48 protein-coding genes and 2 pseudogenes (1 of these 50 running past the window's edge) are annotated in these 56,509 nt (G+C 73.3%); 31 read left to right on the top strand and 19 right to left on the bottom strand.

The genetic code is table 11. The features are described from left to right. The first annotated feature begins 23 nt into the window (after positions 1–23). The 3 genes from ABZ464_RS25850 to ABZ464_RS25840 all read left to right on the top strand — a co-directional run bounded on the left by ABZ464_RS25850 (position 24) and on the right by ABZ464_RS25840 (position 2,857). Positions 24–1,409 (top strand): AlkA N-terminal domain-containing protein, encoded by a 1,386-nt coding sequence (locus tag ABZ464_RS25850; RefSeq protein ID WP_359280174.1) that lies wholly within the window; start codon positions 24–26, stop codon positions 1,407–1,409. Then, complete coding sequence (locus tag ABZ464_RS25845; protein ID WP_359280172.1) at positions 1,406–1,906, top strand: methylated-DNA--[protein]-cysteine S-methyltransferase; 501 nt, start codon at positions 1,406–1,408, stop codon at positions 1,904–1,906. Before ABZ464_RS25850 ends, ABZ464_RS25845 begins: the two co-directional genes overlap by 4 nt. Positions 1,907–2,125: 219 nt before the next feature. Further along, on the top strand, positions 2,126–2,857 hold the full coding sequence (locus tag ABZ464_RS25840) for a class I SAM-dependent methyltransferase (RefSeq protein WP_359280170.1): 732 nt from the start codon (positions 2,126–2,128) through the stop codon (positions 2,855–2,857). A 12-nt stretch (positions 2,858–2,869) separates the two neighbouring features. Here ABZ464_RS25840 and ABZ464_RS25835 read toward each other — a convergent pair whose 3' ends face one another. Both ABZ464_RS25835 and ABZ464_RS25830 read right to left on the bottom strand, forming a co-directional pair. Continuing rightward, complete coding sequence (locus tag ABZ464_RS25835; protein WP_359280168.1) at positions 2,870–3,352, bottom strand: DUF456 domain-containing protein; 483 nt, start codon at positions 3,350–3,352, stop codon at positions 2,870–2,872. Between the two features lie 57 nt (positions 3,353–3,409). Further along, on the bottom strand, positions 3,410–4,393 hold the full coding sequence (locus ABZ464_RS25830) for a helix-turn-helix domain-containing protein (protein ID WP_359280166.1): 984 nt from the start codon (positions 4,391–4,393) through the stop codon (positions 3,410–3,412). A gap of 390 nt (positions 4,394–4,783) precedes the next feature. Here ABZ464_RS25830 and ABZ464_RS25825 point away from each other — a divergent pair, with 390 nt between their 5' ends. Both ABZ464_RS25825 and ABZ464_RS25820 read left to right on the top strand, forming a co-directional pair. Then, positions 4,784–6,643 carry a protein phosphatase 2C domain-containing protein gene (locus ABZ464_RS25825; RefSeq protein ID WP_359280164.1) on the top strand — a complete coding sequence of 620 codons (1,860 nt, stop codon included), beginning with the start codon at positions 4,784–4,786 and terminating at the stop codon, positions 6,641–6,643. A 62-nt stretch (positions 6,644–6,705) separates the two neighbouring features. Then, positions 6,706–8,448 carry a pyruvate dehydrogenase gene (locus ABZ464_RS25820; protein ID WP_359280162.1) on the top strand — a complete coding sequence of 581 codons (1,743 nt, stop codon included), beginning with the start codon at positions 6,706–6,708 and terminating at the stop codon, positions 8,446–8,448. Positions 8,449–8,468: 20 nt separating this feature from the next. On the opposite strand, the pseudogene ABZ464_RS25815 reads toward ABZ464_RS25820, so the two are convergent. Further along, positions 8,469–8,777 (bottom strand): annotated as a pseudogene (locus tag ABZ464_RS25815) (hypothetical protein); the annotation flags it as partial. Between the two features lie 360 nt (positions 8,778–9,137). Here ABZ464_RS25815 and ABZ464_RS25810 point away from each other — a divergent pair. Next, positions 9,138–9,617, top strand: a complete 480-nt coding sequence (locus tag ABZ464_RS25810; RefSeq protein WP_359280160.1) for an ATP-binding protein — start codon at positions 9,138–9,140, stop codon at positions 9,615–9,617. Positions 9,618–9,740: 123 nt separating this feature from the next. Here ABZ464_RS25810 and ABZ464_RS25805 read toward each other — a convergent pair whose 3' ends face one another. Both ABZ464_RS25805 and ABZ464_RS25800 read right to left on the bottom strand, forming a co-directional pair. Beyond that, positions 9,741–10,823, bottom strand: a complete 1,083-nt coding sequence (locus ABZ464_RS25805) for a DUF2637 domain-containing protein (RefSeq protein WP_359280159.1) — start codon at positions 10,821–10,823, stop codon at positions 9,741–9,743. 313 nt (positions 10,824–11,136) lie between these two features. Next, positions 11,137–11,985: a (2Fe-2S)-binding protein gene (locus tag ABZ464_RS25800; RefSeq protein WP_359280158.1), complete on the bottom strand. Its 849-nt coding sequence runs from the start codon at positions 11,983–11,985 to the stop codon at positions 11,137–11,139. A 180-nt stretch (positions 11,986–12,165) separates the two neighbouring features. Between ABZ464_RS25800 and ABZ464_RS25795 the strand changes: the two genes are divergently transcribed. Beyond that, positions 12,166–12,975: a GntR family transcriptional regulator gene (locus ABZ464_RS25795; RefSeq protein ID WP_359280157.1), complete on the top strand. Its 810-nt coding sequence runs from the start codon at positions 12,166–12,168 to the stop codon at positions 12,973–12,975. 119 nt (positions 12,976–13,094) lie between these two features. On the opposite strand, the gene ABZ464_RS25790 is transcribed toward ABZ464_RS25795, so the two are convergent. Both ABZ464_RS25790 and ABZ464_RS25785 read right to left on the bottom strand, forming a co-directional pair. Further along, complete coding sequence (locus tag ABZ464_RS25790; protein ID WP_359280155.1) at positions 13,095–13,856, bottom strand: hypothetical protein; 762 nt, start codon at positions 13,854–13,856, stop codon at positions 13,095–13,097. Positions 13,857–13,978: 122 nt separating this feature from the next. Continuing rightward, positions 13,979–15,664 (bottom strand): PucR family transcriptional regulator ligand-binding domain-containing protein, encoded by a 1,686-nt coding sequence (locus ABZ464_RS25785; RefSeq protein ID WP_359280154.1) that lies wholly within the window; start codon positions 15,662–15,664, stop codon positions 13,979–13,981. 324 nt (positions 15,665–15,988) lie between these two features. Between ABZ464_RS25785 and ABZ464_RS25780 the strand changes: the two genes are divergently transcribed. The 5 genes from ABZ464_RS25780 to ABZ464_RS25760 all read left to right on the top strand — a co-directional run bounded on the left by ABZ464_RS25780 (position 15,989) and on the right by ABZ464_RS25760 (position 22,590). Beyond that, on the top strand, positions 15,989–16,879 hold the full coding sequence (locus ABZ464_RS25780; RefSeq protein WP_359280152.1) for an FAD binding domain-containing protein: 891 nt from the start codon (positions 15,989–15,991) through the stop codon (positions 16,877–16,879). Further along, on the top strand, positions 16,879–17,415 hold the full coding sequence (locus ABZ464_RS25775) for a (2Fe-2S)-binding protein (RefSeq protein ID WP_359280150.1): 537 nt from the start codon (positions 16,879–16,881) through the stop codon (positions 17,413–17,415). The genes ABZ464_RS25780 and ABZ464_RS25775 overlap by 1 nt, the downstream gene beginning before the upstream one ends. Positions 17,416–17,420: 5 nt before the next feature. Continuing rightward, complete coding sequence (locus ABZ464_RS25770) at positions 17,421–19,805, top strand: molybdopterin cofactor-binding domain-containing protein (RefSeq protein ID WP_359280149.1); 2,385 nt, start codon at positions 17,421–17,423, stop codon at positions 19,803–19,805. 79 nt (positions 19,806–19,884) lie between these two features. Continuing rightward, positions 19,885–21,342, top strand: coding sequence for an NCS2 family permease (locus ABZ464_RS25765; protein ID WP_359280147.1), 1,458 nt, complete (start codon positions 19,885–19,887; stop codon positions 21,340–21,342). A 48-nt stretch (positions 21,343–21,390) separates the two neighbouring features. Then, positions 21,391–22,590 (top strand): XdhC/CoxI family protein, encoded by a 1,200-nt coding sequence (locus tag ABZ464_RS25760; protein ID WP_359280146.1) that lies wholly within the window; start codon positions 21,391–21,393, stop codon positions 22,588–22,590. Positions 22,591–22,615: 25 nt separating this feature from the next. Here the strand turns inward: ABZ464_RS25760 and ABZ464_RS25755 are convergent, their stop codons facing one another. Beyond that, a complete protein-coding gene (locus tag ABZ464_RS25755) occupies positions 22,616–23,056 on the bottom strand; it encodes an SRPBCC family protein (protein ID WP_359280145.1) in 441 nt (146 codons plus the stop codon). Between the two features lie 163 nt (positions 23,057–23,219). Here ABZ464_RS25755 and ABZ464_RS25750 point away from each other — a divergent pair, with 163 nt between their 5' ends. After that, positions 23,220–24,437 (top strand): cytochrome P450, encoded by a 1,218-nt coding sequence (locus ABZ464_RS25750; protein WP_359280144.1) that lies wholly within the window; start codon positions 23,220–23,222, stop codon positions 24,435–24,437. Between the two features lies 1 nt (position 24,438). On the opposite strand, the gene ABZ464_RS25745 is transcribed toward ABZ464_RS25750, so the two are convergent. The 3 genes from ABZ464_RS25745 to ABZ464_RS25735 all read right to left on the bottom strand — a co-directional run bounded on the left by ABZ464_RS25745 (position 24,439) and on the right by ABZ464_RS25735 (position 28,321). Beyond that, positions 24,439–25,230, bottom strand: coding sequence for a polysaccharide deacetylase family protein (locus ABZ464_RS25745; RefSeq protein ID WP_359280143.1), 792 nt, complete (start codon positions 25,228–25,230; stop codon positions 24,439–24,441). Positions 25,231–25,316: 86 nt separating this feature from the next. Next, complete coding sequence (locus tag ABZ464_RS25740; RefSeq protein ID WP_359280142.1) at positions 25,317–26,765, bottom strand: family 43 glycosylhydrolase; 1,449 nt, start codon at positions 26,763–26,765, stop codon at positions 25,317–25,319. 44 nt (positions 26,766–26,809) lie between these two features. Further along, the gene (locus ABZ464_RS25735; protein ID WP_359280273.1) at positions 26,810–28,321 is read right to left on the bottom strand and encodes a family 43 glycosylhydrolase; all 1,512 of its coding nucleotides are present in this window, start codon (positions 28,319–28,321) and stop codon (positions 26,810–26,812) included. A 353-nt stretch (positions 28,322–28,674) separates the two neighbouring features. On the opposite strand from ABZ464_RS25735, the gene ABZ464_RS25730 reads away from it, so the two are divergent. From ABZ464_RS25730 to ABZ464_RS25715, 4 genes are all read left to right on the top strand, one after another. Continuing rightward, complete coding sequence (locus tag ABZ464_RS25730; protein ID WP_359280141.1) at positions 28,675–29,001, top strand: DUF5132 domain-containing protein; 327 nt, start codon at positions 28,675–28,677, stop codon at positions 28,999–29,001. A gap of 386 nt (positions 29,002–29,387) precedes the next feature. After that, entirely contained in the window at positions 29,388–30,158 is a 771-nt protein-coding gene (locus ABZ464_RS25725; RefSeq protein ID WP_359280140.1) for a thioesterase domain-containing protein, read from the top strand. A 56-nt stretch (positions 30,159–30,214) separates the two neighbouring features. Beyond that, a complete protein-coding gene (locus ABZ464_RS25720; protein ID WP_359280138.1) occupies positions 30,215–30,418 on the top strand; it encodes a hypothetical protein in 204 nt (67 codons plus the stop codon). Between the two features lie 62 nt (positions 30,419–30,480). Continuing rightward, the gene (locus tag ABZ464_RS25715; RefSeq protein ID WP_359280136.1) at positions 30,481–32,304 is read left to right on the top strand and encodes an HEXXH motif-containing putative peptide modification protein; all 1,824 of its coding nucleotides are present in this window, start codon (positions 30,481–30,483) and stop codon (positions 32,302–32,304) included. Here the strand turns inward: ABZ464_RS25715 and ABZ464_RS25710 are convergent. After that, a complete protein-coding gene (locus tag ABZ464_RS25710) occupies positions 32,264–32,437 on the bottom strand; it encodes a tetratricopeptide repeat protein (RefSeq protein WP_359280134.1) in 174 nt (57 codons plus the stop codon). The two genes, ABZ464_RS25715 and ABZ464_RS25710, sit on opposite strands and share 41 nt — an antisense overlap. Next, complete coding sequence (locus tag ABZ464_RS25705; RefSeq protein ID WP_359280133.1) at positions 32,431–33,453, bottom strand: tetratricopeptide repeat protein; 1,023 nt, start codon at positions 33,451–33,453, stop codon at positions 32,431–32,433. Before ABZ464_RS25705 ends, ABZ464_RS25710 begins: the two co-directional genes overlap by 7 nt. Before the next feature lie 626 nt (positions 33,454–34,079). Here ABZ464_RS25705 and ABZ464_RS25700 point away from each other — a divergent pair. Continuing rightward, positions 34,080–36,155: a molybdopterin cofactor-binding domain-containing protein gene (locus ABZ464_RS25700; protein ID WP_359280272.1), complete on the top strand. Its 2,076-nt coding sequence runs from the start codon at positions 34,080–34,082 to the stop codon at positions 36,153–36,155. A gap of 41 nt (positions 36,156–36,196) precedes the next feature. Further along, the gene (locus ABZ464_RS25695) at positions 36,197–36,652 is read left to right on the top strand and encodes a (2Fe-2S)-binding protein (protein WP_359280131.1); all 456 of its coding nucleotides are present in this window, start codon (positions 36,197–36,199) and stop codon (positions 36,650–36,652) included. Between the two features lie 53 nt (positions 36,653–36,705). Here ABZ464_RS25695 and ABZ464_RS25690 read toward each other — a convergent pair whose 3' ends face one another. Then, complete coding sequence (locus tag ABZ464_RS25690) at positions 36,706–39,312, bottom strand: serine/threonine-protein kinase (protein WP_359280130.1); 2,607 nt, start codon at positions 39,310–39,312, stop codon at positions 36,706–36,708. A gap of 309 nt (positions 39,313–39,621) precedes the next feature. On the opposite strand from ABZ464_RS25690, the gene ABZ464_RS25685 reads away from it, so the two are divergent. The 3 genes from ABZ464_RS25685 (at position 39,622) to ABZ464_RS25675 (ending at position 42,067) form a co-directional block, all read left to right on the top strand. Then, positions 39,622–40,212 (top strand): hypothetical protein, encoded by a 591-nt coding sequence (locus tag ABZ464_RS25685; protein ID WP_359280128.1) that lies wholly within the window; start codon positions 39,622–39,624, stop codon positions 40,210–40,212. A 49-nt stretch (positions 40,213–40,261) separates the two neighbouring features. Beyond that, entirely contained in the window at positions 40,262–41,038 is a 777-nt protein-coding gene (locus tag ABZ464_RS25680) for a YcnI family protein (RefSeq protein WP_359280127.1), read from the top strand. Between the two features lie 276 nt (positions 41,039–41,314). Then, positions 41,315–42,067, top strand: a complete 753-nt coding sequence (locus tag ABZ464_RS25675) for a cobalt-precorrin-6A reductase (RefSeq protein ID WP_359280125.1) — start codon at positions 41,315–41,317, stop codon at positions 42,065–42,067. A gap of 39 nt (positions 42,068–42,106) precedes the next feature. Here ABZ464_RS25675 and ABZ464_RS25670 read toward each other — a convergent pair whose 3' ends face one another. Continuing rightward, a complete protein-coding gene (locus ABZ464_RS25670; RefSeq protein ID WP_359280123.1) occupies positions 42,107–42,751 on the bottom strand; it encodes a precorrin-8X methylmutase in 645 nt (214 codons plus the stop codon). A gap of 120 nt (positions 42,752–42,871) precedes the next feature. Here ABZ464_RS25670 and ABZ464_RS25665 point away from each other — a divergent pair, with 120 nt between their 5' ends. Beyond that, on the top strand, positions 42,872–43,672 hold the full coding sequence (locus tag ABZ464_RS25665; RefSeq protein ID WP_359280122.1) for a VOC family protein: 801 nt from the start codon (positions 42,872–42,874) through the stop codon (positions 43,670–43,672). A gap of 17 nt (positions 43,673–43,689) precedes the next feature. Here the strand turns inward: ABZ464_RS25665 and ABZ464_RS25660 are convergent, their stop codons facing one another. Further along, entirely contained in the window at positions 43,690–44,976 is a 1,287-nt protein-coding gene (locus ABZ464_RS25660) for a cytochrome P450 (RefSeq protein WP_359280120.1), read from the bottom strand. Positions 44,977–44,992: 16 nt separating this feature from the next. Further along, positions 44,993–46,588, bottom strand: coding sequence for a glutamine synthetase family protein (locus ABZ464_RS25655; protein WP_359280118.1), 1,596 nt, complete (start codon positions 46,586–46,588; stop codon positions 44,993–44,995). 187 nt (positions 46,589–46,775) lie between these two features. On the opposite strand from ABZ464_RS25655, the gene ABZ464_RS25650 reads away from it, so the two are divergent. The 6 genes from ABZ464_RS25650 (at position 46,776) to ABZ464_RS25625 (ending at position 52,385) form a co-directional block, all read left to right on the top strand. Next, positions 46,776–46,964 (top strand): ferredoxin, encoded by a 189-nt coding sequence (locus ABZ464_RS25650; protein WP_359280117.1) that lies wholly within the window; start codon positions 46,776–46,778, stop codon positions 46,962–46,964. A 5-nt stretch (positions 46,965–46,969) separates the two neighbouring features. Then, entirely contained in the window at positions 46,970–48,190 is a 1,221-nt protein-coding gene (locus ABZ464_RS25645; RefSeq protein ID WP_359280115.1) for an NAD(P)/FAD-dependent oxidoreductase, read from the top strand. Positions 48,191–48,201: 11 nt separating this feature from the next. After that, positions 48,202–49,020 (top strand): acetoacetate decarboxylase family protein, encoded by an 819-nt coding sequence (locus tag ABZ464_RS25640; RefSeq protein WP_359280114.1) that lies wholly within the window; start codon positions 48,202–48,204, stop codon positions 49,018–49,020. A 120-nt stretch (positions 49,021–49,140) separates the two neighbouring features. Beyond that, a complete protein-coding gene (locus tag ABZ464_RS25635) occupies positions 49,141–50,601 on the top strand; it encodes an aldehyde dehydrogenase (protein ID WP_359280113.1) in 1,461 nt (486 codons plus the stop codon). After that, positions 50,594–51,529: a 3,4-dihydroxyphenylacetate 2,3-dioxygenase gene (locus ABZ464_RS25630; RefSeq protein ID WP_359280112.1), complete on the top strand. Its 936-nt coding sequence runs from the start codon at positions 50,594–50,596 to the stop codon at positions 51,527–51,529. Before ABZ464_RS25635 ends, ABZ464_RS25630 begins: the two co-directional genes overlap by 8 nt. Positions 51,530–51,539: 10 nt before the next feature. Next, positions 51,540–52,385 carry a fumarylacetoacetate hydrolase family protein gene (locus tag ABZ464_RS25625; protein ID WP_359280111.1) on the top strand — a complete coding sequence of 282 codons (846 nt, stop codon included), beginning with the start codon at positions 51,540–51,542 and terminating at the stop codon, positions 52,383–52,385. A 70-nt stretch (positions 52,386–52,455) separates the two neighbouring features. On the opposite strand, the gene ABZ464_RS25620 is transcribed toward ABZ464_RS25625, so the two are convergent. Next, positions 52,456–53,028 carry a MarR family transcriptional regulator gene (locus ABZ464_RS25620; RefSeq protein WP_359280109.1) on the bottom strand — a complete coding sequence of 191 codons (573 nt, stop codon included), beginning with the start codon at positions 53,026–53,028 and terminating at the stop codon, positions 52,456–52,458. 1,018 nt (positions 53,029–54,046) lie between these two features. Between ABZ464_RS25620 and ABZ464_RS25615 the strand changes: the two genes are divergently transcribed. Beyond that, positions 54,047–54,841: a DUF1775 domain-containing protein gene (locus tag ABZ464_RS25615; RefSeq protein ID WP_359280107.1), complete on the top strand. Its 795-nt coding sequence runs from the start codon at positions 54,047–54,049 to the stop codon at positions 54,839–54,841. Between the two features lie 88 nt (positions 54,842–54,929). On the opposite strand, the pseudogene ABZ464_RS25610 reads toward ABZ464_RS25615, so the two are convergent. After that, positions 54,930–55,031, bottom strand: a pseudogene (locus ABZ464_RS25610) (cysteine hydrolase); the annotation flags it as partial. Positions 55,032–55,318: 287 nt separating this feature from the next. On the opposite strand from ABZ464_RS25610, the gene ABZ464_RS25605 reads away from it, so the two are divergent. Then, a protein-coding gene (locus ABZ464_RS25605; RefSeq protein WP_359280270.1) for a ubiquinol-cytochrome c reductase cytochrome b subunit crosses the window boundary here: on the top strand, positions 55,319–56,509 show its 5' portion. Its footprint extends 270 nt past the window's final position; the window shows 1,191 of its 1,461 coding nt (coding positions 1–1,191); the start codon lies at positions 55,319–55,321; its stop codon lies off the right edge, out of view.

The following is a 56,509-nucleotide window of genomic DNA, read 5'->3' as shown; positions in this document are numbered from 1 at the left end:
GTCCCGAACGAAGACTGGAGGGCATGACAGGCCAGGACACCACGTACGACACCCGGTACGAGGCGGTGCGCAGCCGGGACGCGCGGTTCGACGGGGAGTTCTTCTTCGCCGTCGAGACGACCGGCATCTACTGCCGGCCCAGCTGCCCCGCCGTCACCCCGAAGCGGCACAATGTGCGCTTCTTCACGACGGCCGCCGCCGCGCAGGGCTCCGGTTTCCGGGCCTGCCGGCGGTGCCGGCCGGACGCCGTGCCGGGCTCCGCCGACTGGAACGTGCGCGCCGACGTCGTGGGCCGGGCGATGCGGCTGATCGGCGACGGGGTCGTGGACCGGGAGGGCGTCGCCGGGCTCGCCGTACGGCTCGGCTACAGCGCCCGCCAGGTGCAGCGGCAGCTCACCGCCGAGGTCGGCGCGGGCCCCGTCGCCCTCGCCCGCGCCCAGCGCGCGCACACCGCGCGCACGCTGCTCCAGACCACCGCTCTGCCGGTCACGGAGATCGCCTTCGCGTCCGGGTTCGCGAGCGTGCGCCAGTTCAACGACACGATCCGCGCCGTGTACGCGGCGACCCCGACCGAGCTGCGGGCCGCCGCCGGCACCGCGCGCCGTACCGGCACCCCCGCCGCCGGGATCCCGCTGCGGCTCGCCCACCGGGGCCCGTACCGGGCGGGCCCGGTCTTCGATCTGCTGGAACGGGAGGCCGTGGCCGGGGTGGAGGAGGTCGGCGGACCGGCCGGCCGGCGGACGTACCGCCGTACGCTCCGCCTCCCGCACGGCACCGGGATCGTCGCCGTCGACGAGCGGCCGGGCCACCCGGGCCGGGCGAGCGCCCTCCACCCCGGCGGCTGGCTGGACGCCCGGCTGCACCTCACCGACCCGCGCGACCTCACCACCGCCGTCCAGCGGCTGCGCCGGCTGTTCGACCTCGACGCCGACCCGTACGCCGTCGACGAGCGCCTCGGCGCCGACCCCCGGCTCGCCCCGCTGGTCGCCGCCCGGCCCGGGCTGCGCGCCCCCGGCGCCGCCGACCCCGAGGAGTACGCCGTACGGGCCCTGGTCGGCCGTACGACGGCCGAACGGCTGGTCCGCGCCCACGGCAAGGCCCTCGACGCGCCCTGCGGCACCCTCACCCACCTCTTCCCGGAACCGGCCGCCCTGGCGGAGGCCGTCGGACCGCTCGCCGTCGCCCTCGCCGACGGCCGGGTAGGCCTCGACGCGGGCGCCGACCGGGACGACGCCGAGGCCGCCCTGCTCGCCGTACCCGGGCTGGACGCCCGTACCGTGGCGACGATCAGGGCCCGCGCCCTCGGCGACCCCGATGTCGCGCCGCCCGGCGCCGACGTCCCCGACACCTGGCGTCCCTGGCGGACGTACGCCCATCACCACCTGCGCGCAGCGGAGGAGACCCCATGACGACCGGCATCGCGCCCGTGTACTGGACCAGCGTCGGCGGCCCGCTCGGCCCCCTGCTGCTGACCGCCGACCCCGACGGCGCCCTGACCTCGCTCTCCGTCGAGGGGCAGAAGGGCGGACGGACCGTCCGGGACGGCTGGCGGCACGACCCCGGCCCGTTCCGCGCCGCCGAGGAGCAGCTCGCCGCCTACTTCGCCGGAGAGCTGAAGGAGTTCCGGCTGGAGCTGCGCGCCGAGGGCTCCGAGTTCCGTGAGCGCGTGTGGGCCGCCCTCGACACCGTCCCCTACGGGGCGACCACGACGTACGGGGAGATCGCCGCCCGGATCGGGGCCTCCCGTATGGCCGTGCGGGCCGTCGGCGGGGCGATCGGCGCGAACCCCCTGCTGATCCTGCGCCCCTGCCACCGGGTGATCGGCACGGACGGCTCCCTCACGGGGTACGCGGGCGGCCTGGAGCGCAAGATCCGACTGCTGGAACTGGAAGGTGCCCGGCTCTGAAAAAACAGGGCCCGGCTCCGCCCCGGACGGCCCCCCGACGGCCGTCCAGGGGGTGCCCGGGCGCCTGCCGGGGCACGGCGCAGGAGCCGTCCGTCGCCCGGCTCGCGCGCCCGTCACGCGGCGGCCCGCGCCCGCTCCCCATACCGTCTGAGCTGGCCTTTCGTGCCCTCAACCCCTATGTTCCCCCTGTCGGCAACAAGACCCGGGGGAAGGAAACCGATGGACCGTCACATCCGCACGGTGGACGATGTGCTGAAGCTTCTGGACGGCCTGTTCGCGCCCGAGGCCGACCGGTGGACGGCCGACGGGGCCTCCTGGTGGGACGGCTTCTACACCGACCGCTCCCGCCCGGTGCCGTTCTTCGCCGCGAAGCCGGACGAGACCCTCGTCTCGTACCTCGACCGCGGGCTGATCGCCCCGGGCCGCGCCCTCGACCTGGGCTGCGGGCCGGGCCGCAACGCCCTGCACCTCGCCGCCCGGGGCTTCGAGGTCGACGCCGTCGACCTCTCCCCGACGGCCGTCGCCTGGGCCGAGGAGCGGGCCCGGGCGGCGGGGGCCGACATCCGGTTCCACTGCGGCGACGCCTTCGCCCCCGGCGCCACCGTCCTCGACGGCCCGTACGACCTCGTCCACGACTCCGGCTGCTTCCACCACCTGCCCCCGCACCGCCGCGTCAGTCATCTCGCCCTCCTCGACCGCGTCCTGGCCCCCGGCGGGCACCTCTCCCTCACCTGCTTCGCCGCCGGGCGGATGGGCTCGGAACTCCCCGACGAGGCCTTCTACCACCGCTCCCGTCTGGAGGGCGGCCTCGCCTACACCCCCGAGTCCCTGCGCGGGATCTTCCGCGACCTGACCGAGGTCGAGCAGCGGGGCATGCGCGAGCAGGGGCCCGGGTCGCCCCTCTTCGGCGAGTCCTTCCTCTGGACGGCACTGTTCCGGCGTGACGGGTAGGCGTCACCGGTGTCACCCCCACAGCACCGCCCCCAGCCACGCCCCCGTGATCAGCAGGCAGGTGAACAGTTCGGCGAGCACGCTGGAGCCGCCCGAGCGCATGGCCGTGCGCAGGGCGGCGCGGGCCTCGCCGGCCCGGCCCAGGCGGAGCCGTTCACAGAGGTAGACGCCGCCCATGAAACCGGGGATCGCGCCCAGCACGGGCAGCAGGAAGAACCCGAGCAACGCGCCGACCCCGGCGTACACCGCCATCCGGGGGGTCGCGCCGCTCTCCCGCAGCCGGCGCGGCGGCAGCGCCCAGCGCACCACCTGGCTCAGGAACAGCGCGACGGTGGCGCCCACGAGCACCCACCAGGCGACCGGCTGCGGATCCTTCAGCGCCCACCACAGGACCGCGGACCACACCAGCCACGAGCCCGGCACCCCCGGCACCAGCACCCCGCACAGGCCGAGCAGGATCACCAGACCGACCAGCAGGAGTTCCCACGCTCCCATCTGCCCAGAGTGCCGGAATCGCGGGGAACCCGCAGGTCAAGAGGTACGGCCCAGGAGTCACCGGCCGCGGGTCACCCAGCCGCGCTCATGGGCGACCCAGCCCAGCTGCAGCCGGGTCGACACCCCCGTCAGCTCCATCAGCCCCTTCACCCGGCGCTGTACGGTCCGCAGGCCCAGATCGAGCTGCTTGGCCACGCTCGCGTCCGTCAGCCCCGCCAGCAGCAGGGAGAGGATCTCCAGGTCGGTGGCGTCGGGGCCGGCCGGGGCCTGTTCGACCACGCCGTTCGCGGCGAGCCGTAGCGGCAGGGCGTTCTGCCACACCGACTCGAACAGACCCGCGAGGAGTTCGAGGAGTCCGCCGGCGTGCACCACCAGCGCGGCGGGCTCCGCCGAGCGGCCGGTGAGGGGGACCAGCGCGAGCGAGCGGTCGGCCACGACCAGTTTCGTCGGCACCCGGTCCACCACCCGCACCTGCTCCTCGCGGCCGAGTGCGGCGGTCAGCTCCGTCATGCCGTTCGGCTGGCGGAGGACCTCCCGCTCCAGGACGACGCGGTAGCGCACGCCGCGTGCGGCCGCGCGCTCCTCGGCGTCGTTCTCCACCCCGGTCACGGCCACCGGGGTGCCGGTGACCAGGGCGCACACCTCGTCGCTCGCGCCCAGCTGGAGCTGCAGGAAGCGCTGCGACACCGCCGCCGCGCCCGTCACCACCTCGACCAGGTCGTGCACGGACGGCTCGGCGGCCCCCGCGCGGTACTCCTCGGCGAGCAGCGCGGCCGCCAGCTCCGCCCGCTCCAGCTCGTGCCGGTGCCGGGTGAGCAGCGCACCCAGCGCGACACCGGGCGGCGCGGCGACCCAGCGGCCGGGGCGGCCCGAGGACTGCGCCGCGAGTCCGTGGCGCTCCAGCCGGCGCAGGGCGCGCTCGGTGTCGTACTCGCCGAGGGCCAGCCGGCGCGCCAGATCGGGGACGTCGGCGGCGCCCACCGACACCAGTGCCCGGTACGCAGACTCGTGCGTCTCGTCGAGCCCAATCGCTCCCAGCATCAGGTGCGCTCCCTCCTCACTCGTCCGGGGGGTGGCGGGAAGCGGTCACGGCGTAAACCCGCCGCCGCGCATCGTCGCCGTGCCGCAGGTCACTCTGCCAAGGTGTGGCCACGGCGGGAAGACATTGATCATCCACAGCGCAGGTCAAGGTGCGCGGTGCACACTTCGGCACCGAGAACCAGCGAGAACGTGGTGGTCCGGGCTCATGAGGCGCAGGGGCGCACAGGGGATCTGAGCCGGGGCCATCCGCAAGGTCGCCGGGCGGTTCTCCCGTGGGGGGTGGGACCGCCCGGCGATCGTCGTCTCCGGGTGCCCGTACGGACATTCGACGGTGACGCATTTTCCGGATGCCCCGTTTTCATCCGGCCCGTGCGGTGGACAATTGGGGGCATGAGCCAGCAGGGGGGAAGGCCCACCGGTCCCGAGGACGACTGGTGGGGGCAGCTGTACGACGACTTCACCGCGGACACGGGCCCCGCGCCCACCGCCGACTCCCTGGACGACCGCTTCGCCTCGGCGGCGGGAGCGGTGCGCTCCGGGGGGCCGACGGACACGGTCCCCGCGCAGCGCACGGACGGGGACCGGGCGGTGGCGGACGCCCAGACCGACTGGTGGCTGGCCCCGGACGCGGCCACGGCCCCCACCTCGTCCGGCCCCCCACTCCCGCCGCCCCGCCCCGAAACCGACCCACCCCCGCCCCCGCGCCCCGCACCACGATCCGGCGGATCCGTGCCGCCCCGGTCCGGCGAAGTCGTGCCACCGCCGTCTGCCGGGTCCGTGCCACCGCTGTCTGCCGGGTCCGTGCCGCTGCCGTCCGGTGGATCCGCGGCGCCGCTGTCCGGCGGACCCGAGCCCGGTCCCGTCACGGACGCCGCGCCGACGTCCACCCCGGACGCCACGCCGAATACCCGTCCCACACCGCCCCCGCCGGACACACCTCCCGTCCCCACGACCCTCCCGTCCGGCCTGCCTCGCGGCTTCACTCCCCCCGCACCCGCCGACCGCCCCACGCCTGCCACCCCGTCGGCCGGTACGCCAGGCGCCCCTCCCGTCCGCCCGCCCGTACCGCCACAAGTTCCCGTGCCACCGCAGGCGCCGCCACCGCAGATGACGCCACCCGCGCCGCCACCCGTCCCCCCGTCCGCGCCCCTGCCCGTCGGCACCCCCACCCCCTCCCTCACCCCCACCACCTCCACCAGCGGTCTCGCCGCCGCCCCCCTCGGCTCCGCCCCGCCGGACGGGGACCGGACGCCCACCGCCCTCGATGTGCCCCTGCCGGGTGACGAGCAGAAGGTGTACGTCGGGTCGCGGCCGCCCACCTACGATGCCGAGCCCACCGCGCTGCCCACCGCCGATCCGGATGCGCTGGACGATCTGGTGGCCGACACCGTGCTGGAGGGGGCCTTCTACGGCAGCTGTGCGCTGCGGGCCGTGTCGGTGCGCGGGGACTCCGCGCGGTACCGGGGCGAGCCGCGCCGGGACTCGCTGCTCGTCGCCCGGTTCGGCACCGGCGAGCACGCGCTGGTGCTGGTCGCGATGGCGACCGGCGCGCGGGCCACGCCGGGCGCGCACCGGGCGGCCGCCGAGGCCTGCCGGTGGATCGGCCGGGCCGTGGGCCGCAGCCATGTCCGGCTGGCGCAGGACATAAGAGCCGCCCGGCGCGGCGACCTGAAGTCCGGCCTGCACCGCCTCACCGACCGCAGCCTCGGCCGGCTCCGGGCCGGCGCCGCCGAACAGGGCCTGGAGCCCGACGAGTACACGGCCACCCTGCGCTGTCTGCTGCTGCCCGCCGACCCCGAGTGCCGTACCCGGGTCTTCTTCGGCGTCGGCGACGGCGGCCTGTTCCGGCTGCGCGGCGGCGAGTGGCAGGACCTGGAGCCGAGAGTCGGCGAGGTCGCCGGGGAGCCCGTCGTCGGGTTCGGCGCGCTGCCCGCGGAGACGCCCGAGGGCGACCGGCTCACCATGGACCTCGGCATCCCGACCCCGCCGAGCCCCTACGACCCGCCCCCCGAGCCGCCCCGCGACCCCTTCCGCTTCCGGGCCTCCGTAGCCCGACCGGGTGACACCCTGCTGATGTGCACGAGCGGCCTCGCCGACCCCCTGCGCGGCGAGCCCGCACTCCCCGCCCACCTCACGGAACGCTGGTCGGACCGGCCCCCGCCCGGCCTCGCCGCGTTCCTCGCCGACACCCAGGTCCGGGTCAAGGGCTACGCGGACGACCGTACGGCGGCGGCCGTCTGGGAGGCGTGAGCGCGGCGGCGCCGCCACTGTGGAGGGAGGTACCCGAGGTCCGAGAAGGGGTGCGTCCGGCCATGGCCAAGCAGAACGTCGCCGAGCAGTTCGTGGACATCCTCGCCCGCGCCGGGGTCAGACGCCTGTACGGGGTGGTCGGGGACAGCCTCAACCCGGTGGTGGACGCGGTGCGCCGCAACTCCGCCGTCGACTGGGTCCAGGTGCGCCACGAGGAGACCGCCGCCTTCGCCGCGGGGGCCGAGGCGCAGATCACCGGCCGGCTGGCGGCCTGCGCGGGCTCCTGCGGCCCCGGCAACCTGCATCTCGTCAACGGCCTCTACGACGCCCACCGCTCGATGGCCCCGGTCCTCGCCCTCGCCTCGCACATCCCCTCCGCCGAGATCGGCCTCGGCTACTTCCAGGAGACCCACCCCGACCAGCTGTTCCGCGAGTGCAGCCACTACAGCGAACTGATCTCCAGCCCGAAACAGATGCCCCGGCTGCTGCACACCGCCATCCAGAACGCGGTCGGCCGCGGCGGGGTCAGCGTGGTCGCCCTGCCCGGGGACGTCGCCTCCGAGCCCGCCCCCGAGAAGGCCGCCGCGACCGCCCTCGTCACCAGCCGGCCCACGGTCCGCCCGGGCGACGCCGAGATCGACGCCCTGGTCCGGATGATCGACGAGGCCGGCCGGGTCACCCTGTTCTGCGGCAGCGGCACGGCCGGCGCGCACGCCGAGGTCATGGAACTCGCCGGAAAGATCAAGTCCCCGGTGGGACACGCCCTGCGCGGCAAGGAGTTCATCCAGTACGACAATGAGTTCGACGTCGGGATGAGCGGTCTCCTCGGCTACGGCGCCGCCTACGAGGCGACCCACGAGTGCGAGCTGCTGATCCTCCTCGGCACCGACTTCCCGTACAACGCCTTCCTCCCCGACGACGTCCGGATCGCCCAGGTCGACGTCCGCCCCGAGCACCTCGGCCGCCGCTCCCGGCTGGACCTCGCCGTGTGGGGCGACGTACGGGAGACGCTGCGCTGTCTGATCCCGCGCCTGCGGCCCAAGGACGACCGGCGCTTCCTCGACCGCATGCTCAGGAAGCACGCGGATGCCCTGGAGGGGGTGGTCAAGGCGTACACCCGGAAGGTGGAGAAGCACGTTCCGCTGCATCCCGAGTACGTCGCCTCCGTCCTCGACGAACTCGCCGACGACGACGCCGTGTTCACCGTCGACACCGGTATGTGCAATGTGTGGGCCGCCCGCTATCTCACCCCCAACGGCCGCCGCCGGGTGATCGGTTCCTTCTCCCACGGCTCGATGGCGAACGCGCTGCCCATGGCGATCGGCGCCCAGTTCACCGACCGCCGCCGACAGGTCGTCTCGATGTCCGGCGACGGCGGATTCACCATGCTGATGGGCGACTTCCTGACCCTCGTGCAGTACGACCTCCCGGTGAAGGTCGTGCTGTTCAACAACTCCTCGCTGAGCATGGTCGAGCTGGAGATGCTGGTCGCCGGACTCCCTTCGTACGGCACCACCAACAAGAACCCCGACTTCGCCGAGGTCGCCCGCGCCTGCGGCGCCCACGGCGTCCGCGTGGAGAAGCCCAAACAGCTCGCCGGTGCCCTCCGGGACGCCTTCCGGCACAAGGGGCCGGCCCTCGTCGACGTCGTCACCGACCCCAACGCGCTGTCCATCCCGCCGAGGATCAGCGCCGAGATGGTGACGGGGTTCGCGCTGTCCGCCTCCAAGATCGTCCTGGACGGCGGGGTCGGCCGGATGCTCCAGATGGCCCGCTCCAACCTCCGCAACCTGCCCCGCCCTTGAGACGCCCTCCCACGGTCAGGGCCGGTACGGCACCGGGAGGACCAGTCGAGTTCGAGGTACCGGTCACAGGCGCAGGACCGGGTGCGGGCCATGACCAGCAGCACCTGCGGGTTTTCGGCGGACACCCGGCAGGGGAGCCGGACCGCGAAGGAGCGCCTGCCGAGCGCGCCGCCGCAGCCCTGGTCCATCGCGCACACCGTCCCCGGCACGGGCGCGGCGCGGCCGGCGACGCGCACGCGCAGCGCCGTCAGTACGACGGCCGTGGAGCTGCGGCCCTGCACCGCGATCTCCACGTCGGTCTCCACGTCGGTCTCCCGCCCGTGCACGGCGTGCGGAGGCGATGTATTCCGGCCAACTTCGGCGGGGGAGGGCACGCGAGGCCGTGGGGGGACGGTCCGCAGGCCGCGCGGGCGTACGCCCTTCGGAGGTACGCCCATGCCGTCGTACCGCGTCCCCACCGCACGCAAACCGGGTCCGTACGGTAGCGAAACCGGCCTCGTCCCCGGTGATCCGGCCGGACCGCGCACCGGGGGGCGCGGTCCGGCCGTCCGCTTGTGCGCCCCCTCGAACATGGCCGAACACCCGGGCGTGGACGATTCGACATGACTGGCGCCGTGCCGACCGGGCATGGATCCCCGTGAACGTGTTCGAGCAGGAGGGGAACCGACATCGGCACGCGGGCGGGGGTCATGAAGAGGCAGGCACGGGGCAGCGGTCGGACGGCGATCGCCGGCACCTCGGCGGCAGAGCGGGACACGGAGATCGCGGAGGGGGACGACACCGTAGACACGCAGCTCAATCGCAGACTCGGGCGGGCGGACCTGAGGGCGGTGCCCGAGGCGCGCCGAGCGCTGCGCGAGCTGCTGCAGGGCTGGGGGAAGCCGGGCCGCTCGGAGACGGCGGAACTGCTGACCAGCGAGCTCGTGACCAACGCACTGGTGCACACCGACGACGAGGCGGTCCTGACGGCCACCGTGTCACCGGCCGGCCTGCGGGTGGAGGTGCGGGACTCCGTGCCGGGCCGCCCCCGGCCGTCCGTGCCGAACGCCGACGACGGCACGCACGGCCGGGGCCTGGTCCTGGTGCAGTCCCTCGCGGACTCCTGGGGGGTCCGGGCGCAGGGCGCCGGGAAGGTCGTCTGGTTCGAACTGGCCGCCGGGGCGGCCTGAGAGCCCGAGACCCGCACAGGGCACGGGACAAGACCCGGACAGGCCACGGGAAGGGGGCGCGACCGTGGTGGTCGCGCCCCCTTCCCGTGGTGTCACCGGCCGGCCGTCAGCCGGACCGGGAGGTCAGCCGAACTGCTGCTCCAGGTCCTTGAGCTTGCGCTCCAGGGAGTCCAGGCGCGGCAGGGCCATGGTGTCGTCCTCCGCCGTGAGGTCGACGGAGTACCCCTCGGAGGACTGGCGCACGGGCTGCAGCGAGGGCCGCTGGCGGACGGGCAGCTGCTCCGGCGCGCCGGCTATGCCACTCTCCGCGGAGACCCGTTCGGCCGAGGCCGCGGCGGTCGCGGGCTCCAGGGCCGCGGCCTGACCGGGCTCGAGCTGACGGCCACCGCCGCCACCGCCGCCACCGCGACCGGGCCAGCGGCCGTGACCGCGGCTGATCGCCTTCAGCTGGGCCCGCTCCAGGCGCTGCTCCTCGCGGCGGCGCAGCTTGGTCTCCTCCTTGCGGATCTTGTCGTCCCGGACCTCCTCGACGGCCTCGTCCAGGCTGCGCACGTTCTCGAGGAGCATGAGCGACCAGGCCTTGTAGGTCTCACGGGGGGCCCGCAGCCAGCGCACCACACGGATCTGCGGCAGCGGACGGGGCACCAGGCCCTGCTCGCGCAGCGCGGCGCGGCGGGTCTGCTTCAGCGCCCGGTCGAACAGCACGGCCGCCGAGAGGGACATGCCGGCGAAGAAGTGCGGGGCGCCCGCGTGGCCCAGACCGCGGGGCGCGTGGACCCAGTTGAACCAGGCGGCGGCGCCGGCGAACGTCCACACGAGTATCCGGGAGCCGAGCGCCGCGTCACCGTGGGAGGCCTCGCGGACCGCGAGGACGGAGCAGAACATCGCCGCGCCGTCCAGGCCGAACGGCACCAGGTACTCCCAGCCGCCGGACAGCCCGAGGTTCTGCTCGCCGAAGCCGACCAGGCCGTGGAACGAGAGCGCGGCGGCGACGGCCGCACAGCAGAACAGAAGGACGTAGGAGGCGGTGCCGTATATGGCCTCCTTGCGCCTGCGGCGCTCCTCGCTGCGCTCCCACGAGTCGTCGGTCTTGGCGTGCTCCCCGGACCGCTTGCTCCGCGCGAGCACCGCCACCGCCGCCAGCATGCCCAGGAGCAGTACGGCGCCCGGAAGCAGCCAGTTCAGCGATATGTCGGTCAGTCTCATCTGGGGTCCCTTGCATTGGGATAGGGCGTAACGCCCGCCATAGTGGCCCAATCCCGCCGTCCCTCAGGGGGTTTCGGGGCAAGAGGCCGCCAAGGAGGTGCAAGGGGATGCCCAGGGCGACGTTCTAGCTCGAACTGCCGCTTGAGGGGCGGGAGTTGAGTTCGAACAAGACTACCCGTACGGGTGGTTCCACGGAAAGTTCCCGTGGCAGGTGAGGAAATTGTGAATCAGCTGTAACCGTAAGAGAGTCTCGTCCGGGTGATCTTACGTCAACCCCCTGGCGGCCGTTCCCCCGGGGGTGCCTGAGGATGCCTCAGCCCGCGGCGGCCGCGGTGAGCCTGCCGATCCGGTCCGCGTCGCAGGTGCGCGGGCAGGTGGCGCAGGTGTCCTCGGGGCGCACGGTGTAGAACATGCAGCAGCTCGCCCGGTCCCGGGTGGGCAGCGACTCGCCGTCCGGACCGGTCAGTTCACGGAACGCGGCCGAGCCGACGTACGGCTTCGTGGCGCCCGGCAGCAGCAGCTCCAGCTCGTGCCGCGCCCGCTGCTGCTCGCCGTCGCCGAACAGATGGGCGACGTACCACAGGCCCTCGACGATCTCGTCCGTCACCATGCCCCACAGCGCACGCCCGCGCCGCCGGGTCCGCGGCCCGAACCCGGCGAGCACCGGCTCGTGGTGCTCGGCCACCGCCGCCCGCACCTCGGCCCGCAGCGCCTCCTCGTCCGGCACCACCCGCGCGCCGGGCAGGACCGCCGCCGGGTCCCCCGGCAGACAGGCGAACGAGGACGGCGGGCGTACGGCCATCCGCATGCCGTCGCCGGTGCGGTCGTACGAGACGTGCGTCACGGGGTGGCGCGGCACCCGGCGGTGCAGGAACCAGGGCACGGTGATCAGCAGACAGGCCGGCCAGGCGTACCGGTGCAGCCCGAAGCTCGCCGTCACGTCCGGGCGGGCCCGCTGCCCGTAGTCCCGTACGACCTGGGCGTCGTCCCAGGCCAGGAAGGCGTCCAGGGCGGCGCCGCCCGCGGCGAGGTCCGCCGCGGCGACCCAGCCGCCGCCCCGGGGCGCCGGTGCGCCGGGGCCCAGCTCGGTGACGGTCAGGCCCGGGTAGGCCTCGGTGAGGCGGGCGTAGGACTCCGCTGTGACCGACGGGGCTGAGGGCATGCCGGGGACCACCGTTCCAGGATGGGGGAAGGGCAAAAGCAAGGGCTTTTGAAGGTAAGCCTAACCTTACCCATCCTCTTCGGGATTTGAACTGACGGCCAGTACGCCTAAGGTGCTTGACGGGCGAGTAACAACCCGCCGTAATGACCCCAAGTACCGACACGTCCGCCAGGAGGACCCGTGAAGCAGGGCACGCAGGGCTCCGCCGGGACGGGGATCGGGCAGGACGACCCGGCCCGGGCCCGGGTGCCGGCCCAGCAGCGGGCGGCCTCCTCCCAGGAACTGGACGGGGAGCGGTGCGGGCCGCGGGGCGCCGCGCGCGGGGAGCACACGCACAGCGAGCCGCCGATCCCGCACCCCCGGCCGGTCGTCCAGCGGGCCTCCGTCCGCGGGCAGATCCTGGACGCGCTGCGCACCGCGCTGGTCTCCGGGGAACTCCGGCCGGGCGAGGTGTACTCGGCGCCGGTCCTCGGCGAGCGCTTCGGCGTCTCGGCGACCCCGGTGCGCGAGGCGATGCAGCAGCTCGCGATGGAGGGCGCCGTCGAGGTCGTGCCCAACCGGGGGTTCCGGGTCGTCGAGCGCGGCGCGCGGGAACTCGCCGAACTGGCCGAAGTGCGGGCGCTGATCGAGGTGCCGGTGATGCAGCGGCTGGCCCGCACGGTGCCGGCCGAGCGCTGGGCGGAGCTGCGGCCCCTCGCCGACGCGACGGTCCGCGCGGCGAACTCCGGCTGCCGGGTGACGTACGCCGAGGCGGACCGCGTCTTCCACCGGGCGCTGCTCGCCCTCGCGGGCAACGAACAGCTGGTCGCCATCGCCGAGGATCTCCACCGCCGGGCCCAGTGGCCCCTGGTCGGCGCTCCCGCCCCGCGCGGCCGCGCCGATCTTCTCGCCGACGCGGCGGAACATCTCGCGCTGCTGGACGCGTTGTGCGCCGGGGAGCCGGAGGCCGTCCAGGTGCTGGTACGTAACCATTTCGCGGGCGTCGGCTGAGGGGACCGTCCGCTTGGGCCGTGGGTCGCTGCCGGTTCGTTGTGGCCGGTCGCGCCCACGCGGCGGAGCCGCACATTGACACAGCCTCGCGCCCCTTCGGGCGCCCTCGAGGCCGGGGGTTACGCCGTCGCCGCCGGTGGTGGTGCCAGCTGGGTCGCCAGCCAGGTCGGTACGCCGCCCAGCAGGCGGAACAGGCGGCGGGCCTCCTCCCTGAGGTGGGAGGCCTCCGGCTCGGGCTCGGTGTCCGCGAGGGAGACGAGGGCCGGCGCGGTCCCCACCAGGTACCCCAACTCCTCCCGGATCCGCAGCGATTCGGCGAAGCCGTGCCGCGCCTCCGCCAGCTCCCCGTCCCGCAGGGCCAGTCCGGCCAGATGCCGCCAGGTGAACGACAGCAGCAGCTCGTCGGAGTGGGCGGCCGCCGCCGTGTGGGCGCGCCGGTACGCGGCCCGCGCGGCCTGCGGGGACCGTGAGATGTTCTCCGCGAGCAGCCCGCGCCGGAAGTCCAGCAGCGCCCGCCCCACCGCGTCCGGCGGGATCAGCGCCGCCGCCCGGCCCAGCGCGGCCCGCGCCTCGTCCACCCGGTCGCGCACCGCGTGCAGGGTGGCGGCGTAGGCGAGATAGCCCCGCTCGCAGGCGGCAGCGCCCCGCTCCTCGTCATCGTGCGCCAGCGCCTCCGCCGTGCGCAGCGCGTCCTCGGCGTCCTGCCAGCCCTGTTCGGTGTACAGGCACCGCTCGACGAGCAGCGCGGCCCGCTGGATCGCGCCCGGCGCGGTGTCCGCCGGCAGCAGGGCCGCGGCGTCGACCCAGCAGGCGCGCGAGCGCAGCCGCCACACGGCGATCTGGACAGGATCGTCATCTGCGGTCGTTCCGGTACCAGACATGGCGGAGTACGCCACGTTGCCCTCCCCGAGCGCGCCGTCGAGCCTTGAGTGAGTGTCGGCATCTCAGCACGAATCCCGGCACCGGGCCAAGGGGGCGGGTGAAGGATTTCACAAAGTCGGTCTCAGCTCATGCGCAGCGCCAGGAAGAAATCCAGCTTGTCCTCCAGCCGCGACAGATCACGGCTCGTCAGCTGCTCGATCCGGCCGACCCGGTAGCGCAGCGTGTTGACGTGCAGATGCAGCCGGGACGCGCAGCGCGTCCAGGAACCGTCGCACTCCAGGAACGCCTCCAGGGTGGGGATCAGCTCGGCGCGATGGCGGCGGTCGTACTCGCGCAGCGGGTCCAGCAGCCGGGCCGTGAACGCCCGGCGCACGTCGTCCGGGACGAACGGCAGCAGCAGGACGTGCGAGGCGAGCTCCTGGTGCCCGGCCGCGCAGACCCGGCCGGGCCGGGCCGCCGCCACCCGCCGCGCGTGCCGCGCCTCCTCCAGCGCCCCGCGCAGCCCCTCCGCCGAGTGCACGGCCGCGCTCACCCCGAGGGTGAGACGCCCGTCGCCGTCCAGCCCCGCCGACAGCGGCTCCCGTACGGCGGCCAGCAGCACGTCGGCGAGGACGCCCGCCTCGGAGCCGTCGTGCTCGCCGGCGACCGCCGGCAGCGGCACCAGGGCGACCGCCTCCTCACCGGTGTGGGCGACGGCGATCCGGTCGGACGGCTCGGTCCCGGTCGCCAGCGGGTCCACCAGGATCTCCTCCAGCAGCGCCTGGGTCACCGGACCCGTCTGCGGGCCCTCGCCCTCGGGGCGGTCCCATTCCACCCGCGCCACGACCACCTGCCACTGCGGGGCGGCCCCGAGACCCGGCAGCAGCACCGGCGCGGCCACCCGCAGCCGCGCCGCGATCTCCGCCGGGGCCGCGCCGGTCTGCACCAGCTCCAGCACCTCCTGCGCGAGCCTTCGGCGCACCGTGCGCGCCGCGTCCCGCCGGTCGCGCTCGACCGCGATCAGCTGGGTGACGCCGTACAGCAGGTCCAGCCGCTCCTCCGGCCATTCCCCGGCGTCCGCCTCCACGGCCAGCAGCCAGTCCGACAGCACGCTCTCGCGCACGTCCCGCCCGCCCTGCGCGCCGCGGCCACCGCCGCCGCGGATCGGGAACAGCGAGTACGTCGTGGTGCCCACCAGCGTCCGGTGCGGTCCGCGCCGGCCGCCGCGGACGGCCGCCAGCTGCTCCCCGGCCAGCCGTGCGCACACCTCGGCGGGCAGCGCAGGGCCCGCCGTCCTCGGGCCCGCGATCAGCCGCCCGGTGGGGGACAGCACCCATGCCCGCAGGTCCAGATCGGAGCCGAGCAGGTCCAGCACCACGTCCGGGCCGCCGCCCGCCGGACCCGAGGTCATCATCCGCCGGTGCCGGTCCACCACCGCCGCGAGGTCCCCGGCGCGCTCCCCGCTGACCTGCCGTACGACATGCTCGGTGATCGTCGCGAAGGCCACCGACTCGTCCACCGCGAACAGCGGCAGCCGGTGCCGGGCGCAGGCCACCACCAGATCGTCCGGCACATTCGCCAGCTCGGCCTCGCCGGCCGCCAGCGCGGCCACCCCGGACTGCACCAGGATCCGTACGAACGGCTCGGAGTCGGCGGGGCCCCGGCGCCAGGCCAGACCCGTCAGCACCAGCTCGCCGCCGGAGAGATAGCGGCTCGGGTCGCGCAGATCGGTGGTCATCACCCCGCGCACCGCGCGGTCGAGCTCGTCCTCGCCGCCGAGCAGCCGCAGCCCCAGCGCATCGGTGTCCAGAAGTGCGCGCAGCCGCATCTCGTCGCCGCCGTTCCTTGTCTTGAAGACTGTCTCGAAAACTACGATGAAAAGTGAAGGGATCCGTGGGGCGGGGGCCCGGCGGTGTGTCCAGGGGAAAACCCAGGGGATACGTAGAGGTTTCCGATGGCCTCCGTTCATACGAATCTACAAGATGCCTGTCGCGACCAGCCAACTCCTTCATGGTTTCCGTGACTGACACGGTCGGAGTACGGCGCTGTGTACTGAGCCCACTACGCGTGAACAGCACATGAACGAGCCGGGCCCGCCGCACACGATCTGGCTCGATCCGTACGACCCACGAGACGAAGAAGAGAGCCGGTCATGGACTTCCTTCGCCCCGCCAGCTGGGAGGAGGCGCTCGCCGCGAAGGCCGAGCACCCCAGCGCGGTGCCGATCGCCGGGGGCACCGACGTGATGGTCGAGATCAACTTCGACCACCGGCGGCCCGAGTACCTCCTCGACCTCACCCGCGTCGCCGACCTCTACGAATGGGAGGTCGGCGCGGACGCCGTGCGGCTGGGCGCCTCCGTTCCCTATACGAAGATCATGGAGAATCTGCGGTCCGAGCTGCCGGGCCTGGCCCTCGCCTCGCACACCGTGGCCTCCCCGCAGATCCGCAACCGCGGCGGCGTCGGCGGCAACCTCGGCACCGCCTCCCCGGCCGGCGACGCCCACCCCGCCCTGCTGGCGGCCGGCGCCGAGGTCGAGGCCGAGTCGGTGCGCGGCAGCCGCCGTATCCCCATCGACGACTTCTACACCGGCGTCAAGCGCAACGCGCTCGCCCCGGACGAGCTGATCCGCGCCGTCCACGTCAAGAAGGCCGACGGCCCCCAGCAGTTCTCCAAGGTCGGCACCCGCAACGCCATGGTCATCGCCGTCTGCGCCTTCGGCCTCGCCCTGCACCCCGAGACCCGCACGGTCCGCACCGGCATCGGCTCCGCCGCGCCCACCCCCGTCCGGGCGAAGGTCGCCGAGGACTTCCTCAACGCGGCGCTGGAGGAGGGCGGCTTCTGGGACAACGGGAAGATCGTCACCCCGTCGGTCGCCAAGGAGTTCGCCGGCCTGTGCGCCGCCGCCTGCAACCCCATCGACGACGTCCGCGGCACCGCGAGCTACCGCCGGCACGCGGTCGGCGTGATGGCCCGCCGCACCCTGACCTGGACCTGGGAGTCGTACCGCGGCGCCCGCCGCACCTCGGAAGGAGCCGCGTGATGCGCGTCAACCTCACCGTCAACGGACGTCCCCAGGAGGCCGACGACGTCTGGGAGGGCGAGAGCCTGCTCTACGTCCTGCGCGAGCGCCTCGGCCTGCCCGGCTCCAAGAACGCCTGCGAACAGGGCGAGTGCGGCTCCTGCACGGTCCGCCTGGACGGCGTGCCGGTCTGCGCCTGCCTGGTCGCCGCCGGCCAGGCCGAGGGCCGCGAGGTCGTCACCGTCGAGGGCCTCGCCGAGTACGCCCAGCGGCGCTCCGGCGGTACGGCCCCCGAGGCCGCCACCGACTCCCAGGCCGGCGGGGGCGGCGAACTCTCCCCGATCCAGCAGGCGTTCATCGACGCCGGCGCCGTGCAGTGCGGCTTCTGCACGCCCGGTCTGCTGGTCGCCGCCGACGAGATGCTGGAGCGCCACCCCGACCCGAGCGACGCGGACATCCGCGAGGCGCTCTCGGGCAACCTGTGCCGCTGCACCGGCTACGAGAAGATCATGGACGCGGTCCGCCTCGCGGCCGCCCGGCAGCAAGAGGCGGTCTGAGCCCCATGCCGACCAACGGCGCTCCCACGAAGATCACCCAGGGCTCGCAGACCAAGGGCGGCATCGGCGAGTCCACCCTCCGCCCCGACGGCACCCTCAAGGTCACCGGCGAGTTCGCGTACTCCTCCGACCTGTGGCACGAGGACATGCTCTGGGGCCAGATCCTGCGCTCCACCGTCGCCCACGCCGAGATCGTCTCCCTCGACACGAGCGAGGCCCTCGCCACCCCCGGCGTGTACGCCGTCCTGACGTACGACGACCTGCCCACCGAGGTGAAGCACTACGGCCTGGAGATCCAGGACACCCCCGTCCTGGCCCACGGCAAGGTACGCCACCACGGCGAACCCGTCGCGATCGTCGCCGCCGACCACCCGGAGACCGCCCGCCGCGCCGCCGCCAAGATCGAGGTCGAGTACCGCGAGCTGCCCGTCATCACCGACGAGGCCTCCGCCACCGCCCCCGACGCGGTCCTCGTCCACGAGCACCGCACCGACCACCACATCGGCCATGTGGCGCACCCCAACATCGTGCACCGCCAGCCGATCGTGCGCGGCGACGCGGCGGCGGCCGCCGCGCGGGCCGATGTGATCGTCCGCGGCGAGTACACCTTCGGCATGCAGGACCAGGCCTTCCTCGGCCCCGAGTCCGGCCTCGCCGTCCCCGAGGAGGACGGCGGCGTCCACCTCTACATCGCCACCCAGTGGCTCCACTCCGACCTGCGCCAGATCGCCCCCGTCCTCGGCCTCCCGCCGGAGAAGGTACGGATGACGCTGGCCGGCGTCGGCGGCGCCTTCGGCGGCCGCGAGGACCTGTCGATGCAGATCCACGCCTGTCTGCTGGCCCTGCGCACCGGCAAACCCGTCAAGATCGTCTACAACCGTTTCGAGTCCTTCTTCGGCCACGTCCACCGCCACCCGGCCAAACTGACCTACGAGCACGGCGCGACCCGCGACGGCAAGCTCACCCACGTCAAGTGCCGGATCGTCCTGGACGGCGGGGCGTACGCCTCCGCGAGCCCGGCCGTGGTCGGCAACGCCTCCTCCCTCGGCATCGGACCGTACGTCGTCGACGACGTCGACATCGAGGCCATCGCCCTCTACACCAACAACCCGCCCTGCGGCGCGATGCGCGGCTTCGGCGCGGTCCAGGCGTGCTTCGCCTACGAGGCGCAGATGGACAAGATGGCCAAGGAACTGGGCCTGGACCCGGTGGAGTTCCGCCGCCGCAACGCCATGGAACAGGGCACGCTCCTGCCCACGGGCCAGCCCGTCGACTCCCCGGCGCCGGTCGCCGAACTCCTGCGCCGCGTCAAGGCGATGCCGATGCCGCCGGAGCGCCAGTGGGAGTCCAGCGAGGGCGCGGACGTACGGCAGCTGCCCGGCGGCCTGTCCAACACCACCCACGGCGAGGGCGTCGTCCGCGGGGTCGGCTACGCCGTCGGCATCAAGAACGTCGGCTTCTCCGAGGGCTTCGACGACTACTCCACCGCCCGCGTCCGGCTGGAGGCCATGGCCGGCGAGCCCGTCGTCACCGTGCACACGGCGATGGCGGAGGTCGGCCAGGGCGGGGTCACCGTCCACGCCCAGATCGCCCGCACCGAGCTCGGCGTCGCCCAGGTCACCATCCACCCCGCCGACACGGAGGTGGGCAGCGCCGGTTCCACCTCGGCCTCCCGGCAGACGTACGTCACCGGCGGCGCCGTGAAGAACGCCTGCGAACTGGTCCGCGAGCGGGTCCTGGAGCTCGGGCGCCGCAAGTTCGGCACCCACCACCCGGCCTGGGCCACCGCCGAACTGCTCCTGGAGGGCGGCAAGGTCGTCACCGACGGCGGCGAGGTCCTCGCCGACCTGGTGGACGTCCTCGGCGAGGAGGCCGTGGAGGTCGAGGAGGAGTGGCGGCACCGGCCGACCGAACCCTTCGACCTGCGCACCGGACAGGGCAACGGCCATGTCCAGTACAGCTTCGCCGCGCACCGGGCGGTCGTCGAGGTCGACACCGAGCTCGGCCTGGTCAAGGTGATCGAGCTGGCCTGCGCCCAGGACGTCGGCAAGGCGCTCAACCCGCTGTCCGTGCTCGGCCAGATCCAGGGCGGCACCACCCAGGGCCTGGGCGTCGCCGTCATGGAGGAGATCATCGTCGACCCGAAGACGGCGAAGGTGAAGAACCCCTCCTTCACGGACTACCTCATCCCCACCATCCTCGACACGCCGACCATCCCCGTCGACGTTCTCGAACTCGCCGACGACCACGCCCCGTACGGACTGCGCGGCATCGGCGAGGCCCCCACCCTGTCCTCCACCCCGGCGGTCCTCGCGGCCATCCGCGACGCGACCGGCCTGGAGCTGAACAGGACGCCGGTCCGCCCGGAACACCTCACCGGCACGGCATAAGCACGTACCCCCATCCGCCTCGGGCCGTCCCCCGGGTCGCAACCGTCCCAACCCCCTCTGAAACTTGGGAGACGGCACCATGGCCCAGCAGTCCCTGCAGCCCAGGACCACCGCCGACGACGCGGGTGACGGCCCCCGCGTCCCGGCCGGCCGGTCCCGGCTCGACCGCTACTTCCACATATCCCACCGGGGATCCACCCTCGCGCGCGAGATCCGCGGCGGCGTCACCACCTTCATGGCGATGGCGTACATCCTGCTGCTCAACCCGGTGATCCTGTCCGGCAAGGACGCGGCCGGGGACACCCTCGCCCGCCCCGCGCTGATCACCGCGACCGCGTTCGCCGCGGCCCTCACCACCCTGCTGATGGGACTCGTCGGCAAGGTGCCCCTCGCGCTCGCCGCCGGACTGTCGGTCTCCGGCGTCCTGTCCTCCCAGGTCGCCCCGGAGATGACCTGGCCGCAGGCGATGGGCATGTGCGTGCTGTACGGCGTGGTCATCATGCTGCTCGTCGTCACCGGTCTGCGCGAGCGGGTCATGAACGCGATCCCGCTCGCCCTCAAACACGCCATCACCATGGGCATCGGCCTGTTCATCGCCCTCATCGGCTTCGCCAAGTCGGGCTTCGTGCACCAGGGCGGGGCGACCCCGCTCACCCTCGGCCCGGCGGGCGAACTGACCGGCTGGCCCGTGCTGCTGTTCGCCGGCACCCTGCTGCTGATCTTCATGCTCCAGGCCCGGAACGTCCCCGGCGCCATCCTCATCGGCATCGTCGGCGGCACGGCCTGCGCCGCGCTCCTGAACGCCACCGGGGTCGTCGACCCGAAGCAGTGGGCGGCAGGCGCCCCCGCACTGCACGGCAGCGCCGTGTCCCTGCCCGACTTCTCGCTCTTCGGGCAGGTCGAGTTCGGCGGCTGGGGCGAGGTCGGCGCGCTGACCGTGGGCATGATCGTGTTCACGCTGGTCCTCGCGGGCTTCTTCGACGCGATGGCCACCATCATCGGCGTCGGCACCGAGGCCGGACTGGCCGACGCCGAGGGCCGGATGCCGGGCCTGTCGAAGGCGCTGCTCATCGACGGCGCCGGCGGTGCCGTCGGCGGCGTGGCGGGCGGCTCCGGCCAGACCGTGTTCATCGAGTCGGCGACCGGTGTCGGGGAGGGCGCCCGCACGGGCCTCGCCTCGGTCGTCACCGGCCTGTTCTTCGCGGCCTGCCTCTTCTTCACCCCCCTGACGGCGATCGTCCCGCAGGAGGTGGCCTCCGCCGCGCTGGTCGTCATCGGCGCGATGATGCTGATGAACGCCCGCCATGTCGACTGGGCCGACCGGGCCACCGCGATCCCGGTGTTCCTCACCGTCGTCGTGATGCCGTTCACGTACTCGATCACCGCGGGTGTGGCCGCCGGCGTCCTCTCCCACGTGGCCGTCACCGCAGCTCAGGGCAGGGCGCGGGAAATCGGTGCCTTCATGTGGGGCCTGGCAGGCATCTTCCTGCTCTATTTCGCCCTCCATCCCTTTGAGGACTGGCTGGGCGTGCACTAGCCGGCCGTCGCCGCACCCGCCCCACCCCGACCGTCAAGGAGACAGGACATGCTGGACATCGCCGAGGAACTCAACCGGTGGGTCGAGCAGGGACGCGACTTCGCCGTCGCCACCGTGGTGGCCGTCGGCGGCAGCGCGCCCCGCCGGCCCGGCGCCGCCCTCGCGGTGGACGCCGACGGCACGGCGATCGGCTCGGTCTCCGGCGGCTGTGTGGAGGGCGCGGTGTACGACCTGTGCCGCGCGGCCCTGGCCGACGGCGGGACGGTCCTCGAACGCTTCGGCTACAGCGACGACGACGCCTTCGCCGTGGGCCTCACCTGCGGCGGTGTCATCGACGTCCTCGTCACCCCGGTGCGGGCCGGGGACCAGGTCCGCGCGGTGGCCGGGGCCGCGCTCGCCATCGCCGCGACCGGCGGGACGGCGGCGCTGGCCCGGATCGTCCGCGGCCCGGCGGACCTCGTCGGCCGCGCGCTCCTCGTCCGCCCGGACGGCAGCCACGAGGGCGGCCACGACGGCGGCTACGACGTCGGCCACGACGTCAGCCACGAGGGCGGCCTCGGCGACCGTCCCGAACTGGACCGCACGGTCGCCGCCGAGGCCCGCGCCCTTCTCGACGCCGGCCGCACCGGCACCCTGGAGATCGGCGCGGAGGGCTCCCGCTGCGGAGCCCCCCTCACCGTCCTCGTGGAGTCCTCGGTCCCGCCGCCCCGGATGATCGTGTTCGGCGCGATCGACTTCGCCTCGGCGCTGGTGCGGGTCGGCAAGTTCCTCGGCCACCATGTGACGGTGTGCGACGCCCGTCCCGTCTTCGCGACCCGGGCCCGCTTCCCCGAGGCCGACGAGATCGTCGTCGACTGGCCGCACCGCTATCTGGAGCGCACGGAGGTGGACGCCAGGACCGTCCTGTGCGTGCTGACCCACGACGCCAAGTTCGACGTCCCCCTGCTCCGGCTGGCGCTGCGGCTGCCCGTGGCCTACGTCGGCGCGATGGGCTCCCGCCGCACCCACCTCGACCGCAACGAACGCCTGCGCGAAGTGGGCGTGACCGAGCTGGAGCTGGCCCGGCTGCGCTCACCCATCGGCCTCGACCTGGGCGCCCGCACCCCCGAGGAGACGGCCCTGTCGATCGCCGCCGAGATCGTCGCCGCCCGCCGAGGCGGCAGCGGTGTCTCCCTCACCGGCGCCCACACCCCGATCCACCACGACCTGCCCGCCCGCCCGCCGGCCAGGATCGGCTCGGTGGCCTGAGCGCCTGTGCCGCATCCCCGGTGCCTCACGGCTTGCGCAGCAGCTTGTTCACCGCCCGGCCGAACACCTGGCGGGCCGTGGCCCGCAGCAGCGGATCGAAGGGGAACGGGAGGAATCGGACGCCGAGTTCCTCGCGCCAGACGACCCGGGTCCGGCCGCCCGGCCCCGGCCACACCTCGATCTCCGCCCAGCCCCGGACGACCCGGCCGCGTTTCTCGAGCCGGCACCGGCCGGGCTCGTCGGCGCCCGGCGGATGCCACACGGCGACCTCCATCCGGTCGTCGAAGGAGAGGGGGCCCAGACCCGAGCGGGCCACGACGACCGTGCCCTCGCCGGTCGGTGGGGGAGTGACCACGGTGACGCGGGTGAGCGGGACCACCTCGCCGTGCCGCGGCCACTCGGTGAGCCGGCGCCAGGCCTCCTCGAGGGGGAGCGGCACCGTGCGTTCGAGCTGGAAGAGGACCACGCGATGATCGTAGGGAGTCCGGACGGCCCGCAGGCACGTTACGCCACGGCTCACAGGATCGGCACAGCCCGTGCGCCGACTCTGTCGGCTCGTACGCCCGTACGGCACGATGAGGGCCGACCTCGCACGACCCCGCACCACCACCGGCACGGGAGGACGTCACGTGGACCGCACAGGGCTCGGCGGACTGGACGACTTGCAGCGGGATCCCTATCCGCTCTACGGACGGGCACGTGCGGCCGAGGGGTTGCTCCACGTCCCCGAGCTGGACGCCTGGCTGGTCGCCCGCGACGGCGACGTACGCGAAGTGCTGCGCAGGCCCGAGGACTTCTCGTCGGCGGGGGCGCTGCGCCCCGACGTGATGCCCTCGCCGGCCGCGCTCGCGGTGCTCGCCACCGGGTTCGGCGGACGGCCGGTGGTCGTCGGCACCGACGGCGAGGAGCACCAGCGGCTGCGCGCCCCCCTCGTACGCGGTCTCTCCCCCGCGAGGGTCGCCGCCGTCCTGCCGTACGCCGCGGAGCGCGCCGCCGCCCTGGTCGAGGAGTTCGCCGGGGACGGCCGGGTGGAGCTGATGGCGGCGTACGCGCGCCGGCTGCCCGGCGAGGTCGTCGGGCGGATCGTCGGGCTCGACCCGGCCGATGTGCCGGCCGTCGTGCACGGCGGCCACCGGGCGGAGGAATTACTGTTCCGTCCCCTGCCGGAGAAGGAACAGATCGCCGCCGCCGAGGACACGGTCGCCGGGCAGCACATCCTGGACCGGTACGCCCGGGAACGGCACGCCGACCCCCGCCCGGACCTGTGCTCGGAGATCGTCGCCTCCGTCGCCGCCTCACCCGGCGAACTCACCCCGGACGAACGGCACGAGGTGGTCTCCCACCTCCAGAACCTGGTGATCGCGGGCCACTTGACCACCACCGCGCTGATCGGGACCAGCGTGCTGCACCTGCTGCGGCATCCGGCCCAGTGGGACCTGCTGTGCGCGGAGCCGGAGCGGATCCCCGCGGCCGTCGAGGAGGCCGCGCGCTACGACACGGCGCTGCAGGGCTTCCGCCGGGTCACCACCCGGCCGCTCACCCTCGCCGGCACCGAACTCCACGCCGGGGCCTCCCTGTTCGTCGCCTTCGGCGCCACCGGCCGGGACGGGGCCCGGCATCCGCGGCCGGACGAGTTCGACATCACCCGCCCGCCCGGCCGCCACCTCGCCTTCGGCCACGGCCCGCACGCCTGCCCGGGCGCCCAGCTGGCCCGCGAACAACTCCGCCTGACGCTCACCGAGCTGACCCGCCGCCTGCCTGGCCTGCGGCTGTCCGAGGACCGTCCCGTCGTGATGCGCCCCACGATGATCCACCGCTCCCCGCAGGAGCTGCACCTGACCTGGTGAGTCAGCGATAGACCTTCCCGGGCTCCGCCTTGCCCGGCGCCAGCAGCTGGGGCACGGTGACGAACACGAAACCGCGTTCCTTCAGGGCGTCGATGATGCCGGGCACGGCCGGGACGGTCCCGTCGTAGAGGTCGTGCAGCAGGATGATGCCGTCCCGGTCGGCCTGGGCGAGGACGCGTTTCGTGATGAGCGCCGGGTCCGTCGTCCGGTAGTCCTTCGCGGTCACTGTCCAGAGCACCTCCGCGAGGCCCTCCTCACGGCAGATCTCGTGCACGGTCTCGTTCGTGCGGCCCTGCGGCGGGCGCATCAGGGTGGGGCGGCGGCCGGTGAGGCGCTCTATCTCGTCATCGGGGCGCCGGAGTTCCTCACGTATCTCGTCCGGCTCGATCCGCGTCAGGATCTTGTGGTCCCAGGTGTGGCTGGCCACCTCGTGCCCCTCGGCGGCCATGCGCCGGACGAGCTCCGGGTACTTCTCGATGTGCCGCTTCCCCAGCAGGAAGAAGGTCGCGTGGACCTGCTTCTCCTCGAGGATGTCCAGCAGCCGGGCCGAGTGCTCGCTGGGGCCCGCGTCGAAGGTGAGCGCGATGCACTTCACCTCGCGGCAGTCGACGGCGCCGAGGCGGGCGGCGGCCTGGACGGTGGCCGCCGGACGGGCGCGGGCGGCGCTGGGGGCGGTGGTGTCGAGACCGCCGCAGCCGGTGAGCGTGACCGCCAGGCAGGCGGCCGCCGCCGAGACGGCGACGGCACGCAACCCGGCCCCCGTTTTCTTCATCTTCCTGGTCGGAGAAGGCATGCCGAGACTATACATAGAGCGTATACACCCTATGTATAGTCTCGGTGTCATGCGATCACGGGGCCGGACGGGCCCTCAGGACCGCCTCACTGGGCGTAGAAGGTGGCGTCCCCCTTGTCCGTCGTGGTGCTCGGGGTCTGCACGTACAGCAGGTAGTTGTAGTGCCGGATGTAGCGGCCCGCGTAGTTGTAGGACTCGTACGAGATCCCCGCCGAGTCGGCGAGCCCGGACCGCTGGTAGAAGCTGGCGTCGGAGGCGAAGGCCGAGGTGCCGTCGTTCTTCTCCACCCACACCTCGAAGTTCTTGTGCCGCAGGTAGTAGCCGGGGAAGTTGGTCGACTCCAGCGACACCGTGCCGGTGCCGGCCAGCCCCGTCACGACCCGGAACTGCGAGTCCGCGAGCGGGCTGACGTTCGCCTCGATCTTCCCCCGGTACTCCCAGTGCCGGATGAACCGGTCCGGGTAGTTGAAGGAGGAGAACCGCTGCGGGGTGACCCCGTCGGCCACCGGGATCCCGAAGTCCGGCGTGCCGTCGGCCTTCCAGTACACCTTCTGCACCCGGGTCCGTCGGTTGGGGTCGTTCAGCGGGTCGCCGGTGATGTCCTTGTAGCTGCGGTCGTGGTAGACGAGGATGTCCGACTTGCCGTCCTCGGACACGGTGAACGAGTTGTGGCCCGGCCCGTACTGCGAGGTCGCGTCGCTCGTCTTGAACACCGGCGACGCACCCTTCGTCCAGGACGCCGCGTTCGTCAGGTCCGCCGTCGCGGACGCGGTCAGCATCCCCAGGCAGTAGTTGGCGTCCGTGGCGCTCGCCGAGTAGGTGAGGAACACCTTGTCGCCGTGCTGGATGAGGGCCGGCCCCTCGTTGACCTTGTAGCCCACCGTCTCCCAGGACAGCGTCGGCTGCGAGATCTCCGTCGGAGTCCCCGACACCGTCCAGGGGTTGGACATCTTCGCGATGAACAGGCTCGTGTTGTTGTCCTCGGACGGGTTGCGCTGCGCCCAGGCGAGATAGCGGACACCGTTCACGACGAAGGTGGTGGCGTCCAGGGAGAAGCTCTCCCAGGTGGTCTTGATCTGGCCCTTCTCGGTCCAGGTCGCGGTCAGCGGGTTGGCGCCGGTGCCTTCGAGGACGTACATCCGGATCGCCCACACGTCGGAGGTCGACCCGGCCGCGAAGTACACGTACCACTTGCCGTCGATGAAGTGGATCTCCGGCGCCCAGATGTGCGCGCCCATGATCCCGCTGGAGTGCTTGGTCCAGATGGTGACCTCGGAGGCCGTGGCGAGGCCCTGGATGGTCGTCGCCCGGCGCAGCACGATCCGGTCGTACTCCGGGACGGTGGCGGTGAAGTAGTAGTAGCCGTCGGTGTGCTTGAAGATGTGCGGGTCGGCCCGCTTCTCGGCGATCGGGTTGGTGTAGGTCACGGCGGGGGATTCCGGTACGGCGGCCTGGGCGGGGGAGCCCACGCCGGTGAGGACGGCCGCGAGGGCGACGAGGACGGCCAGGAGCAGCCGAACGGCGTTGCGTCTCAAGAGAGTTCTCCAGAGAGAGGGGGCGAAGGGGGTGGGGGCGGGGGTCAGGTGGTGGGCATGAGGCGCCACTGCTGGCAGGTGTTGTCCAGCCAGGTCCACTGCCGTACGTCGGTGCCGTTCGCGGTACCGCAGTTCGCGACGTCGGCGACCTTGCCGGTGGACTCGTTGACGATCCGGACGTAGTCGCCGGTGGCGGTGAACACCAGCCGGAACCGCTGGCACTTGTTGTTCAGCCACGACCACTGCCGGATGTCGGTGCCGTCGGCGCTCGCGCAGTCGGCGATGTCGGCGACCTTGCCGGTGGCCACGTTGACCAGCCGGTTGGTGTCGTCGCCGAGGTCCTCGATCTTCCACTTCTGGTTGGTCCCGCCGTTGCAGGTCCACTGGAAGATGTTCGTGCCGTCGGCCGTGCCACCGCCGTCGACGTCCAGGCACTTGCCGCTGTTGCGGTTGACGAGGGTGTACGACGTCGGGGTCGTCGCCGTCTCGCCGGACGGGCCGGGCAGCGAGGTGCCGAGGGCGACCGGGGTGCCGAAGTTCGGGGTGCCGTCGGCGTTCCAGGTGAACTTCTGCGCCCGGGTCGTGCGTCCGTTGCCGCAGCCGCCGCTGCTGGAGGAGTTGGCGTGGTAGACGATCCAGTTCTCGGTGCCGTCCGGCGAGCTGAAGAAGCCGTTGTGGCCGGGCCCGTAGACCCCGTTGGCGTCACTGCGCTGGAAGACCGGCGACTGCGTCTTCGTCCACGAGGACGCGCTGAGCGGATCGGAGCCGGTCAGCTCCAGCAGCCCCAACTTGTAGTCGGCCGTGGTGCAGTAGCTCGCCGAGAACGTCAGGAACGTACGCCCGCCGTGATAGAGCGGCTCGGGGCCCTCGTTCACCGCCGCACCCGAGGTCTCCCAGCTCAGCGTGGGGCTGGAGATGATGGTGAAGGTGTCGCTGGAGAGCGTGTACGGGTTGCTCATCGGCGCGATGACCAGGCTCTGCTTGCTGCCGTTGATGGACCCGCTGCCGACGAGGTACAGCTTGTTGTTCGCCTGGAGCACGGTCGCGTCGATCAGCCAGCCGCCCGGCGTGAGGTTGGAGCCGGTGAGCGAGCCCTTGTAGGTGTAGGGGCCCAGCGGGTCCGTGCCGGCGCTCTCCAGGACATGGGTGCGCTGGGAGTCGCAGCAGGAGACCCCGCTCTGCCCGGCCGAGTAGTACAGGTACCAGTGGCCGTTGAACTGGTGGAGCTCCGGCGCCCAGATGTTGGTGTTGCGGGTGGACGTGGTGTCCGACCACACCTGCACATTGGGCGCGGTGGCCAGGCCCGCCAGCGTCGGCGACTTGCGCATGCCGAGGATGCCGGTGAACGTCGTGGTGATCAGGTAGTAGTTGCCGTCGTAGTACTCCAGCCAGGGGTCGGCCCCCTTGGACGACTTCAGCGGGTTGGTGTACGGGCGGCCGTCCGCCGCGGACACCGGCTGAGTCGCGGCGACCAGGGCCACCAGGAGCGTCAGCACGCAGACGAGCAGGGATCTGCGGCGGCGCGTGGCGGTCGAGCCGGGGCGCCGACGAAACATCCGAGGCATACAGGACCGTCCCTTGTCCGTAATTTCGAACGTAGTTCGTAACTTCGGCCCAGAACATAAGGGGGCCGCATGTCCGCGTCAATGCTGTCGGCGAGTCGTGGTGGAGTCCGCTCGTTCGAAGGGTGCTTTTTTCGGGTCGCTTGTATGGTGCACGCTCTGTGAAATGCCTGGGGAAAGGTGGGTACCCGTACGGGTGACAGGCCAGGTATCGGCTTGGTTGTGGACCTGTCGGCTCGGATAGCCTGAGGCGGTTCGCGCGTTCCGGAGAGAAAGGCCCCGGCGGCCGGCTCCGGGAATATGAGACGCGAACAAGTGAAAAGGAAAGAACAGAAAGGGTGCGCGTCATGCCGCCTGTGGTTCCCCCGTTCCTGATCGGTCTCATCGCGGCGCCTCTCGCCAAAAGGATCGTCAAACCCGTCATGCGCGGTCTGGTGAAGACCTCCGTCGGACTCGTCCTCGAAGTCAGGCGCGCCGCCCACGAGGCCGGAGAGGGACTCCATGACCTCGCCGCCGAGGTCACCGCCGAGGTCGTGGCCGCGCAGCAGGCGGGCGGTGACGGTGCCCGCGGGGCGGAGCCGGCCGCCGCGCCCGCGAAGACCGCCTCGCCCGAAGGCCACCACAAGGCCCCGGCCAAGCGCCCGCCCGCGGTCGCCACCGGCAAGGCGCACTGAACACCCGTGCCGCACCTCCCCCGCACGACGCCGGACGAATCCCGAAAGGGACGAGGAAGAGTCTCCCGGGGGCTTATTCGCCGAAGCGCCGGAAGAAATTCCGGCGTCAAAAGGATGCGCGTCGGAGAAGTCGCCGAAGACGTCAGGGGCCCTCGTCGAACCGCCCACGGAACCGCCGAGATCTGCCCGCTCTCCGGGAATTCCCCCACGGTCGTTCTCCGCTGCGTCCGCCCCCGATCCACCGGGAAATCGGCACCGGCGACCCGGACGGCGGAATCGGCCGGACCGCCGGCCGGTTCAGCGCGTTCCGTCAGTTCGCCACTCCGCCACTCCGCCAGCCCGCTACTCCGCCAGTACGCCAGACCTCTAGTCCTTCAGGAGGCCGCGTGGCCGTCGTCCCCCTCCCCGCACCCCCGCCGCACACCGCGGACCGCTGGCTGCGGGTCCACCCCTGCCGTGCACCCCGGCCCGCCCGCCGCCTGGTGTGCTTCCCGCACGCCGGCGGCACCGCCCACCTCTTCCACACCTGGCCCGGCCGGCTGCCCGACGACACCGAACTCCTCGCCGTGCGCTACCCGGGCCGCCAGGACCGGCTGGCCGAGCCGTGCGCCGAGGACATGGACCACCTCGCCGACGCCGTCACCGACGCCCTCGCCCCCTTCACCGGCCTGCCCCTCACCCTGTTCGGGCACAGCATGGGCTCCGCCGTCGCCTACGAGGTCGCCCTGCGTCTGGAGTCCCACGGCGTCCGCCCCGCCCACCTGCTGGTCTCCGGCCGGGCCGCCCCGCACCGCGCCCGCCCGACCGGGGTGTCCGACGGCGACGACGAGGCGCTGCTCGCCGTCGTCCGCGGTCTCGGCGACCACCAGTCGGAGGCGTACGACATCCCGGAACTCAGAGAACTGCTGCTGCCCGCGCTGCGCGCCGACTACCGCCTCATCGAGGCCTACCGCCCCGCCCGCCCCCTGCCGCTGCGCGCCCCCGTGACCGCCTACACGGGCCGCGACGACCTCACCTGCCCGCCCGACGCCGTCCGCGCCTGGGGCGAACTGACCGCGCCCGGCCTCTTCACGCTGCGCGCGTTCCCGGGCGACCACTTCTACCTCGTCCCGCACGAGGCCGACCTGGTCGCCGACATCGTCACCCGGATGGTCTGAACCGGCCCTCGACAGTGCGTCTTCCCCAGCGGGCCCGCTTCGGTCACCATAGGGACATGGCGCACACGGAGGGCACCACACAGGGGATACGTTCAGGGCTCATCGATCTGTCGGGCGTCCCCCTCGACGAAGTCGGAGAGGTCAGCGGTCTCGCGGACGCTCTGGCGCAGCTGCAGGGCCGACTGGCCCACACCTCGGCTCCGTTGTGCGAGGGCAGCATGGCGGCGTCCCTGTGCAACGGCACGGTCCGGAAGGTCTGAGCACCGGTCGTCCCTGACCGTTGATCACACCTGAGCCCTACCACGTCGGCCCGAGGACGCTCGTGGGGATCGCCGTCGGCGACGTACGCCCCGCGGACGTCGCCCTGCTCGACTCGGCGGAACGCAGCAGACTGGTCCTCGCGCTCAAGGCGATCCTCGAGCTGTCCCCGCACCCGGACGAACGTCCGCCCGGCGGTGCGCCCCCCACCCGCCCCGCGGCGGCCTGGCACCTGCTGAGCGCCGCACAACGCGCGGACCCGGACGCCGTGGAGGCCGTGTTCCACGACCCGGCCGTCGCCGCCTGGGCGTTCCAGCTGCTGCGGCAGCTCGCCCATGGCGTCGTGGCCCCCGCCGACGCCTCGCCGTACGCCGCGGCGACCCTGCTGGGCTCCCTGGCCGCGGCCGCCGCCATCCGCGTCGGCGCCCGCTGCTCCCTGCGGCTGCCGGTCCGCGGCGGCCGGCTGTGGCTGCCCTCCCTCGGACTGACGGCGTCGGTCGGCCGCGGCGACCGGGCGCTGATCGGGGTCGAGTGCGGACCGGACGGAACGGTCGTCTACGGCGACAGCGGCTCCCTGCGCATGCCGCACGATCTCACCGCGCCCTCCGAGGGCTGGTCGCCGCTGCCCGCGCTGGGCGTCACGCGGCCGAACGGCACCCCGGCCGTCGTCCTCGACCATCTCTCGCCCTACCGCGACTTCCGGGCCGCGCACGACCCCCTCGACCTCACCTCGGACGAGGTACGGGAATGGCGCGCCGTCCTCCACGACGCGTACGAGATGCTGAGGACGAGCGACCCGACGGCCCACCGGGCGGTGACGGGCACCGTGCGCTCGGTCGTCCCGCTGGAGAACGCCGGCCCGCTGCGCGTCATCAGCGCCTCCGTCCCCGACGCCTACGGCGCGATCATGACCTCGTTCAGCAGGGACGTCCCCTCCCTGGCCGCCACCCTCGTCCACGAGGCCCGGCACCAACTGCTGACCGCCCTCGGCGATCTGACGCCCCTGTTCGTGCCGCTGCGCGAGGGACCGGAACCGGTGTACTTCGCTCCCTGGCGCAACGACCCGCGCCCCCTGCGCGGACTGCTCTACGGAGCCCACGCCTTCGCCGGGGTCACCTCGTTCTGGCGGCAGCGCCGGGCGGCCGACGGGCCGCGGGCGGACTTCGAGTTCGCCCTGTTCCGCTGGCAGCTGCGCACCGCGCTGGCCGCCCTGCACAACGCCACCGGCCTGACCCCCGCCGGCGGCCGGGTGGTCGCCGCCCTGGCCGCGTCCGCCGCCCCCTGGTGGACCGAACCCGTACGGGGACTGCCCGCGCACCTCGCCGACCTGTGCCGGCGCGACACGCTGGCCACCTGGCGGGCCGGCAACCTGACCGTCGACGACACCGACCTCGATCCGCTTGTGCGCCGCTGGCGGGCGGGCCTCGCCCCGCCCGACCCGCTGCCGGCCGCCCGCCTCACCGCCACCCCGGGGTCCGCGGTGCGCCGGGGAGCCCGCACCGCGCTGGCCCGGATGCGACTGGCCGACCCCGGGGCCTTCGCGCGGGCACGGGCCGCGCTCGCCGCCGGGGCGGAGAGCCCGCCGGAGACGACCGGGGCCACACTCGCGGACGTGGCCCTGCTGAGCGGGGACCCCGAACAGGCCCTGGGCCTCTACCGCCGGACGGCCCCCGACGCCCCCGCCTGTGTCGGACTCGGCCTGGCCCTGGGCCCGCACGGCACCCTTCTGGTGGAGCGCCCGGAACTCGTCCTGGCGCTCCACACCGCGCTGGCGCGGCGGGGCGGCCCACCACCCGGAGTCGAGGAACTCGCCACCTGGCTCGACGCGCGGCGCCCCCGCCCGGTGGTCAGACACCCAGCAGGTCGATGTCGCAATTGGCCCGCTTGAGGTTCTCGGCATCCAGCGTGGCCTGGTGCGAGGGTCCGTGGACCTGACGGAACAAGGACAGCGCCTTGTCGTACACCCGCTGCGCCTCCTCGGGCTCGTCCACGCTCCTGAGGTCGTAGGACAGGTTCAGCATGACGGCCAGCGTCGAGGGGTGGTCGACTTCGCCGCGTGGTCCAGCTCGTGCGCCTCGGCGACCCGGTTCAGCAGACGGAGCGTCACCGCCAGGTTGGTCGCCGTCGCATAGGTGTGCGGGTGTTCCTCGCCCAGCAGCGCCCGGCATCGCTGCATGGTGGCCTGCCCGAGCTCCACCGCCTTGGTGAGATCACCGGTCTGGCGCAGGTCGGTCGCGTGGTTCAGCGAGGCCCGGACGGTCTCCAGCGAGTCCTCCCCGGCCTTCTCGCGGAGGATCTTCAGCGCCATCGAGGAGAGCTCCAGCGCACCGTCGTGGTCGCCGAGCCTGCGCAGGGCGACCGACAGCTCACGGGTGGCCCTGATCGTCATGTCGTGCTCCGGGCCGAGGCGCTGGAGCGCGAACTCCCTCAGGTCCGTCAGCAGGTCCCGCGCGTCGGTGGCGTCGCCGAGCTCCTGGTGGTCGAGCGCCATCTGATAGCGGCTGCCGAGCGTCGACATGTGGTCCTCGCCGAGGACCTCGAGCCGTCGGTCGTAGGTCTCCGAGTCGATCTCCAGGGCCTGCTTGAAGTCGCCCGCGAGCCGGAGGCCGACCGTGTGGTTGTGCGCCGCCTGGAGCGTGCCGGGGTCGTGGGTGCCGAAGTCCAGCAGCGTCGTCTCGTACGTCGTGCGGTCCAGCTCGCGCGCCTGGTAGAAGTCACCGCGCAGGCGCAGCAGGATCGCCAGCACGCTCAGGGCGCGCTGGGTCGTCTCGTTGCGTTCGCCGAGCACCCGGCGGCAGCGGGCGACCAGTTCGACCTGGAGCTCGTACGCCTCCTCGTAGCGGTTCTGCCAGCGCAGGGTCAGGGCGCGGACCTGGTCCATGGCGATGACGTGTTCGTGGTCGTCGCCGAGAAGCTGGCGCCAGGTGCGCGCCGCCTCGTCGGCGACCTCCCAGGCCTCCTGGTAGTCGCTGCGGGAGACGAGGAAACTCGCCTCGTTCAGCAGCAGTTGACGGGCCCAGCCGTCCTCGCACTCCACCAGCCGCCTGCCGAGTTGCCGAGGGGATAGCCGATGACCGCGACACCGCGGCCGTCCGGTGCGCCGCAGTGTGCGAGGGGGAGGGCACGCAGCCGGGCCCCAGCCGGGGGTGGCCCGGGTCCACGGCCAGCACGGCGAAATCCATCAGATCCGCCAGGGCGGCGCCCGGTTCACCGCCGTCCATGGGCGGGGGAGGCGCCCAGGCCCCGGGAAGGAGGCGGGCCGTGGCGCTCCAGCCGCGTCCCGGCAGGTCGACGACGACCGGTTCGCCGAAGGGGCCGCCCAGAGCCGCCGTGACGACATGGGCGCAGGTCAGCACATGGAGCGTCGGGGACGCGGACGGGGACGCGCGGGCCGCCGTCAGGACACCGGCTCCCCATAACGCGCCGTCGGTGGACAGCACCCGCACCTGACCCCGTTCCGGACCCACGGCAATCGTCTCCCCCGAACGCCATACGTGTTCCCGTGCACCTCGGCCCAGTGTACGAGGGGCGCCGGCTTCGGGAGGCGGGCTCGATGTCGGAGCACAGGCAACCTCGGCGGGCTTTCGCCCCTCCTAGGAGGCGAACCCCACGGAACCCGAACAGGAGTGCCCGTTGGCCCGTCAGCTGTCCCGTCGCCGTTTCATGGTCTACACCCTCGCGGCGTCCACCCTGACCGTCGCGGCCCCCCTCGCCTGCGACGCCCCGCCCGCCGAGGGCGCCGAACCCGCCCGCCGTTCCTCCGACGTGCTCGTGACCGGGACCGACGAGGAGATGCTGGTCCTCGAGGTCACCGCGGCCAACCGGATCGTCGTACGGCTGCCGAGGGTCGAGGTCGGGCAGGGGGTGACCACCGCGGTCGCGATGATGATCGCCGAGGAGCTGGACGCCCGGCTCGCCGACATCGACATCCCCCTCGCCGACGCCCGCACCAAGGGCAACCAGTACACGGGCGGCTCCAGTTCGGTGCGCTCGCTGTACGGCCCGGCCCGGCAGCTCGCGGCCACCGCGCGGGCCAGACTGGTCACCGCGGCGGCCCGGCTCTGGCACGTCCCCGCGCGGCTGCTGCGCACCAAGGACACCAAGGTGTACGCGCCGGACGGACGCTCCGCCACCTTCGGCTACCTCACCGGGTACGCCGCCGCGATCCGGGTGCCCGCCGTGTCCGCCAAACCCAAACCGGCCTCCCGGCACAAGGTGATCGGGCGGCCCACGACCCGTATCGACGCCCGAGACATCGTCACCGGCAAGGCCCGCTACGCCGGGGACCTCGAGGTGGCCGGGGCCAAGCCGACCGTGGTGGCGCGTCCGCCCACGCTCGGCGGCACGGTGGTCTCCCTCGACGACGGCGCGGCGCGGGCGATGCCCGGGGTGCACGCCGTGGTGCGGATCGCGGGCGGGGTCGCCGTGGTGGCGGAGACCTTCCACCACGCCTTCCAGGCCCGGGACGCCCTGAAGATCACCTGGAGGCCTGGCCCGCTCGCGGCGCTGTCCGACGCCGACATCCGCCGCCGGCTGCAGGCCGCCGTGCCCCGCCTCGCCACCCCGCCGCGCGGATCGGCGCAGGTGGAGGGCGAGTTCGAGTTCGCCTTCGTCAGCCACGCGCCGATGGAGGTGCTGACCGCGGTGGCGGACGTGCGCGCCACCAAGGCCGAGATCTGGTTCTCCTCCCAGACCCCGATGGACGCCCGCGACGGCATCGCCGCGGCGGTCGGACTGCCCGCCGCGAAGGTCAAGGTCCATGTGATGCGCGGCGGCGGCTCGTTCGGCCGGCGCCTCGACTCCGACGCCGCCCTGGAGGCGGCCCTGATCTCGAAGGCGGCGGGCCGCCCGGTCAAGCTGATGTGGAGCCGCGCCGACGACATCCGGCACGGCCGGATGCGCCCGGCCGGCCGGCACCGCGTCCGCGCCAGCCTCGCGGGCGGCCGTGTCGTGGCCTTCGCCCACTCCATGGCCTCGGTGAGCGAGGAGTACGACGGGAAGGGCACCGTGAAACGGGCGTCGTTCGCGTCGGCCGCCGGACCGCTGCCCAGCGACAGCGGCCTGTACAACTTCGGCGCCCTGTCCGGGGACTACGGCTCCGTCGGACTGGCGAGGATCCCGCTCGGCGCCTGGCGGTCGGTGGACTCCGGGACCTCGCGGACGGCGGAGGAGATCGTCGTCGACGAGATCGCCGTACGCCTCGGCAAGGACCCGGTCGCGTTCCGCCGTACGACACTGCGCAGCAAGGCCGTCCGGGCCGTGCTCGCCAAGGCGGCGGCCGCCGGGCACTGGGGCCGCGCCCTGCCGGCCGGGCACGGTCAGGGGGTCGCCGTCCACGAGGAGTACGGCTCCTGCGTGGCCTGCCTGGCCGAGATCGACGCCACCGACCCGAAGCACCCCCGGGTGACCCGGATGGTGATGGCCGCCGACGTGGGCACCGCCGTCAACCCGCGCGGACTTCAGGCCCAGCTCATGGGCACCGCGATCGACGGCATCTCCACCGTTCTGACGGCCGGCCTCCACATCGACCGGGGTGCCGTCCGCGAGAGCAGCTACGCCGACTTCCGCTACGCCCGCCAGCGCGACGCCCCCCTCCGCTTCGAGGCGTACATCATGCCCTCGCAGGCGGAACCGGGCGGCGCGGGCGAACTCGGCGTCCCGGCTGCGGCCGGCGCCGTCGCGAACGCGTACGCCCGTGCGACCGGCACCCGACCACGCCGCTTCCCCCTGAACTTCTGACGTCCCGAAGAACGTCCGACCGAACTTCCCGGAAGGTGCCGATGCCCTCCTACTCCTTCGTCCTCAACGGCAAGCCGGTCACCGTCGAGGCGCCCGCCGACATGCCGCTGCTGTGGGTGCTGCGCGACCTGCTGAACGTCACCGGCCCCAAGTACGGCTGCGGGGTCGGCGTCTGCCGCGCCTGTACGAGCCATCTGGACGGCGCCGAGATCCAGCCCTGTGTCGTACCGGTCGCCGACTGCGCGGACCGCGAGGTCACCACCATCGAGGGCCTGGCCGACGGCGACCGGCTGCACCCCGTCCAGCAGGCCTGGCTGGAGTGCGACGTGGCGCAGTGCGGCTTCTGCCAGCCCGGCCAGATCATGGCCGCGGCGGCCCTGCTGCGGCGCACGGCCCGGCCGACCGACGCCGACATCGACCGCATCGAGAACGTGTGCCGCTGCGGCACGTACCCCCGGATCCGCGAGGCGATCAAGAAGGCGTCGGCGAACGGCTGAGGCCCCACCGGCCCCACCAGCCCCACCGGCCCCACCGGCCCCGCCGGTCCCCGTCACCACAGCGCCTGCGGTTCGCCGGGGACGAAGGGCACCGGCCACTCCTGGGCCGAGCACAGCAACAGGGCCACCGCGGCGGCGATCACCAACAGCCGTACCCAGACGTCGAATCCGCCCGCCGGGGCCGGCGGCGGCGAGGAGGAGTAGGGGCGGGGGCGGTGCCCGGACCCGAAGCGGCCGCCCCGGGCCCGGCGCACGCGGTACGCCCACCCCACCAGCAGCGCCAGACCGACCGCCGACAGACCGGCCAGCCAGCCCGCGGCCCAGCGCGGATCGCCCCCGAGCCGCCGGTCCGCGTCCAGCAGGGCGCCGTGGAAGTCGCCCCCGGGCAGATAGGGGAACCGGATCTCGCCGCCGTGGCCCGTCCACAGGGCGAGGGCGAGCAGTCCGCCCGTGAGCAGCACACAGCCCGCGCCCACGCCCGTCGCGGGCCCCGGCCGGCGCTGGCGCAGCACCACGGCCAGCAGCACCACCGCGAGCGGCACGCTCAGCACGTACTGGAGGTCCGCGGCCGTACTCGCATAGCGCGCCGACCGGGTCTCGGGCGTCCCGTCCGCCCAGGTCAGCCAGGCCGTCGTGGCCACGTACACGCCGGCCAGCGACGCGACGAACAGGACGGCGGCGGCGACCACGTCCGCGGCCAGCGCCGTCACCGCCGACAGCACCCGGCCCACGCCCGACACCACCAGGCCCACCGCCGCCGCGGCGCTGTCCAGCGCCTCCGCGGCCTCGGCCCGCCGCCGCTCGTTGCGCCCGCCCGGCTTGCGCAGCTCGGCCAGCCCGTCCGTCTCCGCCGCCTTGAGCAGCATCCGGGCGAGCACCAGCCGGGCGGGCGTCTCCCGGTCCCGCACCGCCGCCTCGGACAGCCGCATCCACCAGTCGCACGCCTGCATCCGCGTGGTCCGGCGCCGGGCGGCGATCCGCCGCCGCTCCCACCGGACCGTCTCCGGGTCGAGGACACTGCGCAGCAGCAGCGCCCTCGCCTCGTGGCGGTGGTGCAGGGGCGCCAGCAGGCCGAGCGCGGCGGAGGACGAGCCCGGGCCGAGCGCGGCGGTCAACTCCGCGATGCAGGAGCGCAGTTCCTCCTCCGCGCGGGGCAGCACGGCCGCCGCCTCGGTGAGGACCTCGCAGTGCTCGGCGCAGTTCCCGTGCCCGAGGGCGGTCCGGGAGGCGCACGGGTGGGAGGCGAAGACGCGCAGCAGGTCCCCGCTGACGACCGCCGCCACCCGCTGGTCCTGCGGGGTGGTGGAGGCCGCGCGTGCGCACAGGGCCGGCGCGTCCGCGGGGCCGTCGGCGAATTCCGGCGGGGCGTCGCGCAGGACCGCGGCACGGAAGGTCGCCGCCCTGACGGCCGCCTCCCGCAGGTCCGCGGCCGGCTGGGCGACCAGGTACTCCGGGATGCCGCCGCTGTCGAACTCCCGCTCCAGCCAGGTGCGCAGCGCGGCGAGCCGGGGCGGGGACAGGAACAGGGCGAGAGCGTCCTCCCAGAGCGGTCCGGTCATCGCGCGGGCCGCGCTCTCCAGGTCGTGATGGGTCTCCCCGGCCAGCCCCAGCGGTTTGCCCGAGCGGCGGTGCGGCGGCGGCGCCGGTGGTGCGGGCGGCTCGCGGTGCACCGCGGGGGTGCCGCCCCGCAGCCAGTCGGTCACCTGGGCGTGCCCCCAGCGGTGCTCCGGCTCCCGGGTCAGCAGGCCCTGGCACAGCCGCAGCCAGCGGGTGTCCGTCACCCCGGACAGGTCCACGTCGTGCGTCGCCAGATGGGTGAACAGCTCCCGGGGGTCGCTCCAGCCGCCGGGGACGGAGTTGGGGTTGCGGCCGGTGAGGATCTCCACGACGACGACACCGAGCGACCACCAGTCCTGGCTGGGATCCCGGCGCGCGGTGAAGAAGGTCTCCGGCGCCTGGTACATCCCGGTGCCCGCCACCCCCGCGGTCTGCCAGGTGTCCCGCGCCTCCGCCATCAGGCCGAAGTCGCCGAGCGCCACGTCGAGCGGGCCGGTGGCGCCGCGCAGCAGGATGTTGCCGGGCTTGACGTCACGGTGCGTCGCTCCCCGGCCCCGGCCCAGCAGCCGGGTGTGCAGATGGTGCAGCGCGTCGGTGAGCTGCTCCAGCACCCGGCGCACCTGGGGCTCGGGCAGCCGCCCCCGGCGGGAGAGGAACTCCTTGAGCGAGCCGCCCGGGAGGTACTCCAGCACCTCCCAGGGCCATCCGCCGCTCCGGTCGGGCTCCGTACCGAAGGAGTGGACCGTGACGACATGCCGGTGGACCGCCCGCTGGAGCCCGCGCAGCACGTCGTCGGCCTGCCGGTGGGACTTGTGGTAGAGCTTCACGACCCGCTGATGGCCGCTCAGCCGGTCCAGGACCCGCAGGACCCGGTAGGTCTCGCCGCCGGTGGGCAGGTCCCCGAGGATCTCGTAGCGCTCGACGACCGCCGCCGGCACCTGCGGCCCGCCCGCGTCCCAGCCCTGCGCACCGGCCCCCGCGCGCTTGCGGGAGCCGGACTCCGGCTGCCGGGTGTAGTCCAGCGTGTCACCGTCCCGCGCGCCGCCCCCCAGGGCCTCGGTCTCGTCGTCCTCGCCGGATCCGTCGTTCGACTGTGCGCCCATGCTCCCTCGGTGGCTGTGCGTCCCCTGGTTCCGGCGGGGAATGTAGTGGCCACCGCTCCGGGCCTTTCCGTCTTTCCGGAAAGTTCATCTCATCTGATCCGAGTTCATGATTCGCCTGCGCACGGCCGGCGGCCGGATCACAATGAGGGGCTCGGCGCGTCGGATCCGCGGGAACGGGCGGGAACTGAACGGCGTCCCGGTCCGACTCGTAAGGAGGAGGCGGGATCAGCCGGGCGGAGGTCGTGGGCGGTGGTGTTCGGACGGGGGCGGGCGGCGCGGCCCGCCGGCCGCGTGGCAGCATCGGGCGACGTGAGCGTGTCCCTGGCGGTGCGGAGTCTGCGGGCGGCGGTGTTCGCCGTGCTGTGCGTGCTGCTCGCGGCCGGCGGTCATGTGCTCGCCACGGGCGTGGCGCCGCCGGTGCGGACCCAGATCGCGGCGGCCCTCGTCCTGTTCGCGGCGGGCTGTGCGCTGGGCGGGCGGGAGCGATCGCTGGCCGGCATCGGAGGCGGCACGCTCGCGTCCCAGGCCGGGCTGCACTTCGCCTTCGCCACCGCCCGGCCGCAGGCCGTGATGGTCATGCACGGCCTGCGGATGTCCCACTCCGCCGCGCATCCGCACACCCCGCACGCCACCGCCGCCCACCTCGGCGCGGCCCTGGTGCTGACCTGGTGGCTGCGGCGCGGCGAGGCCGCCGTGTGGTCGCTGCTGCGCCGGGCCGTCGCCCTCGTGCCCGGGCTCGTCGCCTGGTGGCAGGTGGCGCGGGGGGCGGGGGCCGTACCGGGCGTGCCGCGTCCCGGGCGGTCGGCGGACGGGGGAGCGGGGGCGGCGCGGCAGGCGCTGCTGCGGTACGCCGTGCACCGGCGCGGGCCGCCGGCGTGGATGTCGTACGCGATCCGCTGAGCGGATCACCTCCCGACATCACGTCCCGAGTACGGAGAGCCACTCACCCATGTCCACGACCCGCACCACCACCACCTTGCGCCGGGTCGGCGTCGTCGCCGCCCTCGCCGCCGCCGGGGTCCTCGCGGCCGCCGGCGCCGCCTCCGCCCATGTCACCGTCCACCCCGAGAGCTACGCCAAGGGAGCCACGGACGGGCTGCTGACCTTCCGTGTCCCCAACGAGGAGGACACGGCCGCCACCACCGAGGTGCAGATCTTCCTGCCCACCGACCACCCCCTCCTCGGCGTCCTCGTCTCGCCGCGGGACGGGTGGACGGCCAAGGTGACGACCACCAAGCTCAAGACGCCGGTCAAGACCGACGACGGCACCATCACCGAGGCCGTCTCCGAGATCACCTGGACCGGCGGGAGGATCACCGCCGGGCAGTACGAGGACTTCGACGTCGCCTTCGGACAACTCCCGGACAACACCGACCGGTTGGCCTTCAAGGCGCTCCAGACCTACTCCGACGGCAAGGTCACCCGCTGGATCGAGGAGGCGGCCCCCGGCGACGACGAACCGGAGAACCCGGCGCCGGTCGTCACCCTGACCGCCAAGGGCGCGGAGAACGGCGAGGACACGGCCGGCGCGACGGCCTCGGCAGCCACGAAGAGCGGCACGGGCACCGGTACCGGCACCAGTACCGCCTCGGCCGCCTCCGCCGACGACGGCGACTCGACCGCCCGCGGCCTCGCGGCCGCCGGCCTGGCCGCCGGAGTCCTGGGCCTGGCCGCGGCCGCCTTCGCCGTCCTCCGCACCCGCCCGAACCGCTCCCGGCCCGAGTAGCCCGTCCCGATCACCGTCCCGATCACCGCCCCGCCACCGGACACCCCGGTGGCGGGGCGGCGGCAGGTCAGAGCCCGGAGAGCGTCCCGCGGTGCTCGAGTTCACGCAGCAGGCGCAGCAGGCGCAGCAGGCGCAGCAGGCGCGGTCGGTGCAGGTCGAACCGGCCGGGCCGGCCCGCGTTCAAGGCACCGGGTGTGTCCTCGGCCGTCCGGCGCAGCCTCGCCGGTGTGCTTGAGTGGGGTACCGCGAGTGCCCCTCACGAACGGACCCGGCCCCATGCTCGTGCTGATCCTCGGTGGGACCACGGAGGCCCGTCGGCTCGCCGGGCTGCTGCACGGCACGCCCGGACTGGCGGTGACCACCTCGCTCGCCGGACGGGTCGCGAGCCCCCGGCTGCCCCCGGGCGAGGTCCGCGTCGGGGGCTTCGGCGGCACCGAGGGGCTCACGGCGTGGCTGCGCGAGCGGCGGGTCGGCGCGCTCGTCGACGCCACCCATCCCTTCGCCGGGACGATGAGCGCCCACGCGGCCCGGGCCGCCGCCCTCGCCGCCGTCCCCCTGCTCGCCCTGCGCCGCCCCGGCTGGACCCCGGGGGAGGGCGACGACTGGCACGGGGCCGGCTCCTCCGAGGAGGCCGCCGCGCTGCTGCCCGCGCTGGGACGCCGGGTGTTCCTCACCACCGGCCGCATGGGGCTGGCCGCGTTCGCGGGGCTGGACGACCTGTGGTTCCTCGTACGGTCCGTCGACCCGCCCGAGGGTCCCGGTCCCGCCCGGACACGGATCCTGCTCGACCGGGGCCCGTTCACCCTCGACGGGGAGCGGGAGCTGCTGCGCCGGCATCGCATCGACGTCGTGGTGACCAAGGACAGCGGGGGAGCCGCCACCGCGCCGAAACTGACGGCCGCCCGCGAGGCGGGCCTGCCGGTGGTCGTGATCCGCCGCCCCCCGCTCCCCGAGGGCGTCCCCGTCACCCCCACCCCGGAGGCGGCGGCCCACTGGGTCACCGAACACCGGTCCCGTACGGCCGGCTGACCCCCGTACCGCCTCTTCACCCCTCGGCGGTCGAAGCCGTCACTCCTCCTCACTGGCGAGGGCGTTGACCGCCGCCGCGGCGATCGCGCTGCCGCCGCGGCGGCCCCGCACCACCAGGTACTCCAGTCCGGACGGGTTGGCGGCCAGCGCGTCCTTGGACTCGGCGGCGCCGACGAAACCGACCGGCGCGCCGATCACGGCGGCGGGCCGGGGCGCGCCCGCCTCGATCATCTCCAGCAGACGGAACAGCGCGGTGGGCGCGTTGCCGACGGCGACGACCGCGCCCTCCAGCCGGTCCCGCCACAGCTCCAGCGCGGCGGCGCTGCGCGTCGTCCCCAGCTCGGCGGCCAGCTCGGGGACGGCCGGGTCGGACAGGGTGCACAGCACCTCGTTGTCGGCGGGCAGCCGCCTGCGGGTCACCCCGCTGGCCACCATCTGCACATCGCACAGGACGGGCGCGCCGCCGCGCAGGGCCTCCCGGGCCCGGGCCACGACCCCGGGCGTGTAGGCCAGGTCCCGGACGAGGTCGACCATCCCGCAGGCGTGGATCATCCGGACCGCGACCTGCCCGACGTCGGCGGGCAGCCCCGAGAGGTCGGCCTCCGCGCGGATGGTGGCGAAGGACCGGCGGTAGATGGCCGCGCCGTCCTTCTCGTAGTCGTAGCTGGTCACGGTGTTCGGCATGGCGGCGAGCATACCCAGGGCACCTGATCGTCCCCGAGGACGCTTCTGCGGCGGCCGACGCGCGCCGGTTCCTGGCCGGTGTCAGGCTGAAGGGACCAGGACCTGCGGAAGGGAATCCCCGTGATCACCACCGACCTCACTCCCGGTGTCCCCTGCTGGATCGACCTCGGCGCCCCCGATGTGCGGACCGCCGCGGACTTCTACGGTGCCGTGCTCGGCTGGGAGTACGAGCCCATGGCCGGCGAGGGGGAAGCCGGCCAGGGTGGGATGTTCAAGAAGGACGGCAGGACCGTCGCCGGGCTCGGCAAGCTGACCGAGGAGGGCGCGCGCTCCGCCTGGATGATCTACTACGACGTCGCCGACGCCGACGCCACCACCGAGGCCGTCCGGCGCGCGGGCGGCACGGTCCGGGTGGAGCCCCGTGACCTCGGCGAATGGGGTCGGATGGCGCAGTACAGCGACCCCCAGGGCGGCCAGTTCGCGGTCTGGCAGCCGGGCAGCGAGGCGGGCTTCGAGCTCGTCGAGGAGCCGGGCTCGCTGTCCTGGACCGAGCTGTACACGACCGACGCCCGGGGCGCCAAGGAGTTCTACGGCGATGTCCTCGGCTGGCGGTTCGGCGACATGGAGATGCCGGGCGGCGGCGGCACGTACACCCTCATCACCCCCGAGGGGCTCCCCGAGGAGCGGATGCAGGGCGGCCTGATGGAGGTCCGCGAGCAGGACCTCGCCCTCGCGGACGGACACCCGTACTGGCACCCGGTCTTCGCCGTCGCCGACTGCGACGCCGCCGTCACCGAGGTCACCGGCCACGGCGGCAGTGTGCAGATGGGGCCGGTGGACGCGGAGGGCGTGGGCCGTCTCGCGGTCTGCGTCGACCCGTCGAACGCCGACTTCGTGGTGCTCAAGCCCACGGGGAACTGACCGCCCCGGCCGGGGCGTCAGGCGAGCGTCACCTCCACCGGCAGCTTCTTGATGCCGTTGACGAAGTTGGAGCGCACCCGCGGCACGTCCCCGGCGAGCGTGATGCCGGCGATCCGCGGGATCAGCTCCTCGAACATGATGCGGATCTCGGTGCGGGCGAGCAGATTGCCCAGGCACAGGTGCGGGCTGCCCTTGCCGAAGGTGACGTGGTCGTTGTGGAGCCGGGCGACGTCGAGGTCGTACGGGTTGCCGAAGACCTCCTCGTCACGGTTGCCGGAGGCGTACCACATGACGACCTTGTCGCCCTCCCTGATCCGCTTGCCGCCGAGCTCGACGTCCCGGGTCGCGGTGCGGCGGAAGTGGTAGACGGGGGAGGCCCAGCGCAGGAACTCCTCGACCGCCGTCGGGATCAGCGACGGGTCGTCCTGCAGCCGGGCCAGCTGCTCGGGATGCTGGAGCAGGGCCAGCATGGAATGCGAGATGGTGTGCCGGGTGGTCTCGTTGCCGGCGACGACCAGCAGCAGGAAGTAGTTGTCGAAGTCCTGCGGCGACAGCGGCACACCGTCCCGCGGCATGGTGTTGACCAGCTTCGACACCAGGTCGGTGCCGTCCTTGCCGCGCCGTTGCCGGGCCAGCTCACGGCCGTACTCGAAGACCTCGACCGAGGCGGGGGAGCGGAACGGCAGATCGCGGTACTTCTCGCTCTCCGCGCTGTGCAGCAGCACGTCCGCGTAGTCGGGGTCGGTGTTGCCGATGATCCGGTTGCCCCAGTCGATGAGCTTCTGGTTGTCCTCCGGCGGTACGTCGAGCAGCCGGGCCAGCACGTTGATCGGGAAGTCGGCGGAGACGTCGGCGACGAAGTCGAACGTGCCCTTGGCGAGGGCCGCGTCGAGGGTCTGCGCGGTCAGCCCGCGCAGGAAGTCGCCGTAGCTGTTGATCACGCTCGCGCCGAACTGCCGCTGGATCACACTGCGCAGCGCCCGGTGCCGTACCCCGTCCAGCTCCAGGATGGAGGCGCGTTTCTTGATCTGGTCGTCGTCGACCTCCTCCAGGTTGACGAACCGGGTGGAGGTGAAGGTCTCAGCGTCCCGGTCGACACGGGCGATGTCGGCGTGCCGGGTCACCGCCCAGAAACCGGAGTTCGGGGCCTCCTCGGGCTGCCAGTGCACCGGGTCCTCGTGGCGCAGGGTGTGGAACATGCGCCATGGGGTGACGCCGTCGGTGAAGTTGTCGAGGTCGGCGAGGTTCACGTCCGCGAGGGGCAGCGGCTCGTGCGCGGCGGCGGGGGTCAGGATCTCGGTCATCGATGGGTCCTCGGTGTCACAGGTGGTAGGCGTACTCGGTGAACTCCCAGTCGGTGACATGCCGTTGGAAGCGTGCGACCTCGTTCCGCTTGTAGGTGAGGTACGCGGTGGTGAAACCCTTGCCGAGCAGCTCGATCAGGGCGGTGTCCGCCTCCAGCGCGTCGAGCGCGGCGGACAGGGTGGGCGGCAGCAGGGCGGAGCGGGCGGTGTCGTAGCCGTAGCCCTCCAGCGGCGCCGGGGGCTCCTCGCCCGCCCGGACGCCGAGCAGGGCCGCCGCGAGCGTGCCCGCGATCAGCAGATACGGGTTGGCGCTCGCGTCGCCGAGCCGCAGCTCCAGCCGGGCCCCGGAGCCGCGCTCCGGCGGGATCCGGAGCATGGCGCTGCGGTTGTCCAGCCCCCAGTCGATCAGCCAGGGCGCGAGGGTGTCGGGGCCGAAGCGTTTGTACGAGTTCACGGTCGGGTTGGCCAGCGCCGCGAGCGCGGGGGCGTGGGCGAGGACACCGGCGACGGCGTGCCGGGCGGTGGCCGACAGCCCGTACGCCCCGGCCGGGTCGTCGAAGACGTTCGCCCCGCCGGCACCCCCGCCGGCACCCCCGCCGACACCTTCGCCGGCACCCCCGCCGACACCTTCGCCGGCACCCCCGCCGACACCTTCGCCGGCACCCCCGCCGACACCTTCGCCGGCACCCCCGCCGACATCCTCGCCGGCACTCCCGCCGACACCCTCGCCGGCACTCCCGCCGGCACTCCCGCCGACACCCCCGCCGGCACTCCCGCCGGCACTCCCGCCGGCGTCCCCGCCGAGGTCCCCGCCGAGGTCCTCGCAGGACAGATGGAGGTGGAAACCGGAGCCGCCCGCGTCGCCGAACGGCTTGGCCATGAACGTGGCGAGCCTGCCCTCCCCGCGGGCCAGCTCCTTCACGGCGGCCTTGAAGCGGAAGGCGCGGTCGGCGGCGTCCAGGGCGCCGGAGTGGGTCAGATTGATCTCGTACTGGCCGCCGTCGAATTCGTGGTTGCCGTTGGTGACGCCGATCCGCAGGTCGCGCAGCAGACGCAGGGTGCGCAGCAGATGGTTGTCCGGGTCGGCGCGCAGACCGGCCGTGTAGACGGCGCCGGTCGTCTCCGGCGAGCGGCGCCAGCCGGTGGGGGCGCAGGGGGCGGGCTCCAGCAGGAAGTACTCCAGCTCGGGGCCGACGACCGGGCGGAGACCGTGTTCGGCGCACCGGGCCAGGACGGACCGCAGCAGGTCCCGCGGCGACTCGGGGGCGGGGGCCGAGGTCGCCGGGTCGGTGACCTCGCCGAGACAGGTCGCGACGCCCGGTTCCCAGGGGAGCACGGTCAGCGTGGACAGGTCGGGGCGGACGCACACATCCGGCAGACCGGCGTCCACGCCGCCCGCGACCGGGACCACGTCTCCCTGGGGCGAGGTGTGGTAGACGGCGCGGCAGAAGGCCAGGCCGTGGGCGCAGGCCGCGGGCAGATGGTCCAGCAGGACGTCACGGGCCCGGTCCGTGCCGATGAGGTCGGGGTAGATCACCCGCACCACGTCGACGCCCTCGGCGGCGAGCCGCTCCATGTGCCGGCGGATGTCGGGGATGTCTGATGCGCTCACCGAAGTCTCCTTGAGCGGATGGGCGGGGACTTCCTCGAAAGTCGTTTGGTCCCGAACGGTATGGAGTGGTGGCATCGCCCGCAAGAGGGTGGCCCGGAAAATTTATCCACCTGGATAGGTATTGACCAGCGCCGGGCGGCTTCCTATGTTGTTTGAAGCCAAATGAGTTGAGAGCGGAGGACCGGCCATGAAGGTCGTCGTCGACATGAACAAGTGCCAGGACCACGGTCAGTGCGTCTTCGCGGCCCCCGACGTCTTCTCGCTGGACGACGGCGGGCGCCTGGCCTACGTCCCCGACCCCGACGACGCGCTGCGCGACGAGGTCGAGGAGGCCGCCGACGTGTGCCCGCTGCAGGCCATCCGGATCGAGGACTGACCGCCATGACCGCACGCATCGTGGTCGCCGGCGCCTCCCTGGGCGGGCTGCGCGCCGCCGAACAGCTGCGGGCGGCCGGCTGGACCGGGGCCGTCACGGTCGTCGGCGACGAACCGCACATGCCCTACAACCGGCCCCCGCTCTCCAAGGAGGTCCTGGCCGGCCGGGCCCCCTTCGCGTCGCTCGCCTTCACCCCGAAGGCGGCCGCCGCCGACGTCGAGTGGCGGCTCGGCACGAAGGTCGTCGGGGCGCGCCTCGACGAGCGGACCGTCGCCCTCGACGACGGTTCGACGCTGTCGTACGACGGTCTCGTCGCCGCCACCGGCATGCGCCCCCGCCGGCTGCGCTGCCCCGGCCCGCTCACCGGCCGTCACACGGTCCGCACCCTCGCCGACGCGCAGGGGCTGCGCGACGAGCTGACCCGCCCGGGCGTCCGGGTGGTCGTGGTGGGCGCCGGGTTCATCGGCTGCGAGGTCGCCGCCACCGCCGTGGGCCTCGGCGTCCGCGAGGTGACCGTCGTCGATCCGCTGCCGCTGCCCATGGCCGGCCCGCTCGGCGAACTGCTCGGCCGGGCCCTGCGGAAGCGGCACGAGGAGCGCGGGGTGCGCTTCGCGCTCGGCACGGGGGTCGCCGGGTTCGAGGGGGAGGACCGGGTGACCGGAGTCGTCCTCGACGACGGGCGGGTCCTCGCGGCCGACGTGGTCGTGGAGTCGGTCGGCTCGCTCGCCAACGTCGAATGGCTGGAAGGCAACGGGATCGACCTGTCCGACGGTGTGCTCACCGACGAGCAGTTGCGGATCGGCCGTCGGCCGGAAGCCGTCGCGGTCGGCGACGTGGCCCGCTTCCCCAACGCCCGTTACGACGGCGTACCCCGCCGTGTCGAGCACTGGTCGATCCCCACGGACACCGCCAAGCACGCGGCGAAGGCGCTCGTCGCCCATCTCCTCGGCCAGGACCGGGAGGCGGCCCCGTTCGCGCCGCTGCCCACCTTCTGGAGCGACCAGCACGACTTCCGGCTCCAGTCCTTCGGCGCACCCGTCCTCGGCCTCGAGGACGTCCGTGTCCTGGAGGGCGACCCGGACGGCGACCCGGACGGGGACGTCCTCGTCGGCTACCACCGCGCGGACCGGCTCGTCGCAGTCGTCGCGCTCGGCGGCCAGGCCGCCGCGAGGGGCGCCGCCCGGTACCGCGCCCAGTTGCTCCAGCAGCCCGCCCTCACCGCGTAAGGAACCCCGTCATGTCCGCTGCCGCTGTCCGTGGCTTCTTCTTTCCCAAGACCGCGACGGGCGCCTCGTCGCTCGTCCCGTCCCCGCCGTGGCGCTACTCCGGCGACCTGCTGACCGTCGAGTACCGCACGGATCCCGCTCGGGTGCGCGAACTGCTGCCCGAGCCCCTGGAGTTGGCCGACGAGGACCCCGGCGCGGTCGCGCTCATCTGGGCCGACTGGCAGTCCTGCTCGGCGTCGGGGGCGGAGCTGCTCGACCCCGTCCTCGCCCAGTACAAGGAGGCCTTCGCGGTCGTCCGCTGCCGGTACCGGGGGCAGACGTACTCGCGGTGCGTCCACATCTGGGTCGACAAGGACTTCGCGATCGCCCGGGGGCTGCACCAGGGCTACCCGAAGAAGCTCGGCTCGATCCACCAGACCCGGCCGCATCCGTACGGGCCCGCGCCGCGGATCGAGGCGGGCGCCCGCTTCGGGGCGACGCTCGCCGCGGCGGACCGCCGGCTGGCGCAGACCGTGGTGACGCTGCGGGAGCCGTCCGCGACGAACGGGTTCGTGAACGGGCATCCGATGGCCCATCACCGGTGGCTGCCCTCCATCGAGAAGGGGAAGGGGCTGGCGCTCGACGAGCTGATCGAGTCCGGGGCGGCGTCCTTCGAGGGCGGGCAGGCGTGGGTCGGGGACGCGGAACTGGAGCTGTTCGAGGCGCCCACCGAGGAGTTGGCCCGGCTGGAGATCCGGGAGCCGATCGCCGCGTACTACCGGCAGGTCGGGGTGGTGTGGGACGGCGGTCGTCTGCTGGAGGCCGGGACGTCGGGGGCGGGGGCCGAGTGAGGTTCGTGGTCGGGCGCGGGTGCGTGGGGGCTTGTCGCGCCCACGCGGCGGAGCCGCATATCGATACGGCCCGCGCCCCTGGGTGGGTCAAGTTCCCCTCGTACAGAAGGAACCCTTTCCATGTCTGACAAGATCGTCATCGGCGGTGTCTCCGTCGACACCCGGCACTGGATCGGTGGGGAGCGTGTCACCTCCGGTGGCACCTTCACCGATCACTCGCCCATCGACGGCAGTGTGCTCGGCGAGATCTCCCGGGGTACGCCCGCGGAGGCCGCCGCCGCCGTCGCCGCGGCCAAGGCCGCCTTCCCCGGCTGGGCCGCCACCCCCCGTGCCGAACGCGCCCGCATCCTCCATGCCATCGCCGACGGGGTCGAGAAGCGGCTCGAAGAGCTCGCCGTCGTCGAGACCACCGACAACGGGGCGCTGCTGCGGTCCCACCGTCGGGGTGTCATGCCCCGCGTCGCCCACAACTTCCGGTTCTTCGCCGACTGGCTGCTGACGCTCGGGCACGAGGACTTCGACACCCGCGGACACACCAATCACGTGTCCTGGGACCCGGCGGGGCCGTGTCTGCTGATCACCCCGTGGAACGCGCCGCTGATGCTGGCCACCTGGAAGGTCGCCCCGGCCCTCGCCGCCGGGAACACCGTGATCCTCAAGCCCGCCGAGTGGTCCCCGCTCACCGCCTCCCTCCTCGCGGACATCGCCGCCGAGGCGGGGCTGCCCGCCGGGGTGCTGAACGTCGTCCAGGGCTATGGCGCCGAGATCGGCGACGCCCTCACCTCGCACCCGGACGTGCGCCGGATCAGCTTCACCGGGTCCGTGCCCACCGCCCGGCGGATCGCCGCGTCGGCGGCCACGAATCTGACGCCTTTGAGCCTCGAACTCGGCGGCAAGTCACCGCTGCTGGTGTTCGCCGACGCGGATCTGGACCTCGCCGTGGACCTCGCGGTGGAGCAGTACGACAACGCCGGGCAGGTCTGTCTCGCCGCCACCCGGTTCCTCGTCGAGGAGTCGGTCGCCGAGGAGTTCACCCGGAGGTTCGTCGAGAAGGCCACCGCCCTGACCCAGGGAGACCCCCGGGACGAGGCCACCGACATCGGGCCGAACATCCATCCGCGTCAGTTGGAGAAGATCGACGGGTTCGTGCAGCGGGCCCTGGCAGCCGGTGCCCGTGCCGTGATCGGCGGGCACCGCCTCGACGGGCAGTTCTACGCGCCGACCCTGCTCACCGATGTCCGCCAGGACAGCGAGACCGTCCAGGAAGAGGTCTTCGGGCCCGTACTCACCCTCCAGACCTTCGCCACCGAGGAGGAGGCGGTCCGGCTCGCCAACGACACCCGGTTCGGGCTGGCCGCCACCCTCGTCACCGGGGACCCCGGCCGCGCGGACCGGGTGAGCGCACAGCTCGTCGCGGGCACGGTCTGGGTCAACTGCTTCTTCGTCCGCGATCTCCAGGCGCCCTTCGGTGGCTCCCGGCACTCCGGCGTCGGCCGTGAGGGCGGCACCTGGAGCTTCGACTTCTACTGCGACCTGAAGAACACCGTGACCGCGCCGAAGGGGTGGACGGACCGTGGGTGAGATCGTCGGGGCCGGGCTGCTCGCCCATGTGCCCACCATCGTGCTGCCGGAGGCGGACCGGCTCGAACTCAACGAGGGCAAGGAGATCACCCTCGTCACCGGGCTCCGGCAGCTGCGTGAGGACGTCTTCGCGCGCGACGACTACGACACCGTCGTCGTCCTCGACTCGCACTGGGCGACGACCGTCGAGTTCGTCGTCACGGCCCAGCAGCGCCGGGCCGGGCTGTTCACCTCCGAGGAGCTGCCGCGGGGGATGTGCCGGATGCCGTACGACTTCCCCGGCGACCCCGAACTCGCCCGCAACGTAGAGAAGTTCGCCGACAAGCACGGCACCTGGATCACCGCGATCGACGACGCGTACCTGCCGATCTACTACGCCACCATCAACCTCTGGAAGTTCCTCGGGGAGGGGCTCCCGGACAAGCGGTGGGTGACGATCGGGGTCTGCCAGACCGGTGACATGGAGGACCATCTGCGCCTCGGGCGGGCCCTCGCCGACGGAATCGCCGCCACCCCCGGCCGCCGCGTCCTGCTGATCGCCTCGGGCGCCCTCTCGCACACCTTCTGGCCGCTGCGCGAACTGCGCGACCACGAGGCCAGCGACCCGGTGCACATCCGCACCCCCGAGGCCCGGGAGGCGGACCACGAGCGCATCGCCTGGTTCAAGGAGGGCCGCCACGACAAGGTCCTCGACACCATGGACGCGTTCTGGAAGGTCAAGCCGGAGGCCAGGTTCTTCCACTACCTGATGATGGCCGGCGCGCTCGGCGAACAGGCCTGTGCGGCCCGGGCCCGTCAGTACGGGGAGTACGAGAACTCCGTCGGCACCGGCCAGGTCCATCTGTGGTTCGACCGCCCGGCCGACGGTTGGACCGGCACACAGGCGTCCGTGAACGCGGCGCCCCACCACCCGCACCGTCGCTCCTAGGAAGGCCGTCATGCCCGAATACCGCCGTATCCTCCTGGACGGCGCCGCCGTCCAGGTCACCGTCGACGGGGACGAACTCGTCGCCGGGGACGGCCGCCACGTCAAGACCGAGGACGCGCGGCACCTGTCGCCGGTCGTCCCGTCCAAGGTGATCGCCGTCCACCTCAACCACCGCAGCCGGGTGGACGAGTTCCGGATCGGTCTGCCGGACACGCCGACCTACTTCCACAAGCCGACCTCCGCCCTCAACTCCCACAAGGGCGCGATCGTCCGCCCCGAGGGCTGCAAGTGGCTCAACTACGAGGGCGAGGTCGCCATCGTCATCGGGAGGACGGCACGCAACATCTCCCCGTCCGAGGCGGGCGAGTACATCGCCGGCTACACGATCGCCAACGACTACGGGCTGCACGACTTCCGCGACACCGACGCCGGCTCCATGCTCCGGGTCAAGGGCTCCGACACCCTCTGCCCGCTCGGCCCCGGTCTGGTCACCGACTGGGACTTCCACGGCAAGCGGCTGCGGACGTACGTCAACGGCGAGGTCGTGCAGGACGGTTCGACCGACGAGATGACCTGGGACATGCACTACCTGGTCGCCGACATCGCCCGCACGATCACCCTGTACCCCGGTGACGTGCTGCTGTCGGGCACCCCGGCGAACTCCCGTCCCGTGCAGCCGGGCGACGTCGTGGAGGTCGAGGTCGAGGGCCTGGGCCGGCTCACCAACCACGTCGTCACCGGGCCCACCGCGATCCGCACCGACGTCGGCGCCCAGCCCACCGAGTCCGAGGAGGTCCTCTCCACGGCCCTCGGCGGCGACTGGGAGTTCCGCGGCATCCGCCCGCCCCGCCGCTGACCGCGCCCACGGGAAGGGCGCCGCACCGGTGCGACCAGGAGGTCACCGGTGCGGCGCCCTTCCGCGTCGCTCAGCCCTTTGCGCGCCGGCCGCTGCGGCGCGGGGCCGGCTCGGCGCCGTCGAGGAGGGTCAGCCGGCGCTCCTCGCCGTGCTCCTCGACCTGCCGTACGACCTGGCGCAGCCCCTCGGCGACGCTCCGGCACTGCTCGTCGCTGAGCCGGGAGGCGACGAACGCCTCCTCCTGGTTGAACTCCGGGAACAGGCGCCGCATCAGCGTCTCGCCCTCCTCGGTGAGACTGAGCAGCACCAGCCGGCCGTCCGAGGGGTGACCGGCCCGCTGGAGCAGCCCGCGCCCCTCCAGCGTCCGGGAGACCCCGGTGAGCGTGCCCTTGGAGATGCCCGCCTCCTCCGCGACGTGCCGGGTCTCGGACTCGCCCCAGACCCACACCACCCAGAGCACGACGAACGCCGTCCAGGTCAGATCGGCGCCGCGCAGCACGGAGTTCTCCAGGTGCTGCCGGACGGCCGACGCGGCCCGGTAGATGTTGGCGACCACCGCCATCTGCTCATGGTGGATCGGTATCCCACCGAGCTTGGCCGCGGCCAGCTTCTCCGCTTCGGTGATGGACCGGTGCCCTGGCACTGGCACGCTCCCTTCGATCATCCGTCGATCGTTCGGAGCCAAATTATACGAGACGTTCCGCGCCCGTCAGAGATGCGTCAAAGGTGAACGGGGCCGATCCGGCCTTCGTCGTCACCACGATCGCGGTGTTCGCGCCGCTGGCCTCGTCGCCAAGGGGGTGACCAAGCTGCGATCCTGTCGGCCGTCGTCCTCGGGCGGCAGGGGCACAGCCGCCGGCCTCCGCCTCGTCCCGGCCTCCTCCGCGACCGCCTGCATGATAACGGCATCGCTGCGCCCGGCCCCGGTCGCCGCCGCCCGGGCCCCTGAGCACGGGTTTTCCTGAACACCCCCGGCATCCCCTCCGTATACGTCGAGGTGACCGCGAAGAAGCCCGACCGTGCCTCCGCGTGGGCGCGAGCCGGGCTGTTCGCGCTCGTCGGCAGTGTGCTCGCGGCCCTCGGCCACCATGCCGTCACCGAACAGGCGGTGCCGTGGCGGCTGGTGACCGTCTTCACGGTGGCCCAGTGCGCGCTGGCCCGGCCCTTCGTACGCCGCGCCCTCTCCCTGCCGGTGGCCGTCGGCTGCACCCTCGTGGCGCAGACGGGGCTGCACCTCGCCCTGGCCCGGGCGGGAGCCGGGCACGAGGCCGCGCCCGGCCCGGCCGGTCACGCCGGTCACGCGGGGCATGCCGCGATGGCGGACGGGCATGTCCCGCACCACGCCGGCACGGCCATGACGGCGGCTCACCTGCTGGCGGCGCTCGCGACGGCCTGGCTGCTCCACCGCGCCGACGCCGCCGTGACGGTGGCTCTGGCGGCGGCCCGTACCGTGCGGTCGGCCGTGATCGCCGTCCTGGCGCGGGTACTGCCGCCGCTCGTGCGCGGAACGCTCCGCGAGCCGTCGTACCCGGGAGCGACCGGCCGCTTCACCCCGCCCGCCGCGTCGGGGACACGCGATCTGGAACACGCGCTGGTGCGCAGGGGACCTCCGGGACGGGTGCACGTCCCGGTCCCTCCCTCACCCAGCAAGGAGCACCACTGTGTCCATTGTGTCCATGTTCCCGCACGCCCCCGGCCGGACCGTGCGGCGGGCCGGTGTCGTCGGCGTTCTCACGCTGACCGCCGCCCTCGCCCTGGCCGGCCCCGCCTTCGCGCACGCGGAGGTCGAGGCCGACACCGCGCAGGCCCTGGCCGAGAACGTCACCCTCAGCTTCGTCTCCGAGGCGGAGTCCGCCGAGGCCGGCTTCACCGAGATGCGCGTCGTCCTCCCCGAGGGCATCGCACCGGGTGACGTCACGCTCGTCGACGGCCCCAAGGGCTGGAAGTTCAAGGCCACGAGCGACGGCTACACCCTCGGCGGCCCGAAGCTCGCCGTCGGCACCGACGCCGAGTACAGGATCAAGGTCCGGCAACTGCCGGACGCCGAGGAGATCGCCTTCAAGACCGTCGAGACGTACAGCGACGGCGAGATCTCCCGCTGGATCGAGCTGCCCGGCGGCGGAGCCGAGCCCGAACAGCCCGCGCCGGTCCTGAAGCTGAAGGCCGCCGCCCCCGGCGCCACGCCCGTGAACCCCGGCCCCACGACGACCGGCACGGCCACCCCCTCGGCCACCGGGTCCACCCCCGCCGCCGACGCCTCGGACGACGCGACGCCGGTCGCCGACGAGGAGGAGACGAAGGAGAAGGCGGGGAAGGAGGAGAAGGCGGAGAAGGAGAAGGAGGAGGGCGGCAGCTCGGCCGGGCTGCTCGTCGGTGGGGCGGTCGTGGCGCTCGCCGTTCTGGGCGGCGGCGCGTGGTGGCTGGCAAGGCGCCGTTCCGCGGCGGCCGACGCCTGACCGGGGGGTGGGGCGCCACCGGCGTCCCACCCCCACCGAGCCGTCCTCACGAGTCGCCGACCCCCCCTCCCATGTTGCGCTCCATCATCTCCAGGGCGGAGTACAGCACGCACTGCTCGGTGACCTGCCCGCACAGCACCAGGTGCCCCACGCCCATCCGCCACAGCAGATACGACAGGGGAGTCTCGTAGACAGCGCCCGCTCCAGCAGCTCCCCGTGGTGGGAGTGCCACAGCTCCACCGAGTACCCACGAGGGGGGCTGTCGGCCGATCGGGTGTCGTGGTCCGGCCGCGTGGGTGTTTCGTGTCGGCCGGACACTGCTCCCCCGCCGCGCGGGCTAGGGATGGCGTGAGCGTGGCGGCACGACCGGGAGGAGGGCGTCCTGTGGGTCCTGCGGCGGAGGATGCGACGGGGGATGCGGAGGAGGGCGAGCGCCGCCGGGCGGGGGAGCGGCTCGCGGACGCCGCCGACGGCCGGCTGCCCGTCCACGACGGCGCCGGACGGCTGCTGCGCAAGGCCTTCCCCGACCACTGGTCGTTCCTGCTCGGCGAGCTCGCCCTGTACAGCCTGCTCGTCCTGCTGCTGACGGGCGTCTGGCTGACGTTCTTCTTCGACCCCGAGATGCGCGAGGTGGTCTACGACGGCTCCTACGCGCCCCTGAGCGGCACGCTCATGTCGAGCGCCTTCGACTCGACCCTGCGGATCAGCTTCGACGTGCGCGGCGGCATGCTGCTCCGCCAGACCCACCACTGGGCCGCGCTGGTCTTCGTCTCCGCGATCGGCGTGCATCTGCTGCGGGTCTTCCTCACCGGCGCCTTCCGCAGGCCCAGGGAGCTGAACTGGGCCATCGGCGTCACCCTGTTCGTGATCGCCCTGGCGGAGGGGTTCGCCGGCTACTCGCTGCCGGACGACCTGCTCTCCGGCACCGGCCTGCGCATCGCGCAGGGCATCATGCTGTCGATCCCGGTCGTCGGGACGTACGTCGCCCTGTTCGCGTTCGGTTCCGAGTTCCCCGGCCACGACCTCGTGCCCCGTCTGTACAGCCTGCACATCCTGCTGCTGCCGGGCGCGCTGTTCGGTCTGCTCACCGTGCACCTCATCCTGGTCTTCTCCCTGAAGCACACCCAGTGGCGCGGCCCGGGCCGCACGAACGCGAACGCCGTCGGCAGACCCCTGCACCCCCGCTTCACGGCCTCCTCCGCCGGCCTCGCCCTGACGGTCTCCGGGGTGCTGGTCCTGCTCGGCGGCCTCGCGCAGATCAACCCCATCTGGGTGTACGGCCCCTACCGGCCCGACCAGGTCTCGACCGGCTCCCAGCCGGACTGGTACGTCGGCTTCCTCGAAGGCGCGCTGCGGCTGGTCCCGCCCTGGGAGACGAACCTCGCCGGGCACACCCTGATGTGGAACGTCCTGCTGCCCGCCGTCGTCCTGCCCGGCCTGCTCTTCACCGTCCTGTACGCCCACCCCTTCGTCGAACAGCGGCTGACCGGCGAGGGGCGGCGGGAACAGCACCTGTGCGACCGGCCCCGCGAACGGCCCGTGCGCACCGGCCTCGGCGCGGCGGGCGTCACCTTCTACGGCGTGCTGCTGCTGGCCGGCGGCAACGACGTCACCGCGCTGACCTTCCGGATCTCGGTGAACGTCCTCACCTGGATCTTCCGGATCGCC

This window comes from Streptomyces sp. NPDC005820, assembly GCF_040630255.1.
GTDB lineage: Bacteria > Actinomycetota > Actinomycetes > Streptomycetales > Streptomycetaceae > Streptomyces.
This window is presented reverse-complemented; position numbering and strand designations above follow the sequence as displayed.

What these genes read in the sequence shown, in the direction of transcription:
- ABZ464_RS25690 (WP_359280130.1), bottom strand. Translation starts at nt 39,312, where the DNA reads ATGGGCGCACAGTCGAACGACGGATCCGGCGAGGACGACGAGACCGAG.
- ABZ464_RS25780 (WP_359280152.1), top strand. Translation starts at nt 15,989, where the DNA reads ATGGACTTCCTTCGCCCCGCCAGCTGGGAGGAGGCGCTCGCCGCGAAG.
- ABZ464_RS25695 (WP_359280131.1), top strand. Translation starts at nt 36,197, where the DNA reads ATGCCCTCCTACTCCTTCGTCCTCAACGGCAAGCCGGTCACCGTCGAG.
- ABZ464_RS25635 (WP_359280113.1), top strand. Translation starts at nt 49,141, where the DNA reads ATGTCTGACAAGATCGTCATCGGCGGTGTCTCCGTCGACACCCGGCAC.
- ABZ464_RS25765 (WP_359280147.1), top strand. Translation starts at nt 19,885, where the DNA reads ATGGCCCAGCAGTCCCTGCAGCCCAGGACCACCGCCGACGACGCGGGT.
- ABZ464_RS25700 (WP_359280272.1), top strand. Translation starts at nt 34,080, where the DNA reads ATGGTCTACACCCTCGCGGCGTCCACCCTGACCGTCGCGGCCCCCCTC.
- ABZ464_RS25845 (WP_359280172.1), top strand. Translation starts at nt 1,406, where the DNA reads ATGACGACCGGCATCGCGCCCGTGTACTGGACCAGCGTCGGCGGCCCG.
- ABZ464_RS25675 (WP_359280125.1), top strand. Translation starts at nt 41,315, where the DNA reads ATGCTCGTGCTGATCCTCGGTGGGACCACGGAGGCCCGTCGGCTCGCC.
- ABZ464_RS25830 (WP_359280166.1), bottom strand. Translation starts at nt 4,393, where the DNA reads ATGCTGGGAGCGATTGGGCTCGACGAGACGCACGAGTCTGCGTACCGG.
- ABZ464_RS25800 (WP_359280158.1), bottom strand. Translation starts at nt 11,985, where the DNA reads ATGCCCTCAGCCCCGTCGGTCACAGCGGAGTCCTACGCCCGCCTCACC.
- ABZ464_RS25710 (WP_359280134.1), bottom strand. Translation starts at nt 32,437, where the DNA reads ATGCTGAACCTGTCCTACGACCTCAGGAGCGTGGACGAGCCCGAGGAG.
- ABZ464_RS25820 (WP_359280162.1), top strand. Translation starts at nt 6,706, where the DNA reads ATGGCCAAGCAGAACGTCGCCGAGCAGTTCGTGGACATCCTCGCCCGC.
- ABZ464_RS25730 (WP_359280141.1), top strand. Translation starts at nt 28,675, where the DNA reads ATGCCGCCTGTGGTTCCCCCGTTCCTGATCGGTCTCATCGCGGCGCCT.
- ABZ464_RS25770 (WP_359280149.1), top strand. Translation starts at nt 17,421, where the DNA reads ATGCCGACCAACGGCGCTCCCACGAAGATCACCCAGGGCTCGCAGACC.
- ABZ464_RS25850 (WP_359280174.1), top strand. Translation starts at nt 24, where the DNA reads ATGACAGGCCAGGACACCACGTACGACACCCGGTACGAGGCGGTGCGC.
- ABZ464_RS25775 (WP_359280150.1), top strand. Translation starts at nt 16,879, where the DNA reads ATGCGCGTCAACCTCACCGTCAACGGACGTCCCCAGGAGGCCGACGAC.
- ABZ464_RS25625 (WP_359280111.1), top strand. Translation starts at nt 51,540, where the DNA reads ATGCCCGAATACCGCCGTATCCTCCTGGACGGCGCCGCCGTCCAGGTC.
- ABZ464_RS25790 (WP_359280155.1), bottom strand. Translation starts at nt 13,856, where the DNA reads ATGTCTGGTACCGGAACGACCGCAGATGACGATCCTGTCCAGATCGCC.
- ABZ464_RS25735 (WP_359280273.1), bottom strand. Translation starts at nt 28,321, where the DNA reads ATGTTTCGTCGGCGCCCCGGCTCGACCGCCACGCGCCGCCGCAGATCC.
- ABZ464_RS25640 (WP_359280114.1), top strand. Translation starts at nt 48,202, where the DNA reads ATGTCCGCTGCCGCTGTCCGTGGCTTCTTCTTTCCCAAGACCGCGACG.
- ABZ464_RS25840 (WP_359280170.1), top strand. Translation starts at nt 2,126, where the DNA reads ATGGACCGTCACATCCGCACGGTGGACGATGTGCTGAAGCTTCTGGAC.
- ABZ464_RS25645 (WP_359280115.1), top strand. Translation starts at nt 46,970, where the DNA reads ATGACCGCACGCATCGTGGTCGCCGGCGCCTCCCTGGGCGGGCTGCGC.
- ABZ464_RS25660 (WP_359280120.1), bottom strand. Translation starts at nt 44,976, where the DNA reads ATGACCGAGATCCTGACCCCCGCCGCCGCGCACGAGCCGCTGCCCCTC.
- ABZ464_RS25650 (WP_359280117.1), top strand. Translation starts at nt 46,776, where the DNA reads ATGAAGGTCGTCGTCGACATGAACAAGTGCCAGGACCACGGTCAGTGC.
- ABZ464_RS25825 (WP_359280164.1), top strand. Translation starts at nt 4,784, where the DNA reads ATGAGCCAGCAGGGGGGAAGGCCCACCGGTCCCGAGGACGACTGGTGG.
- ABZ464_RS25785 (WP_359280154.1), bottom strand. Translation starts at nt 15,664, where the DNA reads ATGCGGCTGCGCGCACTTCTGGACACCGATGCGCTGGGGCTGCGGCTG.
- ABZ464_RS25760 (WP_359280146.1), top strand. Translation starts at nt 21,391, where the DNA reads ATGCTGGACATCGCCGAGGAACTCAACCGGTGGGTCGAGCAGGGACGC.
- ABZ464_RS25835 (WP_359280168.1), bottom strand. Translation starts at nt 3,352, where the DNA reads ATGGGAGCGTGGGAACTCCTGCTGGTCGGTCTGGTGATCCTGCTCGGC.
- ABZ464_RS25720 (WP_359280138.1), top strand. Translation starts at nt 30,215, where the DNA reads ATGGCGCACACGGAGGGCACCACACAGGGGATACGTTCAGGGCTCATC.
- ABZ464_RS25680 (WP_359280127.1), top strand. Translation starts at nt 40,262, where the DNA reads ATGTCCACGACCCGCACCACCACCACCTTGCGCCGGGTCGGCGTCGTC.
- ABZ464_RS25670 (WP_359280123.1), bottom strand. Translation starts at nt 42,751, where the DNA reads ATGCCGAACACCGTGACCAGCTACGACTACGAGAAGGACGGCGCGGCC.
- ABZ464_RS25810 (WP_359280160.1), top strand. Translation starts at nt 9,138, where the DNA reads ATGAAGAGGCAGGCACGGGGCAGCGGTCGGACGGCGATCGCCGGCACC.
- ABZ464_RS25805 (WP_359280159.1), bottom strand. Translation starts at nt 10,823, where the DNA reads ATGAGACTGACCGACATATCGCTGAACTGGCTGCTTCCGGGCGCCGTA.
- ABZ464_RS25745 (WP_359280143.1), bottom strand. Translation starts at nt 25,230, where the DNA reads ATGCCTTCTCCGACCAGGAAGATGAAGAAAACGGGGGCCGGGTTGCGT.